Genomic DNA, 56,248 nt, shown 5'->3' on the forward strand with positions numbered 1-56,248 from the left:
GTAATCTATGGCCATTTGGGAGGGATTCATTGGCAGCAAGTTATTGCATTAACAAAAGAAACAAAGAACGCCTACCTAGATATTTCTGCATTTTATACAACCTATGCATTATCTTTGGCTATAAAAGAACTCCCAGAGAAAACTTTATTTAGTTCTGATTTTCCATATGGTGATCCATTCCTAAATAAGTTGGCAGTTGAACGCCATGCTTCAAGTGAAGAAGTCGTACAACGAGTACTAGGCGGAAATATTGCTAACCTCTTAAAGATTTAACTTATTTTTATAACAATTTCTTAGGGAATATAAGTTTGAAGGATTGCATTCAGCAGGTTTTCATTCCTTACGTCTTTTAAATAATAAAGAGCCGATTTACTCTTAACGGTTAACGGGGTAAATCGGCTCTTTTCTTATCCAAAATGCTGGCGGGATCCCTTTAATGACAGGAATGGCAAGCAGCAGAAAAAGCAGAAACATTTAGTTTCTGCTCAAAATCGGGTTTGATTTACAGACCGGAATATCCAACCCGAGATTCCCCCGCAGTGTATCGGCCGGATAGCTTTTTCGGTACAGCCCCTTTTCCTGGAGGATCGGTATGATTTGATCCACAAAGGCTTCAAGCATGCCCGGAATGTCAGAGTGAATGATAAACCCGTCCGCCGCTTCCCGCTGAAACCATGTTTCAATTAATGATGCCACACGTTCCGGTGTCCCGATAAAGTTGGTTCGCGGAAACGCGGCTTCGCGCGCCACTTGACGCAGCGTAAGATTCCGGGCTTTCGCCTCTCTTTTGATACGGTCTGTCGTGCTTTGAAACGCGTTTTTCCCGACGTCGCCCAAATCAGGAAACGGCTCATCCAGCGGAAAACGGCTCAGATCATAATCGTCAAAAAATCTGGCCACATATTTAACGGCGTTCTCTATCGGAATCAGCTCGGCGAATTCTTGGTATTTCGCTTCCGCTTCTTCTTGTGAGCCGGCTATAATCGGACTGATTCCCGGAAAAATCCGCAGCTTGGAAGCGTCCCGGCCGTAATCCGCCGCCCGCTTCTTCACATCATCATAAAAAGCCTTCGTTTCCTCAAGTGAATTGGAGTGCGTAAAGACTGCATCTGCATTCCTCGCGGCAAACGACCGGCCGGTTTCTGAAGACCCCGCTTGGAAAACGACCGGCTCTCCCTGTTTGGACCGGCCGATATTCAGCGGACCCTCCACTTGAAAATACTCGCCTTTGTGATACAGGCGATGCAGTTTGTCAGGGTCAAAAAATTGCCCGGTTTCTTTGTTGCGGACGAAGGCATCTTCTTCCCAGGAATTCCACAGACCGCGCACCACGTCCACATGTTCCTGGGCGATGGCGTAGCGCCGGCTGTGGTCGGGAAGGCTTTCTTTGCTGTGATTGCGCGCGGCTCCCGCCTGCGGAGAGGTGACGAGATTCCAGCCAGCCCGGCCGCCGCTGATATGGTCAAGAGACATCAGCTGTCTTGCGATGGTGAACGGCTCAGTGAACGATGTGGAAAATGTGCCGATTAAACCAAGATGGGTTGTAGAGGCGGCAAGCGCCGATAAGATAGTGATCGGCTCAAACCGATTTAAGAAATGCGGGATGGACTTTTCAGAAATGAACAAGCCGTCCGCAATAAAAGCAAAGCTGAACAGCCCTCTTTCAGCAGTCTGCGCTTTTTGCCTGTAAAACGCCGCATTCGTGCTTGCTGTCGGATCGGCGTCGGGATGACGCCAGCCGTCCGTTGTGCCGCCGACACCGTGAATCATGGCTCCGAATTGAATAAGATCTGTCCGGCTCATTTTCTCTCCCCCTTTTTCCCCTCGTAATCAGCAAGCGCCCGTTCTACATGTTCAATGCCGACTTGAGTAACGGCCTGATACACACGGCTGTCACCGCTGCCGATTTCAACGACGGGAACATGACGGATGCCGTACTTCGTCTGCAGCACGTCACTCAATTCGTCCCGCTCTGTCACATCAATTGTTTCGTATGCAACGGCATTTTCCCGCAAATATCCTTTCACTTCATCGCAATAGGAGCAGCCCTGTTTGCTCCAGACCACTACGTTTACTTCATGACTCATGTTCATCCCTCCTATAATTGTGGGGCCGGCTGCACCGCTTCGCTTAACAGCCGGTAAGACAATCGTTTTTCCTCAGCGTTTTTGATAGGCGACAAAATCACAAAATCAGTAATGCTGTACGGAACGGATAATCGTCGCAGCTCGGCGGCAGTCTCTTCTTTTGTCCCGGCAATCACACCCGTCTTTTGTGTAATCAGCTTGTATGGCTGCGTGACTTGTTCAAGAAACGCTTCCGCTTGTTCCCGGGAACCGACATTCACCTTTTTGCCGTCTTCGAGAATGATTTTGACCGACTCACGCGATACCACGTGTTTTTCCGCTTCTGCTTTTGTATGCGCGGTAAAGACCATCGGCGCAAGGTGAAATTCCGCCTTAGACCCTTTCGGCAGATGCTCGTCAAAGGCGTGGCGCGCTTTTTCTAACGCAGCCTCTTCACCGTTTATGAAATAGGCGAAAACGAAGGAAATGCCGAGTTTGGCCGCGGATATCGCGCTTTCCGCGCTGCCGCCGAGCAAAAAGAGGTCAGGCGCATACTCAGTATGCGGCGCCGGCCGCAATGACGCGTAGCGGTGCGAGTCCGGAAAATCATTTCGGATGAAATGAGTCAGCTCCTCAAGCTTTTCTTCAAATAAACGGGCGGGCTGGATAAGCTCCCGCTGCAGCGCATCGGTTGACAGCTGAAATCCGCCGGGCGCTTTGCCGACACCAAGCGCCACACGGCCGGGAGCAAGAGCGGACAGAACCCGGAACTGCTCTGCCACTTTATAAGGACTGTAATGCTGCAGCATCACCCCGCCGGACGCGAGACGGATTTTTTTCGTGCTTGCGGCAAGATACCCCAGAACAATTTCCGGCGCTGATCCCGCTATCTCTTCATTGTTATGATGCTCCGCCGCCCAGAAACGGTCATATCCGTATTGTTCGGCCTCCTGAGCCAATCTCACCGTTTGCCGCAAGGCTTCTTCTGCGGTTTGGTTTTCCGCGGTGACACTTTGGTCTAAAATGCTTAAACGAATCATACGACAGGCTCCTTTATGCGCTCTTTTATGTCATAACCGTAATCAGGCAGCACGCGGCGGAGGAACTTCTTCGTTCTTTCTTTTTTCGTCTTGTAAAAGACTTCCTCAGGCGTTCCTTGTTCCACGATTGCTCCTTCATCCATAAACACAATTCGGTCGGACACTTTTCTGGCGAATTCCATTTCATGTGTGACAATGATCATGGTGGCGCCGGTCCGCACAATGTTAAGCATCACCTCGAGCACCTCGCCGACAAGCTCCGGATCAAGGGCTGCGGTCGGTTCATCAAACAGCATCACATCAGGATGAATGGCAAGCGCCCTGGCAATTCCGACCCGCTGCTTTTGGCCTCCCGACAGCTGATTCGGATAGGCGTGCAATTTATCCTGAAGCCCCACCTTGGCCAGTTCCCGCTCGGCAATGGCGTACGCATCTGGTTTTTTCATTTTCCTTGCGACCGTCAGGCCTTCCATAACATTTTGAATCGCCGTTTTATGCGAAAACAAATGATATTGCTGAAAAACCATCGCCGTCTGTTTCCTCAGTCTGAGAATGTCTTTTTTGGCAGGCTTTTTGCAGTTAATGACTTCACCGTGCAGCGAAATGGCGCCCTCATCCGGCCGCTCAAGTAAATTAAGACAGCGCAGAAAAGTGGTTTTCCCGGAACCGCTCGGGCCGATGATGGTCACGACTTCTCCTTTCCGGACACTTAAATTGATCCCCTTTAGCACGTGATGACTGCCAAAATGTTTCTGAATGTTTCGGATTTCGATCATAATGCGCCTCCTTGATATCTGGCCGCCCTTTTTTCCGCCAGACTGTTTACAGCTTCGAGAATCAGCGTTAATCCCCAATAAATCACGGCAGCCCCGATAAATGCTTCCAGAAACGCATAGTTATCGGATGCCGCAATCGTCGCCGTTCCTGTAATTTCAGGCACCGCAACAATTGCCGCGATGGAAGTGGTATGCAAAAAGCCGATGCCTATGTTGGTGAAGTTCGGCAGCGATATCATGAACGCCTGCGGCAGAACCACGCGCCGAATCATCTGGCCCCGCGTCAAGCCTATTGAATATGCCGCCTCCGCCTGCCCCGTATCGACGGCCATGATCCCGGATCGGAGAATTTCCGTCATATAAGCGCCTGCCGTTAATGACAGTGCCATGATGACAAACACGGCGACCGGAATCTGATTGGCCGACCAGCCGAGATGAAACGCGCGGCTGAATTGATCGGCAATCAGCGGAACCCCTAAATAAATCAGCATAATATGGAGAATCGCCGGGGTGCTGCGGAAAAAAGACACGTAAAACGCTGAGCAGGCCAGCAGCCATTTGATGCGGAATATACGCACCGTGATATTGCCGAGAGCTATGAAAAATCCGGCAATAATCGGAATGACCGTCATCGCCAATGTAAGCGGAACGGTTTTCATCATTTGTTTGATCGCAGTGCCGATAAATGGAATGTCCAGCTCCACTGTTCTCCCTCCTTTTCAGCCGTGCGCGCTCATGTCAAAAACCGTCACAAGGCGCGTCTCATCTTTCTTGATTCGTTTTTCGGCCCATCTGAAGACACATTCAAATAAAAGGGCGGCCGCATAATACAGAACAGAAAGCGAGATATACACTTCTAAAGAATGATTGCTCGATGTAATCAAGGTCTGTCCTCTGCCCGACATATCCATCACCCCGATCGAAAAAGCGAGTGATGTATCTTTTAAGAAACCGATCACCATATTCCCGATGTTGGGAAAGGCCTGCACAAGCGCCTGCGGCAGAATGATGCGCCGGAATGTCTGCCCCCCGTTCAGCCCGATGCTGAAAGCCGCCTCCGCCTGCCCGCGGTCGACGCTGTTCACACCTCCCCTGATGATTTCGGCCGCTCTTGCCGCGCTGCTCAGCGCATACGTGGCGATGGCCGCATACAAAGGGTCCATTTTGGAGGTATCAATCCCGGCGAGCGCCGTGAGCGCCGGAATACCGTAAAATACAATGAACAGCTGCACCATGATGGGCGTTCCTCTGAAAAAAGAGATATACAGCTTCGCAAACTGATTCAAAACGGGAATGCGATAGATGCGGGGCAGCGCCAAAAGCAGCCCCAATAGAAAGCCGAACAGCAGAGACACCGCCAATATATACAGCGTGACGGGCAAATACCCGAGCAATGTCGGCACAAAGGACGCGATCATACTGATATCAAACGCTTTTTCCATTGCCGATCCCTCTCTTTTTCACTTAATATTGCTCCTTTGAATAATCCGCACCGAGCCACTTTTCACTCAGCTTTTTAAGCGTGCCGTCATCAATGATTTCCTGCAGGGCTTTATCAATGTCATCGCTCAGCGTTTGTTCATTTTTGTTAAACATAAAGAACACTTTGGCATTTGACAGCGCCCCGCCGACCGTTTTTTCTTTGATCGCGCTCGTTTTGTTTTGGAAATCGACGGCAAACGGCGTAGAAATCGTCGCATCGGCGCGGCCGGATTTCAGCTGATTGGCCGCATCGTTGGAGCCTTGGCCGGCATAAGAAATTTCAAACGGACTGCCGTGTTTTTTATTCCATTTTTTCAGCACAAGCGCGCCGTTTGACGTCGGACTCGTAATGACCCGCTTTCCTTTCAAGTCATCAATGCCGTGAATGTTCCCGTTTTCTTGAAGCACCGTGATTTTCAGCGGGAAGTTGTTATACGCGACTTGATTGAACAGAAATTTTTTCTCCCGTTCGGCGCTTTTCTCCATTTGATGGGCTACGATATCGACTTTATGCTGGCCGAGGCTGACAAGCAGGTTGGAGAAATCCATCGTTTTAAAAGTGAAACGATAGTCCGGCAGGCGCCTGTCAAGCTCTTTCACCAGCTCAACGTCGTAGCCCGTCAATTTGCCTTTATCATCAATAAAGCAAATATTCGGAAATTGAGTTCCCGTGCCGACCGTGATGTTCTTCACGTTTTTCTGATTGCCTGATGCCGCCTCCCCGCCCGCGCCGCAGGCTGATAACGCCGCCGTTGCGGCAATTGTTAATGACATGACCGCCAATCTTATTTTCATGTGATCGCCCCGTTTTCTGCTTCAATTATTTCGTGAAACTTGATTTTGAATAATCCGCGCCGAGCCATTTTTCACTCAGTCTTTTCAATGTGCCGTCCTTCTCAAGCTTTTGAATCGCCCGATCCGTATCGTCGGCCAGGGTTTGGCTGTTTTTATTGAACATAAAATACACCTCGGTATCCAGCAGCACATCACCGACCGTTTTTTGTTTGAACGCGTGCGTCTTATTTTGAAAATCGACGGCAAACGGCGTGGATACGGTGGCGTCAGCGCGTCCTGTCTCCATTTGGTTTGCTGTATCACTGCTGCCCTGCCCGGCGTATTTCAAATGTATCGGGCTGCCGTGGGTTTTGTTGTATGCCGTCATATAATCCGCCGCGTTTGACGTCGCGCCGACGATGACGGTTTTCCCTTTTAAATCCCGGAGCGTGTGTATCGCGTCATTATCCGCCTTCACCGTGATGTACATCGGCGAGTAGTTATACGGGATTTTGTGATACAAAAAGCGTTTCTCCCGTTCCTTATTTTTCGCCATATTGTGCGCGATCACGTCAATTTTCCGGTTTCCGAGACTTGTAAGCAGATTCGAAAAATCCATCGTCTTAAAGACAAATTTGTATTGCGGCAGCTGTTTATCAATGGCTTTCATCACTTCAATGTCATAGCCGGTCAGCTCGCCTTTTTCATCCATAAAAGCAATGTTCGGAAAATCAGTTCCCGTGCCGACAATGACGGTCTGCACGCCGCTCCCCGCTTTTGTGCTTTCTCCTTGCCCGCACCCGGCCAGCACGCCGAGCAGCAGAAGCAGACAGCCGGCTCTGATCCGTTTTTTTATCATTGCGCCCAGCTCGGTGTGCCTAACAGCGACGCGTCAAACCGCTCCGGTATGAGCACCTTTCTCATCATGACTCCGATGTCTCCGTCTTTCTCCTGCTCAAAATACACTTCATACCCCCTCCGTCTGTACATATCTACAAGCCAGGGATGCTTGCGCGCCGAAGTGCCGAGCGTGATGGCCGGGGCCTTCAGCGTATCCCGCAGCACGTGTTCCTCCACATAAGTCAAAAGTTTGCTGCCGATGCCTTGCCCCTTCAGCTCAGGAAGCGTCGCAAACCACCAGACGAACGGATATTTTGACGGAGGCGTTTCACTCTCCCACGGAAAACGGATCGTAATTGTTGAAAGAAGCCGTCCGTCCCGTTCAAGCACGACGGCTGAATGATTTTCAATATTTTCTGTTACCATATCGATGTCGGCCCGCGCCGACGGCCAGTCAATCTCCAAATTGCGGATCGGCTGAAACGCGCTGTACAGCAGCTCTAAAAACTCCGGCGCATCCTTTTTCTCAGCCAATCGAAATATGTCTTCACTCATTCCGGTCACTCTCCCCGCAAAAATATATAATTCCAATTTGTTTACTAAGCTTTGATTGTTTATACTATAAAGCAAACTGATTTATTTGACTAATCAAAAAAAGTAAAGGAAAGGTTCAAGAAAATTAATGAACAGCCGGGAGGGGATTTCGTTGGAATTACGCACCATTAAGACGTTCCATACGATCGTACAGTCAGGCAGCTTTTATAAAGCCGCCGAAATTCTGAACTACTCACAGCCGACGATTTCAATGCGGATTAAACAGCTGGAACAGGATGTAGGCGCGCAGCTGTTTGAACGGGGAAAGAAGCTGAAGCTGACAAGGGCGGGGCGGCTGTTTCATGAGCGGGCCGGGCAGCTTCTCGCGCAATACGAGGTGCTTGACCATACTCTGGCCGACATCAGACAGGGGCAGGCCGGCCTTATTCACATCGGCATATCCGAACCGACGGCAAGCCTGATCTTCCCTGCCGTACTGCGGGGGTTTTTAGATGATTATCCTGACATGTCGGTCAATGTCAGCGTGGATGATGCCAATACATGCAGCCGCAAACTGCTGGAGGGCGCCATTGATTTTGCCGTATGCGGCGAGCCGGAGCTGATTCTGGAGAATTATTTCGATCCGTTTTTCCATGACTCGCTCAATGTCATCGTGTCCGACAGACATCCCCTTGCCGCCAAAGCAAGCATCAATCTCGAAGACTTAGAAAATGAATGCCTGATTTTTACGCCCGCCAATTGCCCGATCCGGATTCAAATTGAACAGCACCTGCAGCGGTCCATCGGCAGCCGCTATCGAAAAATGGAGCTGACCAGCAGCATGGCTCACCAATACTATGTCAGGGAAAATATCGGCGTCTCAATCTTTACGGCGACGGCGCACTCAGAGCCGATCGAGGGCACGAAGGTCATTCCGATCCATAACTTAACAATTTCACCGCCGGTCGGGCTGTTGACAAACCAAAAAGAAGAGCATTTTGACTGCGCCACAAAAGATTTAATCAGCAGGATCATCGGCCGGTTTTCAGCGTGATCCGCATTACAAAAACCCCCGCCACTTTGCGGGGGTTTTTGTATATTCATCTTATATAATGCTCCGCACCAAGCCGCCGTCGATCCGCAATGCAGATCCGTTAATGGCAGACGACAGCGGGCTGCTTAAAAAGGCGACAAAGTGGGCGATTTCTTCCGGACGGATCAATCGCTGAATGATCGACGTCGGACGATTTTCCTTCATAAATCGTCTCTCCGCCTCCGCCGCGGTCAGGTTTTCACCGGGATAAAGCGACTCGAGCATTGTTTCGACGCCCTCTGTTTTCGTGGAGCCGGGCATGACCGTATTCACCGTCACATTCGTCCCTTCCGTGAGCTCGGCCAGACTGCGTGACAGCGACAGCTGCGTTGTTTTCGTAGCGCTGTAATGGGCCATTTCCTGAGAAGGCATGACGGCCGCTTCACTCGCGATAAAAATCACCCGCCCTTCCTTCCGTTCAATCATCCGCTTTGCATACCGGCGTGTCAGCCTCACGCCGCTCATGATATTCACCTCGAAAAACCGGAGCCACTCTTCGTCAGGAATATCAAAGTATTCCGCAGGTTCAAAGATTCCTAAATTGTTGACGAGAATATCCACATCAGGGTACTGCTGAAAAATCGCGCCGCATCCTTCCGCCGTGCCTAAATCAAATGCGGCCGGATAGAGACGGGCATCCGGCGTCTGTTTCTCTAGTTCCCGGATCGTTTCGTTCACCTTTTCTTCACGGCGTCCGTTAATGATCACAGCCGCACCTTCTGCAATCAGCGAAGCCGCAATCGCCTTCCCGATGCCTGACGTAGATCCCGTCACAAGCGCCGTCTTTCCTTTCAACTGCAAATCCATCATCCATTCCTCCCTATCGCAAGTCTCTTCTTATATATGGACAGAAATCGAAAGCCTGAAACCTTCCGTCCCTATTATCGGATAGAAAAATAGATGAGGGGAAGTACGCACTTTTTAGTGCCTGTCCGTTGTCCCGGCTGATCGATTTGAATGAAAAATTCACCATCTAATTCTGCCTGAGCCTCTTGAAACAACTCCAAGACATCATCAGCATCCGAACCCAATTCCTTCTGACTGATCTCAAAATCAGACAATCCATAAGGCATTCAGATTTTCACCATAATAGTCCGGGAAATCTAATTGATCTTTTAAGATTCGGTGTAAAGCTTCTGTGCTGGTAACATCTTTTCCGTCTATGGGGCGATTTCCATTTACATTCACTCCTTTTTTTCGGCATGAAAAAACCGCAGTGCGTCATGTGACGGCACTGCGGTTCCTCTGTTATGTATGGAGACGGTGGGAGTCGAACCCACGTCCAGAAACATCGATTACTTAAGCGTCTACGAGCGTAGCCTGCATATTTCGTGTTTCACTCGTCTTCGTGCCTGCGGGCGGGCCTTCCGAGAGCTAGTCTGTCAGTCTCTTCTTACGTTCTCAGACGGGAACGCAAGCGTAGCCTACTTGGATGTGCTCTTCACGGACACATAGGCAATGTCAGGAAGAGCTCGCTGCGTTTATTAGGCAGCTAGTGCTAAGTTTTGGTTAAAACTTTTAGTTTTGCCAGTTATATTTAGGTGCGTGTTAACGAGATCGCCTCTCGGCTCGCAGCTCAAGCTCGATCCATCCCTGTCGAATCCGTAACGTCCCCTTGTTAAGGGTATACGGGAGATCTATCAAGCTCTTGCTTAACTGGCTGTACTGTTATTATATCATGATCACAGACAAATTCAATTGGGAATGTCTTCAATAAAACAGCCTGTGAATCTGATGTGTGAACAGTATAGCATACGGCAGTTATCACATCAAGGCTCAGGCATCAGAAGCCTTTTTGTCTGTCTCTGAACGCTCTTTCGATTTCTCTTTTGGCGTCTTTTCGTTTTAAATCTTCGCGTTTATCGTATGTTTTCTTCCCTTTTCCGAGGCCGATTAACACTTTGGCAAAGCCGTTTTTCAAATACAGCTTCAGCGGCACGAGGGAATAGCCTTTCTCTTTTGTCAGGCCGATCAGCTTATTGATTTCTTTCCGGTGCATCAAAAGCTTTCTCGTCCGGAGCGGGTCGTGGTTATAGCGGTTTCCCTGCTCGTACGGGCTGATGTGCATGTTGTGGAGGAACACTTCGCCGCGCTCGATTTTCGCAAAGGAATCCTTCATGTTTACGCGGCCGGCGCGGATGGACTTAATCTCTGTTCCCTGCAGCACGATGCCTGTTTCATAGGTTTCTTCTATAAAGTAATCATGGTTTGCTTTTTTGTTTTGTGATAATACTTTGCCTGATCCTTTTGGCATGCCTTATCCTCCTCTCTCCGCAAAAACCGTTCATGTGTGCGATACGCTTTATTTTAGCAAATGGAGCGTTCCGCGACAATGAAAATGCGGCTTGCGAAAGAAAGCAAACAGAGCATTTTGCCCCATTTGCTTTTCTCATTTACTTCTTCTTTTTGCGTTTTTGTTTCGGCGCGTTTTGGAAACCGCGTTTTTTCTTTTTCTTCTTCGGTTTTGTAAACCATTCCCCTTTTTCCTCCGATTTCGGCGGTGAAGCCGGGGTATTGCTGTTTAACACACGTTTCCGCGCCGGTCTGCCGCGTTTTCTGCGGTCGCCTGTCGTTTCTCTCGGACGGCGGGTGCCTTTCATGCCGACAATTTCAAAGTCGATGTTTCTCTCATCTTTATTGACGTCGACGACTTTGACCGTGATTTCGTCTCCGATCCGGTAAACGTTGCCCGTGCGTTCGCCGATCATGGCGAAATGCTGCTCGTCAAAACGGTAATAATCATCCGTCATAAAGCTGACGTGCACAAGCCCTTCAATCGTATTCGGCAGCTCGACAAACATTCCGAAATTCGTGACGGAACTGATCATGCCGTCAAATTCCTCGCCGATTTTATCAAGCATATATTCCGCTTTTTTCAGATCGTCCGTTTCCCGCTCTGCATCAACGGCGCGCCGTTCCATCGTTGACGTATGGTCAGCGATTTCCGGAAGGCGTTCGGCCCACTTTTCCTGAGTCGCTTCGTCCGATTGTCCGTTGATCAAATACGTTCTGATCAGCCTGTGAACGATTAAGTCAGGATAACGGCGGATCGGCGATGTGAAGTGCGTATAAAATTCAGTCGCCAGCCCGAAATGGCCCAAGCTGTGCGGGTCGTATTTCGCCTGCTTCATGGAACGGAGCATGACGGTTGAAATCACCGTTTCTTCCGGACGGTCCCGCACTTCATCAAGAATGCTTTGCAGCGCGCGCGGATGAATGTCTCCGGCTTTTCCTTTAACGATATAACCGAATGTCGTGACGAACTCCAAGAACTTTTGCAGTTTTTCGGCGTTCGGCTCTTCGTGAATCCGGTAAATAAACGGCACGTTCATCCAATGGAAGTGCTCGGCCACCGTTTCGTTTGCGACAAGCATGAATTCTTCAATCAGCTTTTCCGCTACTGAGCGCTCTCTGATGACGACGTCTTTAACGGCGCCTTCCTCATCGACGAGCACTTTCGCCTCTTTGAAATCAAAATCCACGGCGCCGCGGTCCATCCGTTTCGCCCGGAGAATTTCCGCCAGACGTTCCATGTCTTTAAACATCGGGACGAGCGGCTCATATCTTTCTTTCAGCTCGGCGTCGTCTTCTGTGAGGATCCGGTTGACATCTGAATAGGTCATTCTTTCCGTCGTTTTAATGACGCTTTGGAAGATCTCGTGTTCTGTCACCTGTCCCTGCTGGTTGATTGTCATTTCGCAGGAAAGCGTCAGGCGGTCGACCTTCGGATTTAAAGAACAGATTCCGTTAGACAGTCTGTGCGGAATCATCGGAATGACCCGGTCAACCAAGTACACGCTTGTCCCTCTTTCCAGCGCTTCTTTGTCAATCGGGGAATTCTCCGTGACGTAATGGCTGACGTCCGCAATATGGACGCCGAGCTTGTAGCTGCCGTTATCAAGCTTTGTTACAGTGACGGCGTCATCCAGATCCTTCGCATCGGCGCCGTCAATGGTGACAATGACCTGATCGCGGAGATCACGGCGGTCTTTAATGTCTTTTTCATCGATGGTATCGGGCGTGCTTGTTGCCTGCTCCATCACTTCAGCCGGAAAATCTCCCGGCAGGCCGTGCTTATGGATGATGGATAAAATATCGATGCCCGGATCATTTTTATGGCCGAGTATTTCAACGATTTCTCCTTCGGCGTTCATTCTGCCTTCAGGGTAGCTTGTCAGTTTGACGACGACTTTATGGCCTTCTGCAGCGCCGTTATTGGCATGTTTCGGAATAAAAATATCACTCGTGATTTTCTTATCATCCGGGATGACAAAACCGAAGCTTTTCGTTTCTGTGTATGTGCCCACGACGCGGTCGATGCTTCTTTCCAAGATGCGGATGACCGTGCCTTCCTGTCTCGATCCGCTTGACTGGGAATTGAGCCGCACCATGACGATATCGCCGTTCATGGCCGTATTCAGCTCATTCGGCGGAATAAACACGTCGCTTAAAGAGGTATCCTCCGGCAATAGAAACGCGAATCCCTTTGCATGCGCGGAAATTTTTCCTTTTACTAAATTCATTTTTTCCGGAAGCCCGTAGCGGTTGCTTCTGGTGCGGACGATCTGTCCCGTCTCCTCGAGCGCCACCAGCGCTTTTACCAGCTCTTTAAATTCATCTGCTTCCGTGATGTTCAGCATCTCCTCAAGTTCCTGAACGGTAAGGGGCTTGTACGCCTCTTCCTTCATAAACGCGAGAAGACGGTCCATAAACGCTTCTTTTTCCATTATTCGACCTCCTGTTTGTTACCAATCGAGTTTCTCTAAAAATTCGTACACATCCTGATGAACGAGGTCCCGTTCTTTATCGAGCGTAATGACATGACCTGATTCTTCATACCATTTCAGCTGTTTGTCGTCCGTTTCCACCTCGTTGTAAATGATGTTCGCACTTTCTGTATTAATCATATGGTCATGCCGTGCCTGAACCACAAATGTCGGGGAATAGATCATGTCGACGTTTTTGCGCACATCGGCAATCAGCTCCTGAAGCGATTTGAGCGTATTCATCGGTGTTTTTTCAAACTCCTTCATTTCCTTTTCAATCTGCTCCGGCTGTTTTCCTTCGAATTTTTTATAATTGCGCGCGTAGGAGAGAACTCCTTCGTACATAACCTCTTCACTTTTAATGTGCATCGGCGCACACATAGGAACAATTCCCTTTATGGGTACAGTGTAACCCAATTTCAATGAAAAAACCCCGCCAAGCGACAGTCCGCAGGCCGCAATGTTTTCATAGCCTTCAGACCGTAAATATTCATAACCGTCCATGACGTCTTTCCACCAATCTTCAGGCCCTGTATGTACCAGCTCTTCCGGCGGAACGCCGTGCCCTTTATATTGAGGCGCGTGACAAGTGTAGCCGCGCTCATTCAAGTAGCGGCCGAGCATTCTGACGTCTGCCGTATTTCCCGTAAATCCGTGCAGCAGAAGCACCGCTTTGTCTCCGCCTTTAAATGTAAATGGTTTTGGTGTCACAATTTTCATGCTCATAACCCCTTTTTTGCACATTCAATTTAGTTTTCCACAGTTTTGCGAGAAACAAACGCCGTCTCTCAACAAGAAAAAGGCCTGATATTAAATCAGACCTTATACAAACATTGCCTTATACGATATACGCCAGCGAAATCGTCAACACGAAAAACAAGACTGCCAGCACAACGGTTGTGCGGTGAAGAATCAGATCAAGGCCCCTTGCTTTCTGTTTTCCGAAAAGCTGCTCCGCCCCGCCTGAAATTGCACCCGATAAACCGGCGCTTTTGCTGGTTTGAAGCAATACGACAATAATAAGTGCAATACTGACGATGACCAATAAGGTAATCAATAATGTGTGCATCCCATACACCTCCAGACTGACTGGCCTACATTGCTTCTATTTTACATGAAAAACAAAGGCATGTCACGCCGTATCGGTGCACATCATGTCAGAAAAACGGAAATGCGTTTGAATCTTCCATCATCATTGACTTTTGTCAACAAAGTCGTAGTAAAAAAGATCTTCAAATTTCATGTCAAAGTAATAGAGCATTTTTCCGATGACCAGCTGGCCCGGCCTCCGCTCTCCATTCAGTACACGGCTCAGTGTGGCGGGAGATATTCCGATCTCCAGGGCGAGCTGGTTTAACGAGTAGTCATTATTGACCATATACTGCAGCACATAATCTCTTCTGATCTGTATCTTTTCGACCACTTTCTTCACCTTCCGTTCTGTCAAATACTTTCTTTCTTATACATAAGATACGGCTTTTGTTAACTTTTGTCAATACTTTTCCAGCCTGGCTATTCCCTTTAGTCAATAAACATACTAGAATATAAATAGACCGCGGGAGGGGGAGAGACTGTGGAAAGCTTCGGGAAACAATTGCGGATATTGCGGGAAAAAAGGCATCTGACAGTGAACCAGCTGGCAACGTATTCAGGCGTCAGCGCCGCGGGAATCTCGCGGATTGAAAACGGCAAACGCGGGGTGCCGAAACCTGCAACCATTAAAAAGCTCGCAGATGCGTTAAAAATCCCGTATGAGGAACTGATGCAGACGGCGGGATACATAGAGACCGTTCAGGAAACGAGAGCCTCATACGACACGGGCTGCACCTTGCTGGAAAAAGCCGAAACGTATGAGCTGCATGATTTATCCCTATTGGAGCGGGAGAACTGGCGGCACCTGTCGAAAGAAGACTTGGTTCTGCTTGATAAATACTTTGCGTTCTTATCGGCTGAAGCCAAAAAAAGAACAAATGAAGACTCATGACTTTGCACATGTGAGGCGATCTTATTGAACACATTCGGAAAGCAATTAAGAGAGCTGCGCCGCGCCCGGAAGCTTACCGTCAATCAGCTTGCCGTCTATTCCGGCGTCAGCTCGGCGACCATTTCCAGAATTGAAAACGGGCACCGCGGCATTCCTAAACCCGCGACCATCCGAAAATTGGCGGACACATTAAAAATTCCGTACGAGGAGTTAATGGCGCGGGCCGGACACATCAAGGCATTTCAGGAAGAAATCCGCGAAACCTCCGAAAGCTATCAATCCATCTGCGCCATCTATCAGACCGCCGTTGACAGAGGCGCGGAGCATCTGCCGCTGTTTGACAGCAAAAAGTGGCAGCACTTCACAAAAGAAGATATTGAAAGCGTCAGCAAATACTTTGATTTTATCGCGGCTGAAGCGAAAAAGCGCTCCCCGGATTCCTCATCCTCTTTTTGATCCTCTCCTCAACTTAACAAGCGCCAGACGTACGTTCCCTCCGATTTTGCGGTATAATAGCAGAAGACGAGGTGAAAAAGCATGAACCAATCAGAAATGTGCCCCAGATTCGAAAAAGCGGTCGACATCCTAAGTAAACGCTGGGTGGCTCTAATCGTCTTTCAGTTATTGAACGGACAGCAGCGATTTAGCGAAATTGAAGCGGCGCTTCCGAATTTAAGCGGAAGAGTCTTGTCAGAACGTCTGAAAGAACTTGAAACAGAAGGTGTCATCAAACGGGATGTTATCCCCGAAACGCCTGTCCGCATTGAGTATTCTTTAACGGAAAAAGGCTGCGCATTAGCCCCTATTTTAGAGGAAATTTCCAAGTGGTCTTCAACATGGATTGATCCTTCCTGATAAACTCTTTTCCGCATAAGCGGCTGATCTCTCAAACGGACAGCCGTTTTTATTTTTGCTTTTCTTAAACAGAAAAACAAGCCCTCAGGCGTGCAGGGCTTGTTTTTGTCTGACGCCTTCCAGCGGAATTCGAATCTCCGCCCGGGCTCCTCCAGACTCCTGATTTTCAAGTATTAATTCGCCGTGGTGAAGATGTACGACATGATGGGCGAATGTAAGCCCCATGCCGTGATGCCCCGCCGAATGTCTGCTTTTATCCTCCGTGTAAAAAAGCTGTGTCGCTCTTTTCAGCGCTTCCGGCGAGAACCCGCTTCCGCTGTCGGATACGGCGAGATGGAGGGCGGAATCGGTGCACAGGACGTCCACACGGATTTCCCCTCCTTCCGGCGTATAGTCGACGGCATTTGCCGCGATATTCATGACCGCCCTGTGGAGCAGCTCATGATCGATCGGCGCTTCTTTTCTGTCAATTCCCCGTTCGCTGAGGACGAGATCAATCTGTTTCGGCCCCGCAAGCGCCGCCGCGTCACGATATATGTTTTGAATCCACTCTTTGAGGTCGGTATATTCCACATGAACGGCAACTGCCTCCTCCGCTTTAGAAAGCTGGATCAGCTGTCCGACATAATGCTCGATTTTGTTTCCGGCATCCAGAATATACTGCGCATATTCCGCCTGCTCCTCATCAGGCTCTGTTAACTGAAGCAGTTCGGCATTTCCTTTAATGATCGTTGCCGGAATTTTAATATCATGCGCAAGCGCGCCGATTTGTTCTTTCTTTATCCGCTCCGCCTCCCATTGCGCCGCCAGAGATGCCTGAAGCGCGTCTTTCATTTTCAGCAGAGAGTCAATGACATCGTCAAATTCTTTTATACGCGACCTTTTTGGATTGATATTTAAATTCTGTTTTTGAATGCTTGCCGTAATGGAGCTGAGTGTGCTGAAATGCCGTCTCAGCTGATTGGCGAAACGCGTCGTCACAATAAAAACGGTCAAAAGAAGCAAAGTGATCAGAATCGTAAGACCCGTCCATTCATAATTCGGCAGATAGCGCCTTAACAGCGGCGACTGAAATTCCGACCTGAGTGAATATTGGAGAACGCCGTATTCATCTTTCCGATTTATCACCATGAATCCTTTTTGAGCATAATTAAAATACGGCTGATGCTGAATCTTTTTTCTCGCGTTGGCCGCATCTTGTTCCGTCATCGTTCCTTTTGTCATCCGCTTTGTTTTTTTATCAAAAACGGCGTATGTCATACCTGCGGGGATCATGTCTTCTGTTATCTTTTCCGCTGATTTCAGGCGGGGTTTGATCTGTTCCGCCTCATGCTCGCTGTAGTTTGCGGGCAGGATCGCTCCGGCATTCATAGCAATGGCATTTAAGGCGACACATAATGCCGCCACCCCCATCGTGCTCAGACACAGTGTGATCGTAAATTTGACAAGCTCTTTGCGGATGCTGGATTTTCCTTTTGCTATTCCCATTTGTATCCGACACCCCACACCGTTTTGATCGGATCAGCCCCGTGTTCTTTACATTTTTTCCGGATGGTTCTGATAAACTCCGTAATGGTTGAATAGAGCGCATCGCCGTCCAAGCCGTACACTTCCTCGTAAATCTGCTCCCGTGAGAATGTTCTGTTTTTATGCTGTGCCAGACATTCAACGATTTTATATTCGTTTTTCGTAAGAGGCAGTTTCCGGTCATCCATCCATACTTCTTTATTGTCAAAATCAAACATGAAGCCTGATATCAGCCGTTTCGTCTGATGCTTTTCCCGCCGTTCCCTTCTGACATGCGCGTTTACCCTTGCCATCAATTCCTGTACGCCGAACGGCTTTGTGATGTAATCATCAGCGCCTGTCATGAGGCCTTTCACAATGGATTCTTCGTCAGACTTTGCCGTTAAAAACAGGATCGGGCTGTCCACCAGCGGCCGAATCCGCCGGCAGAGTTCAATCCCGTCCGTTCCGGGCATCATGACATCAAGAAGAATCAAATCATAGCCTTGAAATAAATCCAATGACTGATCCTCCGCTTTTTCCAGAATCGTTACTGTATGCTGATCACGCTGTAAAATGTTTCTGATCAGAACGAGAATATCTTTTTCATCATCAATTGCTAAAATGTTTGCCACCGGCCGAATCGCTCCTTGCCTTTATTCATATGAACGCCGCCCTTCCCATCTTCTGCACCAATAGAGGCCGGCCAGACATAATATCACTATAGAAAAATATAACATTATTTCTCCGAATCTCATATCGTATCTTACATAAGGGAGGAACTCTTTTTTGACTTTGTCAAAATGCAGCAGTCCTGCAAGGCCTGAAAGCCGTACGCTCCATGCCCACGGGAAAAAACGCCAGATGGTATCGCCAAGTCCCGTATTCATGAGCGCCGCCATTAATAATCCCGCACCCCCTAAAAGCCCGGACGGTCCCATGCCGTACTTTATGCCGACAAAAAAAGACATCATATAAAGCGGAATACTGCCGGCAATCAGCCACGCCCCTCCTTTTAAAAAGAGAAGATACGGGAGATCATTGATGTGAAGAACAAATTTCAACCCCGCCAAATAAAGACAGATGGCGAGACCTGCCGATAACACATTCAATAGGAGCAGCAGAAGCAGCTTGCCCGCAAAACTGACGATTTTAGAATGCGGAACCGCCAGCATCATCTGAAAATGGCCCGCCTGTTCCTCGACAGAGGCTGACATGCCGCAGACAATACTGATGATCAGAGGGTATAAAACGGCAATCGCGCTGAAAAAGACGCTGTACAGCATATAAGACTCCTGAACCCTTCCATACATATATAACAGGAAAAATCCCGCGCATAAAACCGGCGCCGCAGCATGCATCCATATGAGCGGCGTGCGCTTCATTTTTAATACATCGGCCCACATATATCGTAAAAGCACGGTCATGACCGGTTTCCTCCTTTTGAAAATGACACTGCGGAAACAAAACTTATTGCGATAAAAGAAAGAATAGAAAGAATAATAGCCGGAATGATCACGTTTCCGTTTAATAAGCCGCTGTTTGCGGGAAGCGGAATTCCGTTCGGGTGGATCCCAAGAATCGGTGACATCATTCGGACTGACCAGCTCCACGGACTCAGCCACCACAATGAACCGGACGCCGGCACAATACCCAAAACAAAAGCGGCGATCATATTCGCGAGAATGACTGCCGTAAATCCGAACTGTCTGGCAATCCATAAGCACAATGGGATTTCCCAAAGCGTCGTCAGCCACAAAAGGGAGCTTGCTTCAATACCTTTCAGCTGAACCGCAGCAATTGCCGGAAACACAAGGCCAAGCAAAAACACGATGACTAAAAAGACGATTTGCGACAGGAGTGAATACAGCGCGATCAAGCTTATTTTTGAACACCAAATGCTCTTCAAGTCTGCCGGCAATGAGTACACCGCGCGGTCATTCGCTGATTTTTTCTCTTTTTTAACAGATAAACCGCACATTAGAGCAATCATGAGCGGCATGAAAATAACCGCCCACCAATTGAACGTGCCCGTCATAAAATAGGCGGCATTCAGCAGAAAAGAAAAAGCCGTGTTCAGAAGCGGGATCAGAATGATCAGCTTTCTGATAAATGTTCTTTTAGATGTAAGATGTTCCGCCTGCATGTACTGAATCATTTCCCAGTCCCCGCTTTCTCCCGTGTTGATTTGACAACCTCCAGAAACAGCCGCTCCAGATCGTCTTCCCGGCTGATTTCTCCCTGATATCCTAAAACGCCGTCACTGATGATTCCGATATGGTCTGCGATCTGCTCGACTTCTGATAACAGGTGGCTTGATAAAATCACCGTCATTCCCTGTCCGGGCAGGGAGCGGATAAATTCCCGCAAATCCTGAATCCCCATCGGGTCCAATCCGTTTGTCGGCTCATCAAGAATTAAGAGCGACGGACGGTTTAATAATGCTAACGCAATGCCGAGACGCTGCTTCATTCCCATAGAAAATTGTCCGGCGCGCTTTTTTCCAGTTCCCGTTAATCCCGTGATTTCCAGGACTTCCGCAATTCTTGAATCAGGCAGTCCGAGCATCACGCAGCGGACTTTCAGATTTTCAGCGGCTGTCAGGTTGCTGTAAAGCGGCGGCGCTTCAATCAGGGAACCGATGCTTTTCAAATCTTCGCGCTTCCATGTATGTCCGTCGAACAGAACCTCGCCGGATGTTTGCTGCAGCATGCCGGTCAATATTTTAAGTGTCGTTGATTTTCCCGCGCCGTTCGGACCGAGCAGGCCGTATATACTGTTGCGTTTTACTGATAGAGACACATCAGCCACTGCCTGTTGTCTGCCGAATGATTTTTGCAGCTGTCTCGTTTCTATGATGTTGCTCATTTGATTACCCCTCTGCTTTGTTATTTGATAAGTAAGACTTTACAGCGCAGTTATCAAAATTTAATCAAGAAATCAAAAAAAAGCATCCTTCACGCGGAAGAATGCTTTTTTCATGAGGCTGAGCGTACGATCAGCTTTCTTTTTTGTTTTTTCACCGGGCTGAGGGCTCGTTCCAGCCACGCCATCAGCAGGTCTGCGGCTACCGCCATCAGCGCGGTCGGGATGGCGCCCGCCAAAATAATGGCGGTTCCGTTTGTCGCGTTCGACCCTCTGACGATCATATCGCCGAGGCCGCCCGCCCCGACGAAGGTGCCGATCGCCGTGATGCCGATCGCAATGACGAGCGCCGTTCGGAGACCCGCCATAATGACGGAAAGCGCAAGCGGCAGCTCCACCATACGAAGGATTTGGTATTTCGTCATGCCCATCGCTTTTCCCGACTCGAGATAAGCGTGCTCGATATTGATAATGCCCGTGTGCGTATTTCTGAGAATCGGCAGCAGTGAATACAAAAACAAAGCCGTGATGACCGTATTGGCGCCGAGTCCCATGACGAGCATCAGGACGGCGAGCATCGCAAGCGCCGGAACGGTTTGAATCACGTTCGCCACAGCAAACACCCAGCCGGCGAGACGCCCGTGCCTTGCTGTCACAATTCCGGCCGGAATGGCGAGAATGGCGGCGAAAACGACGCCGTACGCCGACATGAGAAAGTGCCGCCAGCACTCATACAGAACATAACTGCCGTTTTGAGCATAATACGTAAACAGCTCCTTCATCGTGTCCATCCGCACATCTCCTTTCCGTTATTCAAAGTAATGATGTTTTTCTAAATATTCCTTGGCCACGACGGACGGCTCTTTTAATCGGCCGTCAACTTCGTAATTCATTTTCTGCATCATCTTTGTATCAATCGCGCCGATCATTTTATTGATCACGCCCTCCAGTTCGGGATGCTCTTTTAATACTTGATCCGGAACAACGGGTGAACAGTCATACGGAGGAAAGAACCGCTTATCATCCTTCAACGTTTTCAGTCCGTAAGCGATGATTCTTCCGTCGGTGGAATAAGCGAGCGCGATATCCATCTTTCTGCTTTTCAGCGCGTCGTAAACAAGGCCGATCTGCATCGGATACGTGCCTTCAAATGACATTCCGTATGTGTTCATAAAATCCTGATATCCGTTGCCTCTCAGCTTCATCCAATAGTTATCGACGCCGAATTTCAGATGAGACGCTTCTTTTTTGACATCGGATACCGATTCTAAATGGTACTTGCGGGCAAGCTGTCCGGAAACGGTAAAGACGTATGTATTATCAAAGCCGTAAGAATCAAACCATTTCATGTCATATCTGTTTTGAAATTCACGCTGAACGAGCCGCAGCGCTTTGTCCGGGTCTTTTTCCGGCTCCATGCGAAGCGTCCCGGTCAGCGCGTCTCCTGTATAGCGCGTCGCGGCGATATCAATATCACCGTTTATCAAGGATTGCTGCTGTACGGCATTGGAGCCGAGATTTTTAATAACCGTTGTCTTCAACCCGCTATGATGTTCGATCATCTGTCCGAGCATGCTCGCGATGATTTCTGATTCGGTCATGCTTTGCGCACCGATTTTGATGGTATCCTCCGACGCGGCGCTCAATCCCGGGAGCGAACAGCCGCCAAGGAGCAGCATGCCGATACAGGCGATTGCGAGCAGCCGTTTTTTGCATCTATTCCCCATGAGAGACCTCCTCCTTATGAAGCGTCCTTTATGCTTTTCAGCCCGTCAGGCGTGACTTTCCGTTCTGTCATCCCCAGCATGTAATCGACGGCTGCCGCCAGCACTGTGACCGGAACGGCGCCTGCGATAATATACTCCGGCTGATAAAGGTTTAAGCCGATAAAAATGTAATCTCCCAGCCCGCCTCCGCCGATAAAGGAGGCGAGCGTCGCCCAGCCGATTAAATAAATCGAAGACGTCCTGATGCCCGCCATGATGACCGGAGCGGCAAGCGGGAGCTCTACAAGCCTGATCTGCTCCCATGCCGTCATGCCGATTCCTTTTCCCGATTCCAAAAGATGCCGATTGACGCCGAGAATCCCCGTATACGTGTTTCTGAGAATCGGCAGCATCGAATAGAAAAACAGCGCCGCAACGGCCGGGATCTTTCCTACGCCTAAAAGCGGAATAAAAAACGCAAGAATGGCAAGGCTCGGCAAGGTTTGAATGATGTTGACGATGCCGATGACGGCGCCGGCTCCTCTTTTCATCCTCGTCAGCAGGACGCCGAGCGGAACGGCGGCGAGAATGCCCGCCATGACGGCGATTAATGAGATGTACAGATGCTCCCATGTTTTATAAAGCATCTCTCCTCCATTTGCCTGTAAAAATTGCACGGTCTGATTCATATCAATTGAAGCCTCCTCATGACATCACCGCGAGCTGATTCTCTTCTCCCCAGATGGAGTCATAGACGATGTCAACGAGGCTTGCCCTTGTCACGATTCCCGTTAGCCGGCCGGCTTCATCAAGGACCGGCACAAATTTCATGCCTCTTTTTAAAATTTTATGGACGGCGTCGCGGAGCAGAGTGCCGCTTCTGACCGTGTACAGATCCCGGTCAAGCACTTCCGCGACGGTTACCGCTTGTCTTCGTTTGCGGTCAATCATCTCCACATCGACATAACCTTGGAGAACGTTCTTTTCATCAATGACGAGCAGCGAATCCACCCGCTCGGCACGCATCAGCTGAATGGCGGCTGACAGTGTTTTCTCAGGTGTTACCGTCACGGGATCGGGATTCATGATCTGCTCCACCCGTTCAATATCAGGGCTGGATGATTGGATCAGCCGTTCCTTGCCGATAAACTCCTCAACAAATTCATTCGCCGGAAATCTGAGAATCTCATCAGGCGTTCCGGCCTGGACGATTTCTCCCGCTTTCAGAATGACGATTCTGTCCGCAAGCTTGATGGCTTCGTCCATATCATGGGTAACAAATACGATGGTTTTATGTAAGGTTTTTTGCAGTTTTTTAAATTCTTCCTGAAGGGAATCTCTCGTAATCGGGTCAAGCGCCCCGAACGGTTCATCCATTAAGATGAGCGGCGGCTCTGCGGCAAGTGCCCGTAATACACCTATTCGCTGCTGCTGTCCTCCGCTCAGTTCATGAGGGTAACGGTCTAAATATTCAGGCCCCATATCAACGAGCTTTAAAAGCTCCCGCGCCCGTTCCTTCCGTTTTTCGGCAGGATGCTTTAAAAGCTTCGGAACGAGCGTAATGTTCTGCTGAATGGTCATATGCGGAAACAGCCCGATCTGCTGGATGACATAGCCGATGCTTCTTCTGAGTTCCACCGGGTCTTGTTCCATAATGTTTCGGCCTTCTATCAGGATTCTGCCTTCTGTCGGTTCAATTAAGCGGTTGATCATTTTCATCGTCGTCGTTTTGCCGCAGCCGCTCGGCCCGATAAAACAAATAAATTCGCCTTTGGCGATATTCAGGTTGATGCTGTTGACGGCTTTTTTCCCGCCTTTATACATTTTCGAGACATTTTCTAATGTCAGCAAACACTCACACCTCCACGATTAAGTTTATTCAATTCGTTAAATTCAAATTTAACTTTTCAGACAATTGAACGTTTTCCATTATAAATTAAACTTTGTAAATTAAAAAGTTTACAATTTGTCCATATTATATATAAAGGTTGTGTAAGCACTGATTAACCCGTATTGACCGGCAAAGTTCTTCTTATTGCTCCGGATTACTGCCAAATTCTCTCGGAAGAGCATTTCCGCCGGTTTAAAAATGTGGTATATTGACATCGGAATTGCTGACTGAAAGGATTGAAACTGTTGGAGAAAGATCCGTTACACGTAATCGAACAAGCTGAAGATCATTTGATAGAACGAATCGCTGAAAATATGCATACATTCGGAATGCCGGCGACGGTGGGGCGCATTTTAGGCATTATTTATATGAACCGCAAGCCGATGACCTTAACTGAATTATCAGAAGCGACCGGCATGAGCAAGACGAGAATGAGCCAGGCGGTCCGTGAAATGCTTGACGTCAATCTGGCGGAAAAAGTGTTTGAAAAAGGCGTCCGCAAAGATTTATACGACGTCGAGCAGGATTATTACCAAACCTTTATTACGCTGTTTACGGCCACATGGAGCAAGGTCGTCAGCAAAAATAAAATGATGCATAAAAAGCTGAACCGCGAACTGACAGCCGTCCTTGAAAACGGCGTGCCGGAAGAAGCTGAGGAAAAAATCAACGAACTGCTGAAAGAATTAAAGGATTGGCTTGATTACTACAACTGGATCAGCCGTCTGATCGAGTTTTTTGAAAGCGAAGAAATTTTCAAGCATGTTCCGAAGCCATAAGAAAAAAACGCCCTGACCGGGACTGACCCCCGTTTTTGAGACAGGGATCAAAACACCTTTAAGCAGCCAGCTGTCGGTATGTGACCGGCGGCTGGTTGTTTAGTTTCGTTTGAATACGAATGTTGTTATAATAGTATATATAGGTTTCGACAGTTTGCTCTACGATGGTCGTCGTAGTGCTTTCCAACCTGTCGAGGTAGAACGTTTCAGACTTTAGTGAGGAATGAAACGATTCGATGGAGGCATTATCAGCGGGTGTCCCTTTACGGGACATGCTCATGGTAATGCCTTTTGTTTTAACAGCTTTCTGATACTCATAAGATGTATAAACAGAACCTTGGTCACTATGTAACACGCAGTTCTCTGGCAGTACGGGCAGCTGATCAAGTGTGTCTAAGACAAAGGCTGTGTCCTGCTTATCCCCAATAGTAAAAGCAATCACTTCTCCATTGTATAAATCTAATATACTGGAAAGGTACAATTGTTTCTGTCCATAAGGCAAATATGTGATGTCCGTTACTAGTTTTTCAAGAGGACGATCAGACTGAAAGTTCCGATCCAATATATTATCGACCACGGCATATGGCTGCCCATCCTTCTTGCGCTTTTTCACCTTAACCCGGCACTGCCATTGATTTTTCTGCATAATACGTTGAACCGTTTTATGGTTAATACACATTCTCTTTTTTAGTATGGCTGTGATTTTTCGATATCCATATCGATACTTGTGCTCTCGGCACAACGTGCCGATTTGTTTTTCCAAATGGCGCTTGGGATGATCCTTCATCACATTCTTCTTCCAACGATAATAAGACGCTCGAGAGATACCTAAATGAATACAGATATCCTGTACGGTCATTGTGCTGTGCAATATTTCTACAAGTTCGACTGACGTTTCGCTATCAACTTCCTTTCCAATTCGTTGTACTTTTTTAAAACTTCATTCTGTTGTCTCAGGTAACGAATCTCTGCCTGCAGTTTCTCTAAATCGGAAGAATACTCCGGACCTTTTCCATAAGAATATTGCTTTCCGACAGGTTGTTCGAATCGATGTGTGTCCCCAGCTTTATACCACCTGACCCATGTCTGCACCTGCGTCTTATTCTTTATATTCAATTCCTGCAGGATCTCTTTCATAGGTACGCCTGCCAATCTCATTTCTACAGCCTTCTGTTTCACTTCAACCGGATAACTCACTCTTGTCCCCATAGAAAAAACACCTCCAAGTCTAATTTCGGATAACAATCATCCGTATTCAAACTTGAAGGTGTTTTTATTTGTCTCATCTTATGGGGTCAGTCCCACCCGCAAGGCGTTTTTTTCATGCCGCATTCGGCGCTTTGGTTCGTTTTTTCTTTCTCACCGGACTCAGCGCCCGCTCCAGCCATGCCATCACAAGATCTGCGATAACGGCCATCAGCGCTGTCGGAATGGCGCCGGCCAAAATAATCGCGGTTCCGTTCGTGGCGTTTGAGCCCCTGACAATGATGTCACCGAGCCCGCCCGCGCCGACAAACGTACCGATTGCCGTAATGCCGATCGCGATGACGAGCGCCGTCCGCAGCCCCGCCATGATGACGGAAAGCGCAAGCGGCAGCTCCACCATGCGGAGCACCTGAAATTTGGTCATGCCCATCGCTTTTCCCGATTCAAGATAAGCGTGTTCAATACTGGCGATTCCCGTGTACGTATTCCGGATGATCGGAAGAAGCGAATATAAAAACAGCGACAATATCACCGTATTGGCGCCGAGCCCCATGACGAGCATCAGCACCGCAAGCATCGCAAGCGCCGGCACGGTCTGAATCACGTTTGTCACCGCGAATACCCAGCCGCTTAATGTTCTGTGCCTGGCAATGAAGATGCCGAGCGGGACACCGACGATCGCCGCAAATAAAACGCCGTATACCGACATGAGAAAATGGCGGTAAAACTCCTGAAGCACATAGGCGCCGTTTTGAGAATAATAAGTGCCGAGCTGCTGCAGCACTTCCATTTGCCCCACCTCATTTCTTATTCAAAATAATGATGTTTCTCCAAAAATTCTTTAGCGACGACGGACGGTTCTTTCAGCTTGCCATCCACCTCGTAATTCAATTCCTGCATCGTTTCCGTATCGATTTTGCCGATCAGTTTATTCACAATGCCCTTCAGTTCAGGATGCTGCTTCAGCACGCTGTCGGGAATGACCGGCGAACAGTCATACGGCGGGAAAAATTGCTTGTCGTCTTTTAAAATTTTCAGATCGTACGCTTTAATCCGTCCGTCCGTTGAATAAGCGAGGACGGCGTCCATTTTCCCGTTTTTCACGGCATCGTATACAAGTCCGATCTGCATCGGATAGGTTGTGCCGAATTCAAAACCGTACGTGTCGGTAAAGCCTTTATAGCCGTCACCTTTTCTTTTCAGCCACGCATTGTCTACACCGAGCTTAAATTGATCCGCATGCTTCTTAATATCGGACACTTTGTCTAAATGGTCTTTTTCCGCAAGCTCTTTCGTGACGGTAAAAGCGTATGTGTTCTCAAATCCGTAAGAATCAAACCATTTGTAATGGAAGCGTTTCTCAAATTCTTTCTGTACGATGGATAATGCTTTTTTCGGGTCTTTTTCCGCTTCCATGCCGAGAGTGCTCGTTAAATCCGTTCCCGAGTAGCGCGTCGCGGCGATATCGATTTCACCGCCGAGCATCGCCTGCTGCTGGACATAGTTCGATCCGAGGTTTTTAATTAATGCCGTATTCAAGTCTGTATTGTGTTCAATCATCTGTGCGAGCATATTGGCGATAATTTCTGATTCCGTCATGCTTTGCGCCCCGATTTTAATCGTATCATCGGAAGCCCCGCTCAGGCCGGGAAGGGAACAGCCGCCTAGAAGCAGAGCAGCTGACAGCGCCAGTCCGCACATCCATCTCTTTTGGTTTCTTTTCACAACAGCCAACTCCTTATGATACTTCCTTCAGTCCTTTCAGCCCTTTCGGCGTCACCTTCCGTTCCGTCGCCGCCAGCAGATAATCAATGATAATGGCTAAAATGGTGACCGGCACGGCGCCGCCGATAATATATTCAGGCTGATAGAGATTCAGGCCGATAAAAATATAGTCTCCGAGCCCGCCGCCCCCGATAAAGGAAGCAAGCGTCGCCCAGCCGATCAGATAAATGGTGGATGTGCGGATGCCCGCCATGATCACCGGAACCGCAAGCGGCAGTTCCACAAGCCTGATCTGCTCCCAGACCGTCATGCCGATGCCTTTTCCCGATTCCAGCAGATTTTTGTTTACGCCTTGAATGCCGGTATACGTGTTCCGGAGAATCGGCAGCACCGAATAGAAAAACAGCGCGACGATCGCGGGCACCTTTCCCACGCCTAACAGCGGGATAAAAAACGCCAGTATCGCGAGACTCGGCAAGGTCTGCACAATGTTGACGGCGCCGATGACGGCGCCTGCGCCCTTTTTCATTCTCGTCAGCGCCACTCCGAGCGGAACGGCGACGACAATGCCTAATATGACGGCGATGATCGAAATGTATAAATGCTCCCACGTTTTATATAACAGTTCTCCGCCGTTCGTCTGCAAAAACTTAATCATTTCATTCATTGTAAGCGTTCCTCCCCTTGTCAGCCTGTCACCAGCTGGTCTTCCTCGCCCCAGATTGAATCGTAAACGATGTCGACAAGGCTCGCTCTCGTGACAATTCCGACTAAATGCCTTTGTTCATCAACGACGGGTACATATTTCATTCCGCGCTTTAAAATTTTGCGTACGGTATCGCGCAGCAGTGTCCCCTGCTCGACCGTATACAGATCAGAGCGGAGCACGTCGCCGACGAGGCTCGCTTTTTTCCGGTTCTGATCAATGATTTCGACATCCACATATCCTTGGAGCACATTCAGGTCATCAACGACAAGCAGGGAATCGACACGGTGTTCCCGCATCACCTGTATCGCCTGCGAAAGCGTTTTGTCCGCCGTAACGGTGACAGGTTTTTTGTTCATCATCTGCTCGACGCGTTCAATATCCGGTCTTGATTGCAATAACCGTTCTTTGCCGATAAATTCTTCAACAAACTCATTAGCCGGATTCCTGAGGATGTCATCAGGAGTGCCGGCCTGAACGATCTCTCCCGCTTTTAAAATGACGATCCGGTCAGCCAGCTTAATGGCTTCATCCATATCGTGGGTTACAAACACAATCGTTTTATTCAATGTTCTTTGCAGTTTTTTGAATTCTTCCTGAAGGGAATCCCGCGTAATCGGGTCAAGCGCTCCGAACGGTTCATCCATGAGAATAAGGGGAGGTTCCGCTGCAAGGGCGCGCAGCACGCCGATTCTCTGCTGCTGTCCCCCGCTCAGCTCGTGAGGATAGCGGTCTAAATATTCCGGGCCCATATCGACGAGCTTCAAAAGCTCCCGCGCCCGTTCCTTCCGCTTTTGTTCCGGCCATTTCAGCAGTTTCGGCACGAGGGAAATGTTCTGCTGAATGGTCATATGAGGGAAAAGTCCGATCTGCTGAATGACGTAGCCGATTTTCCGTCTCAGCTCCACCGGGTCCTGCTCCATAATGTTTTCGCCATCGATAAAAATCTTTCCGGATGACGGCTCAATCAGTCTGTTAATCATTTTCATCGTCGTCGTTTTTCCGCAGCCGCTCGGCCCGATAAAACAAATAAACTCGCCTTTTTCGATATTTAAATCAATGCTGTTGACAGCTTTTTTTCCGCCTTTATAGACTTTCGATACATTTTCTAATCTCAGCAATCCGCGCACCTCCGAAGGGTTCCGTTATTTTTCTGAAAAGTATAATCTTTATTATAAGATGAAATTTGTAAAATAAAAAGTTTACAATGTGTTGAAATTATATACAATATACGTATTTTTTCATGTTATCCCGCTGACAATGCGGATGTTCTTACAATCGCTCCCGATAGCTCGCATATCCTGCCGCATCATCTTTTTCATCAACTGTAAAAAATATGATATATTGTCAGCATGAAAAGCCAGTGAAGGGATGATCAGCCGTGGAAAAAAACGCTCTTGATATCATCGGGCATGCTGAAGAGCATCTCATTGAGAGAATCGCCGAGAATATGCATACATTCGGAATGCCGGCCACACTGGGACGTGTGCTCGGTATTATTTATATGAACCGCAAGCCGATGACGTTAAATGAGCTGTCAGAGGCGACCGGGATGAGCAAAACGAGGATGAGCCAGGTGGTCCGCGAAATGACCGATGCCAATCTGGCTGAAAAAGTGTTTGAAAAAGGCGTTCGGAAAGACCTTTACGACGTTGAGCGTGATTATTACCAGACGTTTATCTCCCTGTTTACGGCAAATTGGACAAAGGCGGTCAGCAAAAACAAAATGCTCTATAAAAAGCTGAACCGCGAGCTGACTGAGCTTCTGGAATCGGAAAATCTCAGTCCCGATATTGAAGAAAAAGCCCGTCAGCTTTTGGATGAACTGACGGATTGGCTCCATTATTATGACTGGCTGAGCCGTTTGATAGAATTTTTTGAGAGTGAAGAAGTGTTTCAGCATGTGCCGAAAATAGAAAAAAGCAGCACCCGAAGATAACCGGGCGCTGCTTTTTTAAGTCAGGAAACCAATATCGGGAACATGCCTTTCAGACCGGCGCCGATCATGCCGATGGCCACCACCGCCAAAATCAGCCCCATCAGCCGGGTAATGACGTTCATTTCGGTTTTCCCGAGCTTATTGCTGATGAAAGATGAATAGTGAAAGAAGATGAACGTCATCGCGATGACGGCCGCAATGCCGATAAGCACGCTGATGTAATGGAAGATGCCGCCATGGCCGGCCGACAGACTCATCACCGTCGCGATCGTACCGGGTCCGGCGATAATCGGAATCGACAAAGGCGTCACAGATATATCGGCTTTCTCCTTGCTCTCCCCTTTCTCTTCATGATGGAGAGACTGTACATGAGATTTCTTCGCGTTCAGAAGATTATAAGCGATGCCGAAAATAAAAATGCCGCCCGCGATACGTAAGGCATGAATGTTAATGTCAAACAGTTTAAAGATCAGATGGCCGAAGATTAAAAAAGCCGCCAAGATGATAAACGACAGCACGGAAGCCTTGCGCGCGATCGCTGTCCGTTCTTTCTCCGAGTACCCTTCCGTCAGTGAAAGAAAAATCGGCACGTTTCCGATGGGATTGGAGACTGCAAACAGTGAAATGAAGACATGAATGATGAATGAAAACATGCGTACCTCCTTATGACTTGCCGTTATTGAGTTATGTTTTGTTCTCCGCTGTTTCTTATGCATGGTTTTTACCCCGGGGTCTGCTTTTTATAACCTCAGCCGGACAATCCGGAAACAGAAAAAACCGTCCTTGTAAGGACGGTTTTTTCTGTTTGCTATCTCCATAAGCCTTTTCCGAATTTCAACAGCCGATAAAGCATTTTCAATTTTTTTAGCATGCGTTAATTTCCTTTTTCACTCTGAATCAATGCGCCGAGAGACATGATATCTATCAGCTCCAATAAAATTCTACCATAAAGGGTACTTTTTCTCTATTATCAATTCATAGAGAAGGTGATTTGTATATCTTTAGAAAACTCCGTTACATCCGTCCTATTTTCTTTTATAATGTAAATATTGAACAAAATCCCTATATTACTTGTAAAAGGAGTTTTAGAATGTATTGTTCTCAATGCGGCCATCATACTGATGGCGGAAAGTTTTGTGAAAAGTGCGGGGCGCCCCAGCCCGGGCAGGGAGGCGCAGGCCAAACGCAGGGCCAGGCCGCTCAGGCCGGCGCCGCGGCTAAGCAGGCTTCAAAGCAATTTGCCTTATTCGTGCTTGATGTGTTAAAGCGACCGTATCAAACATGTAAAACGACAGGAGGCGAACAGCTTGTCAGCAGCATCATCAACATGGTGCTTTTCTGCCTGGTGACGCCGATTATGTTTTATATTCTCTTATCAGACGGCTTTCGTGACGTCAGTTTTACCGCGATTGTGGTCAAACCGGCGCTTACCTTTGCATTATGCGTTTTTTGCCTGTATCTCTTGACTTTTATCGCTTTGAAGGCCGGCGGCGCGCAGGTGTCATTTAAAGATTCGCTGTCCAGATTCGGGGCATTTTTGATTCCGTTTACAGCTATTTTGCTTCTTGCCCTCATTTTTATGCTGCTTCATACAACCGTTTGCTTCACCATTCTGGCTGTCGGTCTTTTAGGAGCGGCGTTTGCCGTGCCTCCGCTCATGCTGGCGAGCTATCAGCATCAGCTCACTACTAAGGCGGATATCATTTATTCTGTTATCGTCATCTATTTGATCATTTGCGTAACGTTTCAATTCACGATCAAGCATTATATAAAAGAACTCATGAATTATTTCTTCTTTTAAAAAACGGAAACCCCCGCCGCCTGATTGGCGCGGGGGTTTTTTTATCGAATGGATGTTAAATAAATTCTTCCGTCTTTAACAATGCCGCCATAGGTCCAATTATATGTTCTGAGCTTCGGACTGCCGCCGGCTTTCGTAATATAAAACTCCTCGTACGTATGAATCGTCAGATGAGAGCCTTTCTGTGAAAAGCTTTTGACATTCACTTCATTAAATACTTCGGTCGTCCCCTCGCTGTGCAGTTTTTTGACCAGTTTCTGCTGATCAGCATACAAAGGGCTTCCCTCTTCTAAATTGCCCGCCATGATGGCAAAATTGTTAAGGCTGACGGCGCTTGATTGGTTTGTCAGGTAATCAGTCATAAACGATGTGACTTGTTCATTCGTGAGGCTGCCTGAAGCTGTATTTCCTTTGGATGATGCCCATGCGGATGTATAGGTTTTCGGCTGGTCGTTTTTTATTTTTTTTACATTTGTCCCAGAAGAATCTGAGGCAGGGTCAGCTTTTTCGAAAACCCATTTTTTATGTTTTGTATCATATGAGAGTACATAGTGAAAGCTCGGCTCAGCCTCTTCCATATCAGGCTTCGTATTCCCGTCGAAATAAGCAGAATCATGAAGCTCTTTACCCGTAACAGTTACTTGCCAGCGGCCGTTCTCTTGAGAAATCGCAAATGAATCCAGATCAAAGCTTGTCTCTTTATACTGATCCTTCAAAAAGGTGCCGGAACTCTTCATGCCGGATACCACTTCTTTCGTCTGCTCTTTCCAGGCGGAACCAGCCTCGGTCATCTGATCGGTATTTCCGTCTGCCATCGCTTTTGTATACTGCTTCGTTGTTTTGACAATCGTGTCCATGATTGTTTGTTGTGTATCTTGATCCGGGATAAGCGTTAAGTCCACATCAGTACTGTTGATCGGGACATCGGCAGTTTTCATTTTCCCCCAAGGAAAATCAGCCTCCACGGCGGCTGTCATGGAACCGTCAGTTAAGAGCGGACCATATGTAACGGATGTAAACGGATCTTTATGGACGGACTTGCCGTTTATCAGCAGATCGCCTTTCGCGCTTTTGAAGCTGTCTGCCGGAGTGAATGTCACATCCTCGGCGTCTAACGGCAGGTCAAACTCAACATTCCGGCTGCCGGCCGCCTCTGCCTCTTGTTTTTTGACAACGTCAACCGTCTCATTTTTAAGCTTGGCTTCCGCCGTGTAGACACCGGGTGCATACGGGCCGAAGATTTGGGTTTCATCGGCTTTTTTGACCGTACCTGTTTTCTCGCTGTTGATATAAAGATCGGCGCCTTTATAATTGCTTGTGACCCGGAAATAAACCGGATCGACTTTCAGTTCGTAATGGTCAAACAAAAGAAGGGTTTTACCCTCTTTTTTGACGTATACCGCATCTGTTTCTGATGAATTGCCGCGAAGCGATGCCAGCAGTTCATCGTGTTTCTTTGCGTATGCAAGGAGCGGTTTGACATTGGTCTCATTCAGCTTCAGTTTTTTGTCTGAAGGAGTGAGCAGGGCTGCGAGCTTTTTCGTGTCCCCGTCATGAACCGCCTGTTCGAATTGATCCGTGAGCCTTTTTTCAGATGTCAGCCAGGCTCCGGTTTTATATGCGGCAATCAATAAGATCAGCGCTGCGGCAATGCCGCCCCACATGAAGAGCGTTTTTTTAGGGATCGGCTTTCTCATTTGTGAAGCAGGTTCAGCCGCTTTTACAGCCGCCTGCCGCTCCAGCCGGCTTCCTTTCCCGATCGGTTTTCCGCATTCTTTACAGAAATGCGCTTCTTCATTGTTCTGCTGGCCGCAATGCTTACAAAAAAACATGACTTTCCTCCTATTCAATCTGCAAAACTTGTATAACTTTTCCTATGTTTCATATTTTATAATAAAGTAGAATGATTTTGGAGTTATTTTCAAAAATAGCTGTCGATCATAACAGAGGAGGAGAAACGGACATGCAAAAACTGAGCATCCGAAAAGCCGCGGAGCCGGATGAAGCGCTGTATGAACTATTGCTGCTGGCCGATCCATCGAAAGAGATTGTCGATGATTATCTTGTAAGAGGAGAATGCTATACGGCTTGGACGTCAGACGAGCTTGCAGGGGTTTACGTTTTATTGCAAACAAGGCCTAAAACGATAGAAATCGTAAACATCGCGGTAAAAGAATCGCTGCAGAACAGGGGATTCGGGAAACAGCTGGTGCGGGATGCCATTGAAAAAGCGAGACAATCGGGGGCTGACACGATTGAAATCGGCACCGGAAATTCCAGTATTCATCAGCTGTCACTCTATCAAAAATGCGGATTCCGTATTCAGGCTGTCGACCATGATTTTTTTATCAGGCATTATGATGAAGACATTTTTGAAAACGGCATTCAATGCCGGGATATGATAAGGCTTTATTTGGATTTATGATAAAAAGGGCGCCGGCTGACATCGGCGCCCCTTCGTTTACCATTCAGACGGATTGATCCGCTTGTTTCTCTGTATTTCTTTGACTCCCTTGTCTGACTGAAAAAATAGCAAAAACGATCGTAAGGGTCAGTCCGACCGCCGCAAAAATATAATCCGCATTCATCAACAGCAGAAGCCCTGTGTAGACAGCGGCCGACAGCGGTTCACCCATTTTGACAATGGAAAAAATCAGTGCAAAGACCCTTCCGAAATATGCGGCCGGAACCGTCTTTTGGAAATACAGCACCGTTTGCACATCAATATACGAGATGATGATGCCAAGCACCAGGAAGATGATGCACTCAAACCCATGAAGGGGAAAAAACAGGAGCATAATGAGCAGTCCCGCTGCCGTTAACGTCCGCGGGTACAGCCGGTTCAAGCGTTTTGTATTCCATTTGAAAAATACGGCCAGATTGCCCAAAAGCATCCCCGCCTGAAACATTGAATACATGACGGCAAACCATACAGAATAGTTCTGCTGAAAACGCTCCACAGCAAGAATCGGCCCCATTACTGAAATAAGGCCGGCAATGACGAGATTTACGACGAAAAAGTATCCGACCGATGTCAGCCATGCCGCATTTCCTTTCAGCATTCTGTAACCGGCTTTTACATCTTCAGTTCCGTTGCTTTTTTCATTGGGCTGTTCTGAAATACGAATGAACGCGATAAACGCCGCGGAGATAAAAAAAGCAGTTCCGTTTATGGCAAACAGCAGCCCGAACGGAATAGCCGCAATCATGATCCCGCTGATCAATTTTCCGACGATGAGTCCGATCAAGTCACTCGTATTGATCAGAGATGTCGCCTGATCAAGATGCTGTTTGCGGACGAGCAGCGGAATGATCGCGACTTTCGCCGGCGCAAACAGCATCGATTGCAGAGATAGACAAAAGGCGCACACCCCGGCTATCCACACGGTTAATAAATCGTTCGCACTGAGCACCGCCAAGAGGATCATAATGGCGGCCCGGCCCGTATTGCACAAATACAAGATCGACTTTTTTCGGAATAAATCAATCAGCGGACCCGCCAGCACGCCAAATGTCAACGGCACGAGTTCGATAAAAGAAATAACGCCGACTAGAATTTTGCTGCCGGTCAATTCCAGCACTAACAGCGGCAGAGCAATGAGCCAGACCCCGTCCGCTGCTGAAGAAAACACCTGTGCATACCAAAGCTTTGCATAGTTCGGTGTTCGATATGTCATATCAGACCCTTTTTTGATCCTCGTCATCAGAAACACCGCCGAACCAATCCAGCGTTCTCCATGATTCCCGTCTTTCCGTATAATCCTCTTCCATCACCTCAAATACAATGCCGGTATCTTGATTCCGATAAAGCTCCTGCAAAGTATCTGCAGCCCGTCTCAGCAGCTCCTCAGCGATCGTCCCTTCACTCGGATGGCGGCCCTCAAAACAGCGGACGCCGCCATGCGGGAACGCAAGCTGGCGAAATGAGCTGAAGTGATAATGCTTAATGCTCTCTTTTATCGAAAGAAACTGAAAGAAATCGGGATATTTCAGCTGATCATTTCTGAACATAAGAGCGGAAGACAAGTGAGTCTGATAGGTAATCGCCCAATGGCACAGATCCCACGTAATACCGACATGCTTCAGATCCAGCTGCACCAGCTCTGTAAAATCCTCAGGATAAATGAAAATCGGATCAAAATCCTCTCCCAGATTCCCGATGATCGGAAGGTTTTCCACACCGATCCAAATGTCCGTCCCTTTCAGCTGCTCATCAAACTCCGCGAAAAACTCAACGATTTTTTTACGGTTTCCTTCCAGGTCATAGACTTGAAATTCCTCAACCGTCATAAATTGATTCGCATGAACGGTTATGCCTTTGGCGCCGTATTTCACAGCGAGCTCCGCAAAGTGATAAAGCTGTTTTTTGATGTGATCTTCATTCACATAATCGGCATGATCTGTCGGAAAATGCAGCGTTAATAATGAAGGATCAAGCTGTTTCGCATATTCCAGCGTCTGATTAAATGTTTTGATATAATCCGCTTCCTCAAAGGAATGGCCGTCAAAAATATTCGCTTCCAGACCGTATCCCGCTTCCACCCATTTCTCATCGATTTGCTTCGGATCAAGTCCGAAAAACGGAATTTGAGCAATCATAGGACAGTCACCATGTTCCTCTCACCAGCATAAACGCTTCCGCAGCGGTAAAACCCGCTTTTGCTCCCCACACACGGGCATTATGTTCGATCGCCTGCAAAGAGCGGGGATGAGGGAAGTCTCTGAGCTCGGAGCCGTAACACGCCATCGATTTCAATTTCGTTTCAAGCTCGTCTTCAATATTAACGAAGAAATTGGCATGAAACTGATCCTTCTGACAGTAATTCCATTCCGTCGAAGACAATGTTTCATAGGCAAAAACCCGTTTTACCGTATGACCGGGAAGCGGACGGGTTGCCGTCATGACCGCTCTGAATACGACGGAGTGGTCAATATTAATGTCACCGCCGTACTGTGTATACACAATGTCAGGCTGAAAACGATTGATTTGTTTCTCCGCTTCCTTCACGACATCCAGCAAATCCATTGAATCCATTCTGTTATCAGGAAGGTTCAGCCTGACAAAATCAAGGATGCCCAAAGTGCTGAGCGCCTGCTCCGTTTCTTGATTAGAATGCTCCATAACGGAATCTTCAGGCTTTTCGTAATCCGTTTTTCTTGATGATTTGCCTTCCGCCATAATGACTGCCGACACGCTGTCACCTTGGCGGACATGTTTGGCGAGCGTGCCGCCGACGCCGATAATTTCATCGTCGGGATGCGCTGCAAATACCATTACTTTCATCATATTGCCCTCCTTTAACTAACATTTCAGCTGTATCCGCTCCGCAGTTCATCAGCATATCAAGCATGGAGAGGTGAGGGATATGCTCCCCGAATAATTGAGGATAGCCAAAATGCCGGATCTGCTGATACTCAATGACAATTCCGTTTCTTTCAAAATCGCTTTCTATTAAATAGTCGGAACCCTGACTGCCTGAATAATAACGGTCCGCCCCCAGCTCCTGACAAAGCGCTAAAACAAAATCGCTTTTTTTCTCCTTCCGGCATTCAAGCTCAGAGACATAACAGAGCGGCGTTTCAATTCGGAGCTCTTTTCGGAAAAATTCAATGATGTGCATATTCAAATCATGGAGATATTCCCACTCCCGCTGATAGACATCTTGAAAAAAATGCTGGTATCGCTCAAAATAGGGAGCTTTCGCATAGTTCATTTTAATCGCCATCCAATGTTTTTTCCGCCAATCCTGTGTCTGGTCGATTTTCATATGCCGAAGCTCTATGTCTTTATATTGTTTCATCTGTAAAGGCACTGTCAGCCATCTGGGGCCTTGCGGCGTTTTGATTCTGTTGCGGTTGAGAAATCCTTTTTTCTCAAATTGAGCTGTGTCATGAATGGCAAACAGATCCGACTTATACATTTTTTCAAAAAAACCGTACCACGGCAGATAACTGGATTGATGGCCGCTTATTGTTTTCATTCCGGTTTCGTAAAAAGTCGGCATTGTTTTTCTTCAGCTCCCCAATATCGTTTCGGTCTCGCGATTTCTTTACTGTGTGAATAGCCAAAATCAGCCCATTGAAGCTTGCGGCAAATGGCGAATTGCAGGGCGTCACGCATCAATAAGTAAGAGGCCTGCGCTTTTTTTCCCGCCAGGCTGTTTACATTCTGCCAATAATAGAAATGAGAGCGGTCATAGAGAAAAATACTGCTGCTGATCAGCGTCTCATCCTTATATGCTCCGATCCAAAACATCCGGTCCGCAAACGTGTCAAGCAGCTTTTGGAAAAAGCCCTGGCTCAGCACATAAGCCGCGCCGATTGCCGCCGTATGCTCTTTGTAGAGGTCATAAAACGCGCCAAGTTCTTTTCGCCCGATCAGCCGGGTGACAATATTCTCTTTTTCAGCGTATCTGACTGCCGTCCGGGCTTTTCCGGAAATGCCCGTCCAAAGTTCGTCAAACGTGTCCGGAAGCGAAAGAATCCGTGTCGCCTTTTCCGTCCATCCTTCCCTGATTTCTTCTGTAAAAGAAGTCTGACCGTACGGCAGCAGCATCCGGGATATGTTCCGGCCGAATATGGCCTGAATTTCACTTTGAAGCCATTCAAATGAGATGGGGCGATCTGAAATAACGCCGCCGTATCCGATCATGTTGCCGGATAATACGCCCTTCTGTTCAAAAAGCGGAAGATAGATGACCTGTCCTCCGTCCGTTGTCAGTCTGACAGGGTGAAATGACGTGCCGGGAAGCTCTTCCATGAGGATTCCCCAATCATAGCTTTGAAACAATCCCGCCTGATACATGTCAGCGGCCCGATCCCATGCCTGGCGGGTCGTGCATACTGCTGTTTTTTGCATAGTTATCACCACTATTCAGTCTTATTCTGTTGCTCACAATATGATAAAACGGATTCGGCTATATATCTGACTTGCTCCTTTTGAAGAGGAGGTTTAAACGGCAGGGAAAGAACTCTCTTCCAAAGCGGGTCTTCCCCGCCTTCCCCCGCGTATGTTTCATAAACCGGAATACGTCCGAGGGGAAGGTAGTTCCAGCATGTTTGGATGCCTCTTTCGGCTAAATAAACGGAACACCCGTACCGCTCTTCATCCCGGGGAAATACAATTGTTAAATAATTCAGATGTTCTCCTTCTTGGGGCTGAATCATTCTTATGCCGTTTGTTTCTTCCGCCTTTGCAAAGATTTCTCCCGCCGTCTCTAAGTTTCGGAGCGAAGCTGTTACAAGCTGATCCATACGTGAAAGCTGATCATCAATAATGGCTTCCCTTGCCGGATGCATGCGAAGCACGGGTACAACAGCCGGTTTATCCGGCAGAGCTTCGAGCTTTGTGGCTTTCATGGAAGGCATGGCGCCCGCTTTTCTAAACATATATGAAATAGGATGATGCCGTTTCCGTTTCATTACAGCTTGGATTCTTTGATTTCTGATATAGATTCGATAGTCAGCTGCCACTTGGCTGCGCTGTTCCATCGGGAGATTTGCTTTTTGCCGAAGCCATTCTTTCGGCGCGATTAACGCGCCGCCTCCGATACTCGCAAGCGGCTTTGAGGGGCCGAAGCTTAAAATGCCGAAATCGCCCAAACCGCCGGCAAATGTATCCGCTTGTTTTGTAAACATGGCTTGAGCGGCATCATCAATGACAGCAATTCCGTTTTCCTTCGCCCAGTCAATGATAGCGGTATTTTCTCTCCGGCCGTATACATGCGTGAGGATAACCGCACACGTCTGCCTTGTCACTTTTTTTTTGACATCCTCAAAAGATAAGGATAGATGCTCATCCAGCTGCGCAAACACAGGCGTCGCACCGGATTGCAGCACGGCATCAATGACATTCGGGCAGCTGAAGGATGAGAAAATCACTTCTTTCCCCGGCCCGGCTCCCGAATAAGTTAATGCGAGCACCAGTGCCGCACTGCCGCTGGAGGTCAGCACAACCCCTTTTCCGTAACGTTTTTCCAGTTTTTCAGTCAGTCCGCTTTGTCCGGCAGTAAGCAAGTGTTTCACCGCGCGCAGACGGCCGCTGACGGAAAACTGTCCGGGATAAACGGGATATTTGACCACTTCCGGGTTTTTAGGAAAGTGAAAGTTTGTGCTTTTGTCTTTCATCTTTTATGATCTCCAGGCCTTCATTCAGACTTACTTTCGGAGCGTAACCGAGCAAACGTTTCGCCTTCTCGATTGACGGCGCCCGCTTAAAAATTTCGATGTCTTTTCCCCTCACGCCGTCTTCGCCCAGCTTTTTAAACAGATAGTTATCCTTCTCTCTGCCTGAGAGCACATTGACTTTTTCAGCCAGTTCTTTTATCGTGATCGGCTGGTCGTTCCCGATATTGAAGTCTTCAAAGACGGCTCCTTCATGAATGAGAGCGAGATAAGTTCCGGTGACGATATCACTGATGTAGCTGAAGCAGCGTATTTGTCCGCCGTCCCCGTAAAGAGGCAGCTCAGAGCCATTCTCGGCCATGCTGAAAAACTTGTTGATGACAAAATCCTCGCGCTGTTTCGGCCCGTATACATTAAAGTACCGGACGACTCGAATATGAAGTTCGTCGGTAGCCTGTTCTCTCAAATATTCCTCTGATTGCAGTTTGGCTTTTCCGTAAGCTGATTTCGGAAGCTTTCTGCTTGTCTCGGTATAAGGAAAATCCGGTGAATCTCCGAACACTTCTGAACTCGATGAGAAAAGAAGTGTGCTGATTCCCAATTCACCGCATACCTCAGTGACGTTTTTCGTTCCTTCAAAATTGACCCGTATGACGTCTTCTTCATTGCTTCGGCAGCTGTCCACTCCGACCATTGCCGCCAAATGGACAACCGCATCCGCTCCCCGCAGTGATTCGCGAAGGGACGTCCGGTCAAGGATATCCGTTTGGCGGTATTCAGTGTCAAAAGCCGGCTCCTTTTGATCTGCAATGATGGTGTGATAACCTTTATCCTGTAATAATGCCGCCAGTTCGCTTCCGATAAAACCGGCTCCTCCGATAATCGCAATATGTTTCATGATCCTACCTCCTGGCTGATAGTCAAAACTTCTTTTATAGACTTGACAATATAGCTGCACTCCTCATCTGATAATTGGCTGTAAAGAGGCAGTGATACGATCTCCCGGAAAACACGTTCAGTTACCGGAAGCTCGGCAGGAAAATGTTTTTTATAGTAAGGATGCAAATGCACGGGAATAAAGTGCACGCTCAGCCCGATTTGTTTTTCTTTCATTTTCTCAATAAACAGATCTCTGTCCATACCGCCGTTTTCTCGAATCCGTAAAATAAATAAATGCCATGAGTGCGTTATGCCGTTTGGAATGTCAGAAAGCGGAAGCGCCGCTTTGTCAGATTGGCCTGACAGTTCACGTACATAAAATTGAGCGATCTGTTCCCGTTTTTCTTGAATGTCGTTTGCGCGCTTCAATTGAACCAGACCGAGCGCGGCCTGAATATCCGTCATATTATATTTAAAGCCCGGCAGTAACACGTCGTATCTCCAGCTGCCTTTTTCACCGTACCGGTTCCAGGCATTTTTTGTGATGCCGTGCCAGCCGTACAGCCTCGCTCTTTCTGCGGCCTGTTCGTCTTTCATGACGAGGGCTCCGCCTTCCCCCGTTGTAATATTTTTGGTGGCATAAAAGCTGAAGCACACGGCATCACTGTGAGTGCCGATCATGCTTCCGTTATATTTTGTACCGAGCGCATGAGCGGCGTCTTCAATCAGATACAATCCGTTTTCTTTACAAATGGACTGCAAGTTTTCCAGATCAGCCGGATAGCCGGCAAAATGAACCGCAATTACCGCTTTTGTGCGCGGCGTTATTTTCTTCCTGACATCTTCAGGATCGGCACATAGACTTTTCTCGCATATATCCGCAAACACCGGAACGGCTCCGGCGTGCAGGATGACATTGACGCTGGAACAGAACGTGAAGCTCGGCACGATGACTTCATCGCCTTCTCCCACACCGAGCGCCAATAAAGCCATATGTAAGGCAGCGGTGCCTGAATTACAGCTGATGACGTGTTCGGCTCCAATACATTCTCCCAGCTTTTTTTCAAAATCGATTACCTTCGGGCCTTTCGAAATCCAGCCCGACTGAATCGTTTCGGTTACGCTTGCGATTTCTTCGTTTGTCATATCAGGTCTGTGAAAAGAGATAAATCGATTACTAATGACCGTTCCCTCCTATAAAGTGACAACTCTGCAATTGTCGGCTGATTTTTCCTTGCATACATTTCTTGTGTCAAAGATAATCGGTGAGGCATCCTTCAAAATACTGTAGTCGATGACATCGTGATCTGTATGAATGATGATGACGTCGTACTGATTGATTTGTTCTTTTGTGAAAGGGACAGATTGTTTGCGGCTTCCGTCATTCAAGCGGATCTCGCTGATAAACGGATCATGATAATCAATCGCGCATCCCTTGTCCATCAATTCTTCCATTATCGTAAACACTGAGGATTCACGCGGGTCATTTGTATTTTTTTTATAAGCGGCCCCTATTATTAAGATGCTGCATTTGTCTTTGCCCGCCAGTTTCAAAGCATAGTCAGAGACAGAAATCGGCATGTTGGAATTGATTTCGTCCGCGAGATCAATTAATTTTGTCTGCAGCCCTTTTTCATTCGCGATCCATTTGAAGTAAAAAGGATCAATCGGGATACAATGGCCTCCGACTCCGGGACCCGGGATAAATTTTTGAAAGCCGAACGGCTTCGTGTCCGCCGCGCAGATGACTTCCCATATATCAATATCAAGTTCACGGCAATTAAGCGCCATTTCATTGATAAGAGCTATATTGACATAACGATAAGTATTCTCTAGGAGTTTAGCTGTTTCAGCTACTTCGGGTGAGGTGACCGGGTGAATGCTTGTAACAATGGTGCTGTAAAACGCTGAGGCAAGTTCTGTGCAAGTCTGTGTGGTTCCGCCGACTACTTTAGGAATATCTGAAACTTCATATTGCCTGTTGCCCGGATCGATTCTTTCCGGAGAATAAGCCGTAAAAAAGTCTGTTCCTATTTTCATGCCGCGGCTTGATGCCATTCTGTCGGCAATCTTTTTTTTCGTTGTTCCGGGATAGGTGGTGCTTTCTAAAATTAAAAGCTGATGCTGCCTTCCATAAGCGATCATGCTGTCAACTGCACTGTCGATGTAGGTTAAATCGGGGATCTTGTCTTTTTTGTTCAGGGGTGTCGGCACACATATCACAATGATGTCGCATTTTTGGATGAGCGACATGTCGGCGCTGATTTGAAAGCGTTTTGTTTGTAAAGCCGAGTTCAGTCTGTCGTCCTCTATATCTTGAATATGGCTGCTTCCGGCGGCTAACAAGGAAACCTTTTCACTGTTTTTGTCGAATCCGATAACATTGTATCCTTTATCGACACATTCCAGCGCAAGAGGAAATCCCACATATCCCATGCCTAACACGCCTACAATCGCCTGCTTCGTTTCAATCAGATGTAACAGCCGTTTTTGACCAAGGTTGCTGGCTTCTTTTGTGACAGTATTCATTTTTCGCCCCCTAATAGATAGAAAAGAGTATTGTTTTTTACAATTTAAAACAAATATCGATCGATATCGCAATTATAACAAAAGTTAAAATTTGATAAATGAGTTTTACATCCTTTTATAAATTAGGTATTATCTATTTATTTTTCTTTTATTTGTAAAATAAAATCCTGTCAAATGGTATATATCTGGTAACGAGTGAGAAAATCTCCCTTAATTGAGAGAATATACAGAAAACAATATAAAAAAACAGGCCGAAGCCTGTTTTTTATTCTTTCACTGCCTCAGTTACAGCCGCGGAAACGAGTGATCCCGCTTTCTCTAATCGTTCTTTGCTGATGTGTTTCATATTATCATTCTCAGTGTGATACCAGGGCCCCGGCTCCTGTGTATCGGGGCTGAGCCAAATCCAGTTAGCCGACGGAATCCCTGCTTCATAAAAAGAGACATGGTCTGAGTAACCGAGCTGAATCAGGTTTGGCTTGACCAAGCGGGATTTTTCAGCGGCTTTTTCAGCATACCGGACACTCGGGTTTTCCCTGCCGTCAGGAGTCGTGACACACATTTGACTCGCTTCTTCCCAGTCAGTCGCAATCATATCGGCATTAAAATTGGCCTGGCTGTGCTTTCTTTCATTGTTCGTGAGTGTACTGACGTAATAAGATGAACCCGCAGACCATAATTCTTCTGCACCGAACAGGATAAAGCGGATCTCTTTGTCTTTCGGTATGTGTGTCAATTGTTTGCTGATTTCCAGAACGGCAGATGTGCCTGAGGCGTTATCATCCGCTCCGGGCGCGCCTTTTACGCTGTCATAATGCGCTGTGACATAAATAATATCAGCATCAGAAGAGTTGGCCTGTGCCGCTTTGCGCGTTCCTATAATATTTTGTGAGGTGCGGTTTTTATAGTTTTTAAATTGAATGACTGCCTGCTTTTCCTGCAGCAGTGCTTCACCGTCTTCTTTTTTCATACCCGCCGCCGGTATCGTGATTCCTTTATCGGTATGCGGACGGACGGCGAGCGGTTTTGTTGTCTGATTATAAATAATGACTGCTTTGGCTCCCGCTTGTTCGGCATGTTTGATCTTTTGAGAAACGGGGATCTTTCCTTCGCGTATCACTGCAATCTTTCCTTTGGCTCCTGTTACGTCATCGCGTGATCCGCAGCCGCCGTCAAAAATCCCTCCCTCAATTCTCAGCTCTTTTTCAACAGCGGATTGATCAGCGGAGCGGAGCGGAAATTCATGATCTCCCGCTGTGACTGAACCTGAAAAGTACTTTTTCAACGGAAATGACTGTACTTTGACACTGGCGCCCTGAGCCCGCAGACGATTCGATATGTATTCAGCCGCTTCCTTTTCTTTCGCAGTTCCGGTTTCCCGCGGTCCGATGGTTTCACTCAGATCATGCATCGTGTCCAATGCCTCATCAGCATCAAAAACCGGCGCGGTCACGGCTGAATAAGCATGAGTTTCGGACAGCGGCCCGGCAGACGCGCCCCATATGAGGCTTGCTGCCACCACGGCTGACATAAATGAAAATTTCATCATAATCCCTCCTCTTATTAACACCTCTTCCCTTTCGATTGAAGAACACTGATTCCTTTAAAAAGGGGAAAAATGAATATTATTGACCAAATGAAGATGATGAAAAAGGAGGGAAAAGCCCGGGAGCATAAAAAAACGCCGGGAGAATATCTCCCGGCGTCCATTCCATTACTTATTCAAGTTATAGAAAGAGTTGATACCGTGGTATTGAGCAGTTTCAGCCAACTGATCTTCGATGCGAAGAAGCTGGTTGTATTTCGCAACACGGTCCGTACGGGACGGAGCACCTGTTTTGATTTGTCCTGCATTAGTTGCCACAGCGATGTCAGCGATTGTGCTGTCTTCAGTTTCACCTGAACGGTGAGAGATAACGGCAGTGTAGCCCGCGCGTTTCGCCATTTCAATCGCATCGAATGTTTCAGTCAATGTACCGATTTGGTTTACTTTGATCAGGATAGAGTTGCCTACGCCGTTTTTGATACCTTCAGCAAGCTTTTTCGTGTTTGTAACGAAAAGGTCGTCACCGACAAGCTGAACTTTTTTGCCAAGACGCTCTGTAAGAAGTTTGTGGCCTTCCCAGTCGTTCTCGTCAAGTCCGTCTTCGATAGAGATGATTGGGTATTTAGAAACCATTTCTTCGTACCAGTCAACCATTTCAGCAGATGTTTTCACAACGCCTTCGCCAGACAGATGGTATTTGCCGTCTTCTTTGTTGTAGAACTCAGAAGATGCAGCATCCATCGCAAGTTTCACTTCTTCGCCAGGTTTGAAGCCGGCTTTTTCGATTGCTTCAACGATTGTTTGAAGCGCTTCTTCGTTAGAACCAAGGTTCGGAGCGAATCCGCCTTCGTCACCTACAGCTGTGTTCATTCCTTTAGCAGAAAGAACTGATTTCAGGCTGTGGAAGATTTGAGCGCCCATGCGAAGCGCTTCACGGAAGTTAGGCGCGCCTACAGGCATGATCATGAATTCTTGAATGTCTACGTTGTTGTCAGCATGCTCTCCGCCGTTTACGATGTTCATCATCGGTACAGGAAGCGTTTTTGAATTGAATCCTCCAAGGTATTGGTAAAGAGGAATCTGTAAGAAATCAGCAGCTGCGCGCGCACAAGCCATAGATACGCCAAGGATTGCGTTCGCACCGAGTTTGCCTTTGTTTTCAGTTCCGTCAAGCTCGATTAAAAGCTGATCGATTGCGTTTTGTTCAGTTACGTCAAAGCCGAGAAGCTCTGGAGAAATGATTTCGTTTACGTTGTTAACAGCAGTTAACACGCCTTTTCCAAGGTAACGGTCTTTGTCGCCGTCACGAAGCTCAACCGCTTCGTATTCACCTGTAGAAGCTCCGCTTGGCACTAATGCGCGGCCGAAAGCTCCTGTTTCTGTATATACTTCAACTTCAACTGTTGGGTTGCCGCGGGAGTCAAGGACTTCGCGTGCATAAACATCAACAATGTATGGCATGAGTTTGTCTCTCCTTTTGATTTACGCTTATTTTTGAATTAAAGATGTTCCGGTCATTTCTTTCGGTTTTTCAACACCGAGAAGGTCTAATAACGTTGGTGCGAGGTCGCCTAGGATTCCGCCTTCGCGCAGCGTCACGCCTTCTTTCGTCACAATGACAGGGACTGGGTTTGTCGTATGGGCAGTGTGCGGTTCGCCTGTTTCTGTAATCAGAATGTCCGCATTACCGTGATCAGCGGTAATGATGGCATGTCCGCCTTTAGCGATGATGGCGTCAACCACTTCGCCTAAGCATTCGTCCACTGCTTCAATTGCTTTAATCGTCGGTTCGACCATTCCGGAGTGGCCGACCATGTCAGGATTTGCAAAGTTCAGGATGATCGCGTCGTGCTTGTCAGCCGCGATTTCTTTTACAAGAGCATCCTTCACTTCATACGCGCTCATTTCAGGCTTCAAGTCATATGTCGCGACCTTCGGCGAGTTAATGAGGATGCGCTCTTCGCCCGGGAATTCTTCTTCGCGGCCGCCGCTCATAAAGAACGTAACGTGCGGATACTTTTCAGTTTCTGCAATGCGAAGCTGTTTTAACCCGTGCTGTGCCAATACTTCACCGACCGTATTGTCAAGGTTTACCGGTTTAAAAGCCACATATCCGTCAACAGATTCACTGAAGTGAGTCAGGCAGACGAAATACAGGTTTTTCGGATGATTTTCACCGCGGTCGAAATCGCGGAAATCTTTGTTGGTAAACGTGTTTGAAATCTGGATGGCGCGGTCTGGTCTGAAATTATAGAAAATCACAGAATCGCCGTCATGAATTTTCGCAACGGGTTCACCGTTTTCTTTTGTGATGACGGACGGAATGACGAATTCATCATGAATGCCGTTCGCATAAGAATCGTCGACTACATCCATCGCGCTGCGGTAAGACGGGCCTTCGCCGTAAGCCATTGCGCGGTACGCTTTTTCCACACGGTCCCAGCGTTTGTCGCGGTCCATGGAGTAGTAGCGTCCGGAAATGCTGGCGATTTCGCCGACACCGATTTCTTCGATTTGCTCATTCAGCTGCTGAATGTAAGTTTTCGCTGTTTGCGGACCTACATCGCGGCCGTCGAGGAAACCGTGAATATACACCTTCGTCAGTCCTTCACTTTTCGCAAGCTTCAGCAGCGCGAATAAATGATTGATATGACTGTGTACGCCTCCGTCAGAAAGAAGGCCGAACAGGTGCAGCGCTTTGTCGTTGTCTTTCGCGTTTTTGATGGCGTCAAGGAACGTTTGATTGCGTTCGAATTCGCCTTCGCGGATGGCAACGTTCACGCGTGTTAAGCTTTGGTACACAATACGTCCTGCGCCGATATTCAAATGACCGACTTCAGAGTTCCCCATCTGTCCTTCAGGCAGTCCGACTGCTTCGCCTGATGCCGTCAGCGTCTGATGAGGGTATTGGTTCCAATAACGGTCGAAATTCGGTTTTTTCGCTTGTGCGACTGCGTTTCCGACTGTTTCATTGCGTAATCCGAACCCATCAAGAATGATGAGTGCAGCTGGTTTTTTACTCATATTGACCTTCCTCCAATAATTGAACGAATGACTGCGGTTCAAGGCTTGCGCCGCCGACCAAAGCACCGTCAATATCGGACTCTGCCATATATTCTTTAATATTTGCAGGTTTTACGCTGCCGCCGTATTGAATGCGGAGCTTGTCAGCAGTTTCCTGGCTGAAGCTTTCAGCAACGACTTTACGGATATGCGCGCAGACGTCGTTAGCATCTTTCGCTGTAGAAGATTTGCCTGTTCCGATTGCCCAGATTGGCTCGTACGCAATAACGGAAGCGGCAACTTGCTCTTCAGAAAGACCCGCAAGACCTTTTTTCACTTGATCGGCAACAAGATCATTTGTTTTTCCGGCTTCGCGCTCTTCAAGCGTTTCACCTACGCAAATGATCGGCACAATGCCGTGTTTGAAAGCGGCATGCGCTTTTTTGTTAACTGTTTCATCAGTTTCAGCGAACATTTCACGGCGCTCAGAGTGGCCGATGACGCAGTAATCCACGCCAAGGTCTTTCAGAGCGACCGGGCTGATTTCACCTGTGAACGCACCGTTTTCTTCAAAATGCATGTTTTGGGCGCCGACTTTCAGGTCAGTTCCTTTAACAGCAGAAGTCAGCTTTTCTAAGAAAAGAGCTGGTGCGCAAACAACGGCTTCCGCTTTGTCTGCTGCTGGAATGGAAGATTTCACTTCTTCAACGAAGCTGACAGCCTCGCCGAGTGTTTTGTTCATTTTCCAGTTACCGGCTATAATTGGTTTTCTCATCTGTTCCACTTCCTTATAGCAGTTTTTATTTATCGTTCAGCGCAGCTACACCTGGAAGCTCTTTGCCTTCCATGAATTCAAGGGATGCGCCGCCGCCTGTTGAGATATGGCTCATTTTGTCAGCAAGGCCGAATTTTTCAACGGCTGCCGCAGAGTCTCCTCCGCCGATGACAGAGTATGTATCGTTTGCCTCTGCCAATGCTTCAGCCACTGCTTTTGTGCCTTGAGCGAACAAGTCGATTTCGAATACGCCCATCGGTCCGTTCCATACGACAAGTTTGCTGTTTTTGATAACTTCAGCGTACGTTTCGCGGGTTTTCGTTCCGATGTCGATCGCTTCTAAATCACTTGGGATCTCAGAGATCGGCACGATTTGGACGTTTGCATCGTTAGAGAAATCATCAGCAACGAGAACGTCTTCCGGCATATAGAATTTAACGCCTTTTTCTTTCGCGCGGTCCATGAATGATTTTGCAAGTTCGATTTTATCTTCTTCAAGAAGAGATTTACCGACTTCATAACCAAGCGCTTTTACGAATGTGTAAGCAAGACCTCCGCCGATGATCAGGTTGTCCACTTTATCAAGCAGACTTTCGATTACACCGATTTTGTCTTTTACTTTCGCGCCGCCGATGATTGCCGTAAACGGGCGCTCAGGATTTGTCACGGCTTTGCCGAGAACGTCAAGCTCTTTTTCCATCAGGAATCCTGCAACCGCCGGCAGATGCTCGGCAATTCCGGCTGTAGATGCGTGAGCACGGTGGGCAGCACCGAATGCGTCATTGACATATACATCCGCAAGCTCAGCAAATGCTTTAGCAAGCTCAGGATCGTTTTTCTCTTCACCAGCGTAGAAACGTACGTTTTCCAATACAAGAACGTCTCCGTCCTTCATATCAGAAATTTGTGCTTTTACAGCATCGCCGTAAGCTTCATCCGCTTTTTTCACTTCTTTGCCGAGCAGTTCGCCTAAGCGTGCAGCGACAGGAGTTAAACGAAGCTCCTCAACCACTTCGCCTTTCGGGCGGCCTAAGTGGCTCGCAAGAAGGACTTTCGCGCCTTGGTCTGCAAGGTGTTTGATTGTTGGAAGCGCAGCGCGGATACGAGTATCGTCTGTTACTTCCCCGTCTTTCATTGGAACGTTAAAGTCAACGCGGCAGAATACGACTTTGCCTTTTACGTCGATGTCTTTTACTGTTTTTTTATTCATGCCTTAGGAGATCCTCCTTCAAAATGGTTTGCATAGCACGAAAAACGTGAAACGTGAAACCGCCTCATGATGCTTCCGCCGCGGGGCAGATTGCAGCTTCCGGGCACGGGGCAGATCGTCTTCTGAGCCAGGGCAGGCGGCTCAGAAAACGAAAGTGCCGCGGAAACTTCAAAACGCGGACGTTCTGCAGCAATCCGGCGCTTTCTGAAAGCCGGTTCTCATGGAAAAAGGGAAAGGGAGTCCGTCCCCTTCCCTTGTCCGCTTTCATTATAGCGTTTCTGTCCGAAAGAACCAAGTCCGGCCCTTTCCGGGAGCTATGAATTAAAGACCTTGTTTTGCGATGTAAGCTGCAAGGTCAACAACGCGGTTAGAGTAGCCGCTTTCGTTATCGTACCAAGAGATTACTTTTACCATGCTGCCTTCCATAACCATTGTAGAAAGAGCATCGATTGTAGAAGAGTTAGCATTGCCGTTGTAGTCTCCGGATACTAATGGCTCTTCGCTGTAGCCAAGGATTCCTTTAAGATCGCCTTCAGCCGCTTCTTTAAGAGCTGCGTTTACGTCTTCAGCCGTTACGTCTTTGTTAAGTTCAGCAACTAGGTCAACAAGAGAAACGTTTGGAGTCGGCACACGCATAGCTCCGCCGTTCAGTTTGCCTTTCAGTTCAGGAAGAACAAGGGAAACTGCTTTAGCAGCACCAGTTGATGTAGGAATGATGTTTTCAGCTGCTGCACGCGCACGACGGTAGTCTTTGTGCGGAAGATCAAGAATTTGCTGATCGTTTGTGTAAGAGTGAACAGTTGTCATCATACCGCGTTTGATGCCGAATTTGTCGTTAAGTACTTTTGCAAACGGCGCAAGGCAGTTTGTTGTGCAAGATGCGTTAGAGATAACATGGTGGTTAGCCGCATCGTATTTGTCTTCGTTAACACCCATAACGATTGTGATATCTTCTTCGTTAGCAGGTGCAGAGATGATAACTTTTTTCGCGCCTGCTTCTAAGTGTTTCGCAGCGTCTGCGCGTTTTGTGAAGAAACCAGTAGATTCAACTACGATTTCAACGCCTTGTTTGCCCCAGCTGAGTTTCGCAGGATCGCGCTCAGCAGAAACTTCGATTGTTTTGCCGTTAACAACAAGGTTGCTGCCGTCAACTTTAACTTCTGCATCTAATTTTCCGTGTACGGAATCATATTGTAAAAGATGAGCAAGCATGTTAGCGTCTGTTAAATCGTTAACCGCTACTACCTCAACTTCAGGATTGTTTAATGCTGCGCGGAATACGTTACGTCCAATACGACCAAAACCGTTAATACCGACTTTTACTGCCATGATTATTTCCTCCTTTAAATAAGTGAGAGATATTTATATTGAGGGACTGTTATCCCTTAATAACTTCTTTGCGGCTCCTTCGTCCGTGACGAGAACCGTGTTTCGCTGCTTTTTAAAATAAGCTTCGATTGCTTCTGCTTTTGATGATCCGCCCGCTACCGCGATAATGTCGGGAATGGCATCGAGGTCATCAAGCTGCATTCCGACTGAATGCACCTTGTGAACGACTTCTCCGTCCGCATTAAAGTAATAGCCGAATGCCTCTGTCACCGCGTGATTGTCATCTATTTTCTTCAAATCTTCCAAAGGCGTGTTTCTTCGCTCCGCCATTGTTCTAGCTTCGCCGATTCCGTGAACGAGCATACTCGCTGATTTAATCGTGTGAAGCACCTCTTTTACGGAAGGTTCTTCAATAATAGATGAGTAGGCGCCTTGTGACAGCTGCCCGGGAACGAACAAAAGCCGGTAAGTGCCTGAAGCCTTTTCCGCCATATGCGCGCATATGGTGTTCGCCTGGTTTTTCACATCTTCGCCTAAACCGCCTCTTGCGGGCACAAACAGGAGCTCGCGGTTTTTTGAATCCGGCGTCATCATATCGGCGACGGCTTCAATTGTCGTACCGCCGGTTACAGCGACGATATTTTTGCCTGAAAATCTCTTTTTCATACATGCAACGGCCGCTCTCCCTAATTCTTTTTTGACCCAAGGAGATTGGTCGCTGTCACCGGAAACGATAATGGCGTCTTTCAGATTAAGCCGCTCTTTTAATGTCTTTTCCAAAAGCGTCAACCCTAAAACATCCTTCATCGTATCTTCCAGAATCGAAAGCAGTGAATAGCCCTCTTCCGTCATTGTCATGCCGTTTGTTTTAATATCGATGAGATTCTGTTCTTTCAAAAACTGAACCTCGCTTCTGAGAACGCGCTCGGTCAATCCGAGACTGGCTGCAAGACTTCTGCGGCCGATCGGTTCGGTAAGCCTGATATACTGCAAGATTTCAAATCTTTTCTGCATCACAAGCAAAAGATCAGGCAATAATTTTTTTTGAGCTTGTATTAACTGGTTCATGACTCAAACGTTCCTTCCTATTCATACTGGACAGAAAATGTCCCGCTATGACAAAAAACGTCCCATCATAGCCAAAAAAAATTATGTCTGCTTTCTTTAATTATTTTAACAGGATGACATTGTTAATTCAACTGTTAAAGGTCAATTCCTCGACATTCTTCGCAGGATTTTCCAGTATCTCCTTGATACAGTCATTATATACAGAAACGGAATGAAGGTGACAGACAAAAGCCCGCCGGAGCGGACTTTTGTCGTAAAACGCTTTCATTTTATCCAGAGTTTTTCTATTTCTTCTAATGATTTATTTTTCGTCTCAGGGCAGATCGTCACGACAAACAAGAAACAGAGAATATTAATGACGGCGAATATCCAGAAGGTGTACGCGAGCCCTAACCCGCTGATCATCATCGGCACGAACTGGCCGATCGCCCAGTTGGCCCCCCATAAGAATATCGTCGCAATACCGGCGGCGCGTGCGCGGAGGTGGTTCGGAAAGATCTCCGAAATCATGATCCATGTAATCGGCCCGACCGATACGCAGAAAGCGGCGACGAATCCCAATATGATGACGACTAAAGCCGGACCGCTCGCCAGCTGAAAATAAAAGGATGCCCCGATTAAGATCATGAACAGCGCCATAAAGGCAGATCCGACCCCCATCAGCTTTTTCCGGCCTACCTTATCGACTAAAAGAACCGCGATAATGGTGAAAATCACTTCGACGACACCGACGATGCATGTCGTGATAAACCCCGCATTCTGTCCGAAGCCCATCATTTTGAAAATTTCCGGCCCGTAATACGTAATTGCGTTCATGCCGATGACCTGATTGAATAAAGCCAGCAGAATCCCGATCACAAGCGCTTTTCTCAGCCCCGGCTTAAACAGCTGAGACAATGACCCCATTTTTTCTAATTGTAAAGACGTTTCGATTTGTTTGATTTCTTCTTTCGCGGTCTGCTCGCCGTTAATGCGCGTCAGCACGGCGAGGGCTTCATTTCGGCGCCCTGCTTTCGCAAGCCAGCGCGGACTTTCCGGCACGATAAGCAGCACGATAAAAAAGATGACGGACGGAATCATGCCGTAAGCGAGCATCCACCGCCAGCCGGTGTGCACTCCCCATTCATATGAGCCGGATTGCTGGACGGCGAGGTTAATAAAATAAGTGCCGGAAATCCCTAATATCGTAAACAGCTGATACAGGGAAGACAGACTGCCGCGTATGGCCGGCGGAGCCGCTTCGGTAATATACGTGACAGAAAGCGAGGAGCCCATGCCGATTCCCAGACCGCCGATGACTCTGGCGATCACTAAGGAAGACACACTTTGAGAAAGCGCAGAGACAACCGCTGACACCGCAAACAACAGCGCCGCTGCCATCAAAATCTTTCTCCGTCCGAAACGGTCACTCAAAAATCCGGAAATCCCGACGCCGAAAACACCGCCGATCATAATGCTTGAAATCACGAGCCCTTCCATAAAAGGACTTAAGCGGTACAAATCTTTCAGGAAACCGATAGCGCCGGAAATCACCGCCGTGTCATAACCGTACAAAAGCCCTCCCAGTCCGGCCGCGCATGAGATGAGAATGACAAACCACTTGGAATGCTGCCGAGTGACAGGTACATTTGAGCCAATTGGTGCCGGGTGATTCTTCATGAATTTTACCCTCCCGCGAATAATAGAATAAAAACGCTTACAAAACAAAGTGCGGCGCTTGATGATGCTTTGTTTTCTTCAGAACCGCCACATTTGTACGTACTTATGAAGAATTTTATCTAAAAATGAGGAAAATTAGTACGTACAAATAAAGAATAAGCAGTTTTTCATAATCTGTCAATTATTTTTACAGCTTGATGAAAGGGCTTACTATGTTATACTGGAATTTGTCCGTATACATTTTGGAGGAATTGATATGCTACCGAAATATGCTCAAGTAAAAGAAGAAATTTGTTCATGGCTGAATCAAGGAAAAATACAGCCGGACGAAAAGCTGCCTACGGAAAATGAGCTGATGCAGCAGTTCGGCGTCAGCCGCCATACCATCAGAAAGGCGATCGGAGATTTGGTCTCGCAAGGGCTGCTGTACAGCGTTCAGGGCGGGGGCACCTTTGTCACTTCACGCACGGCGAAATCAGCCATGCATTCAAACAAAACGATCGGCGTCATTACAACGTACATATCAGACTATATTTTTCCGAGCATCATCAGGGGAATTGAATCTTATTTAAGCGAACAGGGCTATTCCATGCTGCTGACGAGCACCAACAACAATACAGAAAGTGAACGGCGCGGTCTTGAAAACCTGCTGTCCAAAAATATAGACGGGCTGATTGTCGAGCCTACGAAAAGCGCGCTGCAGACGCCCAACATCGGCTACTATCTCAATCTGGAGAAAAACGGCATTCCGTTTGCCATGATTAACGCCTCTTATGCGGAGCTGGCCGCACCAAGCTTTTCCGTCAATGATGTCAAAGGCGGCATGATGGCTTGCGAATACGTCATGTCCCTCGGCCACACGCACATTATGGGAATCTTTAAAGCGGATGACACGCAGGGCGTCAAACGGATGAACGGCTATCTGCAGGCGCATCGGGAGCGCGGGATTTTCCCGTCTCCGGACATGATCGTCACCTACACAACTGAAGAAAAAGAAACCGTGCTTCTCCAAAAAATTAAGCATACCCTTGAGCAAAACAGCGAATCACACCCGACGGCCATTCTTTGCTACAATGACGAAATTGCGCTGAAGACGATTAATCTTCTCAGGGAATTCGGGTTAAAGGTGCCTGATGACGTATCGGTCATGGGCTATGACGATTCACATTTCGCCCAGATTTCCGAGGTGAAGCTCACCTCTGTCAAGCATCCGAAATCCATTATGGGGAAAGCGGCGGCAAAATACGTCATCGACTGCTTAGAGCATAAAAAACCGAAGAAGGATGACGTCGTGTATGAACCGGAACTCGTCATCCGGAATTCAGTCAAGCGGATCGGCGAATAAAAAAAGCAATGTGCGCGGCACATTGCTTTTTTTTGCTCAGCTGTTTTTTAATTCGGCGATGATTTCAAATGATCTCATTCTGTCAGCATGCTCAAAGCTTTCTGAATTCACCATGATTTCATCCGCCTGTGTTGTCCGGATGAAGCTTTCCAGCTTTTCCTTCACACGCTCCGGTCCGCCGACGATCGTTGAGCTGAGCTGTTCATTGACCATCGCTTTTTCATACGGCGACCAGATTTGATCCATGTCTTCAACAGGAGGCTTCAGCTGGTTCGGCGTGCCGCGGACGAGGTCTAAAAATCTTTGATAATGCGATGTTGCCAGATGCTCCGCCTTTTCGTCCGTATCGGCGGCAATGACGGTGACGCCGACCATCGCGTACGGTTGATCCAGTACGTCTGATGGACGGAAGGAGCTGCGGTACAGCTCAAGGGCGGGCACGGTGTT

Annotated in this window: 59 protein-coding genes, 1 other RNA gene and 1 pseudogene (2 of these 61 cut by a window edge); 10 read left to right on the forward strand and 51 right to left on the reverse strand. The window is 47.8% G+C overall.

The window, feature by feature from the left end; all coding sequences use genetic code 11:
- A protein-coding gene (locus JNUCC21_RS17625) for an amidohydrolase family protein (protein ID WP_094031284.1) crosses the window boundary here: on the forward strand, window positions 1-273 show its 3' end. Its footprint begins 513 nt before the window's first position; only the last 273 of its 786 coding nucleotides appear in the window; its start codon lies off the left edge, out of view; the stop codon is at window positions 271-273.
- A gap of 201 nt (window positions 274-474) precedes the next feature.
- On the opposite strand, the gene JNUCC21_RS17630 is transcribed toward JNUCC21_RS17625, so the two are convergent.
- Genes JNUCC21_RS17630 through JNUCC21_RS17670 form a run of 9 tightly spaced genes read right to left on the reverse strand, consistent with a single transcriptional unit; the run spans window position 475 to window position 7,533 of the window.
- Window positions 475-1,803, reverse strand: coding sequence for an LLM class flavin-dependent oxidoreductase (locus JNUCC21_RS17630; RefSeq protein WP_259424555.1), 1,329 nt, complete (start codon window positions 1,801-1,803; stop codon window positions 475-477).
- Window positions 1,800-2,087, reverse strand: coding sequence for a glutaredoxin family protein (locus JNUCC21_RS17635; RefSeq protein ID WP_072589568.1), 288 nt, complete (start codon window positions 2,085-2,087; stop codon window positions 1,800-1,802). Before JNUCC21_RS17635 ends, JNUCC21_RS17630 begins: the two co-directional genes overlap by 4 nt.
- An 11-nt stretch (window positions 2,088-2,098) precedes the next feature.
- Complete coding sequence (locus JNUCC21_RS17640; protein ID WP_085342324.1) at window positions 2,099-3,106, reverse strand: LLM class flavin-dependent oxidoreductase; 1,008 nt, start codon at window positions 3,104-3,106, stop codon at window positions 2,099-2,101.
- Window positions 3,103-3,882, reverse strand: coding sequence for an amino acid ABC transporter ATP-binding protein (locus JNUCC21_RS17645; RefSeq protein ID WP_080130081.1), 780 nt, complete (start codon window positions 3,880-3,882; stop codon window positions 3,103-3,105). Before JNUCC21_RS17645 ends, JNUCC21_RS17640 begins: the two co-directional genes overlap by 4 nt.
- Window positions 3,879-4,586 (reverse strand): amino acid ABC transporter permease, encoded by a 708-nt coding sequence (locus JNUCC21_RS17650; RefSeq protein ID WP_020956345.1) that lies wholly within the window; start codon window positions 4,584-4,586, stop codon window positions 3,879-3,881. The genes JNUCC21_RS17645 and JNUCC21_RS17650 overlap by 4 nt, the downstream gene beginning before the upstream one ends.
- 15 nt (window positions 4,587-4,601) lie before the next feature.
- The gene (locus tag JNUCC21_RS17655) at window positions 4,602-5,324 is read right to left on the reverse strand and encodes an amino acid ABC transporter permease (protein ID WP_007409997.1); all 723 of its coding nucleotides are present in this window, start codon (window positions 5,322-5,324) and stop codon (window positions 4,602-4,604) included.
- Window positions 5,325-5,346: 22 nt separating this feature from the next.
- Window positions 5,347-6,159 (reverse strand): transporter substrate-binding domain-containing protein, encoded by an 813-nt coding sequence (locus tag JNUCC21_RS17660; RefSeq protein ID WP_369878374.1) that lies wholly within the window; start codon window positions 6,157-6,159, stop codon window positions 5,347-5,349.
- Window positions 6,160-6,184: 25 nt separating this feature from the next.
- The gene (locus JNUCC21_RS17665; RefSeq protein ID WP_069007348.1) at window positions 6,185-6,997 is read right to left on the reverse strand and encodes an amino acid ABC transporter substrate-binding protein; all 813 of its coding nucleotides are present in this window, start codon (window positions 6,995-6,997) and stop codon (window positions 6,185-6,187) included.
- Window positions 6,994-7,533 (reverse strand): GNAT family N-acetyltransferase, encoded by a 540-nt coding sequence (locus tag JNUCC21_RS17670; protein WP_012118461.1) that lies wholly within the window; start codon window positions 7,531-7,533, stop codon window positions 6,994-6,996. Before JNUCC21_RS17670 ends, JNUCC21_RS17665 begins: the two co-directional genes overlap by 4 nt.
- 151 nt (window positions 7,534-7,684) lie before the next feature.
- On the opposite strand from JNUCC21_RS17670, the gene JNUCC21_RS17675 reads away from it, so the two are divergent.
- The gene (locus tag JNUCC21_RS17675; protein WP_023357134.1) at window positions 7,685-8,566 is read left to right on the forward strand and encodes a LysR family transcriptional regulator; all 882 of its coding nucleotides are present in this window, start codon (window positions 7,685-7,687) and stop codon (window positions 8,564-8,566) included.
- 51 nt (window positions 8,567-8,617) lie between these two features.
- Here JNUCC21_RS17675 and JNUCC21_RS17680 read toward each other — a convergent pair whose 3' ends face one another.
- From JNUCC21_RS17680 to JNUCC21_RS17715, 8 genes and pseudogenes are all read right to left on the reverse strand, one after another.
- Window positions 8,618-9,412 (reverse strand): SDR family NAD(P)-dependent oxidoreductase, encoded by a 795-nt coding sequence (locus JNUCC21_RS17680; protein WP_015418226.1) that lies wholly within the window; start codon window positions 9,410-9,412, stop codon window positions 8,618-8,620.
- 74 nt (window positions 9,413-9,486) lie between these two features.
- Window positions 9,487-9,769, reverse strand: a pseudogene (locus tag JNUCC21_RS17685) (barstar family protein).
- Between the two features lie 88 nt (window positions 9,770-9,857).
- Window positions 9,858-10,220, reverse strand: a transfer-messenger RNA (tmRNA) gene (gene ssrA, locus JNUCC21_RS17690).
- Window positions 10,221-10,388: 168 nt separating this feature from the next.
- Window positions 10,389-10,859, reverse strand: a complete 471-nt coding sequence (gene smpB / locus JNUCC21_RS17695) for an SsrA-binding protein (protein ID WP_003151688.1) — start codon at window positions 10,857-10,859, stop codon at window positions 10,389-10,391.
- A gap of 139 nt (window positions 10,860-10,998) precedes the next feature.
- Window positions 10,999-13,332, reverse strand: a complete 2,334-nt coding sequence (gene rnr, locus JNUCC21_RS17700) for a ribonuclease R (protein ID WP_150941426.1) — start codon at window positions 13,330-13,332, stop codon at window positions 10,999-11,001.
- 18 nt (window positions 13,333-13,350) lie between these two features.
- Window positions 13,351-14,091, reverse strand: a complete 741-nt coding sequence (locus JNUCC21_RS17705; RefSeq protein ID WP_007409986.1) for a carboxylesterase — start codon at window positions 14,089-14,091, stop codon at window positions 13,351-13,353.
- Between the two features lie 118 nt (window positions 14,092-14,209).
- Window positions 14,210-14,440 carry a preprotein translocase subunit SecG gene (gene secG / locus JNUCC21_RS17710; protein ID WP_003151681.1) on the reverse strand — a complete coding sequence of 77 codons (231 nt, stop codon included), beginning with the start codon at window positions 14,438-14,440 and terminating at the stop codon, window positions 14,210-14,212.
- A gap of 123 nt (window positions 14,441-14,563) precedes the next feature.
- The gene (locus JNUCC21_RS17715; RefSeq protein ID WP_087920807.1) at window positions 14,564-14,749 is read right to left on the reverse strand and encodes a helix-turn-helix transcriptional regulator; all 186 of its coding nucleotides are present in this window, start codon (window positions 14,747-14,749) and stop codon (window positions 14,564-14,566) included.
- 195 nt (window positions 14,750-14,944) lie between these two features.
- Here JNUCC21_RS17715 and JNUCC21_RS17720 point away from each other — a divergent pair, with 195 nt between their 5' ends.
- From JNUCC21_RS17720 to JNUCC21_RS17730, 3 genes are all read left to right on the forward strand, one after another.
- Window positions 14,945-15,355, forward strand: coding sequence for a helix-turn-helix domain-containing protein (locus JNUCC21_RS17720; protein WP_369878376.1), 411 nt, complete (start codon window positions 14,945-14,947; stop codon window positions 15,353-15,355).
- Window positions 15,356-15,379: 24 nt separating this feature from the next.
- Entirely contained in the window at window positions 15,380-15,811 is a 432-nt protein-coding gene (locus JNUCC21_RS17725; RefSeq protein WP_003151674.1) for a helix-turn-helix domain-containing protein, read from the forward strand.
- Window positions 15,812-15,892: 81 nt separating this feature from the next.
- Window positions 15,893-16,210: a winged helix-turn-helix transcriptional regulator gene (locus tag JNUCC21_RS17730; RefSeq protein ID WP_003151672.1), complete on the forward strand. Its 318-nt coding sequence runs from the start codon at window positions 15,893-15,895 to the stop codon at window positions 16,208-16,210.
- A gap of 84 nt (window positions 16,211-16,294) precedes the next feature.
- Here JNUCC21_RS17730 and JNUCC21_RS17735 read toward each other — a convergent pair whose 3' ends face one another.
- The 9 genes from JNUCC21_RS17735 to JNUCC21_RS17775 all read right to left on the reverse strand — a co-directional run bounded on the left by JNUCC21_RS17735 (window position 16,295) and on the right by JNUCC21_RS17775 (window position 24,138).
- Window positions 16,295-17,698 carry a HAMP domain-containing sensor histidine kinase gene (locus JNUCC21_RS17735; protein ID WP_020956352.1) on the reverse strand — a complete coding sequence of 468 codons (1,404 nt, stop codon included), beginning with the start codon at window positions 17,696-17,698 and terminating at the stop codon, window positions 16,295-16,297.
- Window positions 17,689-18,351: a response regulator transcription factor gene (locus JNUCC21_RS17740; RefSeq protein WP_369878377.1), complete on the reverse strand. Its 663-nt coding sequence runs from the start codon at window positions 18,349-18,351 to the stop codon at window positions 17,689-17,691. The genes JNUCC21_RS17735 and JNUCC21_RS17740 overlap by 10 nt, the downstream gene beginning before the upstream one ends.
- 21 nt (window positions 18,352-18,372) lie before the next feature.
- A complete protein-coding gene (locus JNUCC21_RS17745; protein ID WP_369878378.1) occupies window positions 18,373-19,143 on the reverse strand; it encodes a lantibiotic immunity ABC transporter MutG family permease subunit in 771 nt (256 codons plus the stop codon).
- A complete protein-coding gene (locus tag JNUCC21_RS17750) occupies window positions 19,140-19,874 on the reverse strand; it encodes a lantibiotic immunity ABC transporter MutE/EpiE family permease subunit (protein WP_369878379.1) in 735 nt (244 codons plus the stop codon). Before JNUCC21_RS17750 ends, JNUCC21_RS17745 begins: the two co-directional genes overlap by 4 nt.
- The gene (locus tag JNUCC21_RS17755) at window positions 19,871-20,584 is read right to left on the reverse strand and encodes a lantibiotic protection ABC transporter ATP-binding protein (RefSeq protein WP_003151665.1); all 714 of its coding nucleotides are present in this window, start codon (window positions 20,582-20,584) and stop codon (window positions 19,871-19,873) included. Before JNUCC21_RS17755 ends, JNUCC21_RS17750 begins: the two co-directional genes overlap by 4 nt.
- 110 nt (window positions 20,585-20,694) lie before the next feature.
- Window positions 20,695-21,372 (reverse strand): ABC transporter permease, encoded by a 678-nt coding sequence (locus tag JNUCC21_RS17760; protein WP_040238875.1) that lies wholly within the window; start codon window positions 21,370-21,372, stop codon window positions 20,695-20,697.
- An 18-nt stretch (window positions 21,373-21,390) separates the two neighbouring features.
- Window positions 21,391-22,308, reverse strand: coding sequence for an osmoprotectant ABC transporter substrate-binding protein (locus JNUCC21_RS17765; RefSeq protein WP_015240602.1), 918 nt, complete (start codon window positions 22,306-22,308; stop codon window positions 21,391-21,393).
- Window positions 22,309-22,322: 14 nt separating this feature from the next.
- Window positions 22,323-22,976: an ABC transporter permease gene (locus JNUCC21_RS17770; protein WP_007409977.1), complete on the reverse strand. Its 654-nt coding sequence runs from the start codon at window positions 22,974-22,976 to the stop codon at window positions 22,323-22,325.
- Between the two features lie 16 nt (window positions 22,977-22,992).
- Entirely contained in the window at window positions 22,993-24,138 is a 1,146-nt protein-coding gene (locus tag JNUCC21_RS17775) for a betaine/proline/choline family ABC transporter ATP-binding protein (protein ID WP_031378328.1), read from the reverse strand.
- Window positions 24,139-24,423: 285 nt separating this feature from the next.
- Between JNUCC21_RS17775 and JNUCC21_RS17780 the strand changes: the two genes are divergently transcribed.
- Window positions 24,424-24,957 (forward strand): GbsR/MarR family transcriptional regulator, encoded by a 534-nt coding sequence (locus JNUCC21_RS17780; RefSeq protein WP_003151660.1) that lies wholly within the window; start codon window positions 24,424-24,426, stop codon window positions 24,955-24,957.
- A 58-nt stretch (window positions 24,958-25,015) separates the two neighbouring features.
- Here JNUCC21_RS17780 and JNUCC21_RS17785 read toward each other — a convergent pair.
- The 5 genes from JNUCC21_RS17785 to opuCA all read right to left on the reverse strand — a co-directional run bounded on the left by JNUCC21_RS17785 (window position 25,016) and on the right by opuCA (window position 29,715).
- Window positions 25,016-26,166, reverse strand: a protein-coding gene (locus JNUCC21_RS17785) for an IS3 family transposase (RefSeq protein WP_369878370.1) whose coding sequence is annotated in 2 segments (ribosomal slippage) — window positions 25,016-25,893 and window positions 25,893-26,166 — 1,152 coding nt in all. Because the reading frame shifts where the segments join, the coding sequence is not laid out codon by codon here.
- Window positions 26,167-26,278: 112 nt separating this feature from the next.
- On the reverse strand, window positions 26,279-26,953 hold the full coding sequence (gene opuCD / locus JNUCC21_RS17790) for a glycine betaine/carnitine/choline/choline sulfate ABC transporter permease OpuCD (RefSeq protein ID WP_012118473.1): 675 nt from the start codon (window positions 26,951-26,953) through the stop codon (window positions 26,279-26,281).
- Between the two features lie 17 nt (window positions 26,954-26,970).
- Window positions 26,971-27,864 (reverse strand): osmoprotectant ABC transporter substrate-binding lipoprotein OpuCC, encoded by an 894-nt coding sequence (opuCC, locus tag JNUCC21_RS17795; protein ID WP_369878838.1) that lies wholly within the window; start codon window positions 27,862-27,864, stop codon window positions 26,971-26,973.
- 37 nt (window positions 27,865-27,901) lie between these two features.
- Complete coding sequence (locus JNUCC21_RS17800) at window positions 27,902-28,555, reverse strand: ABC transporter permease (protein WP_003151654.1); 654 nt, start codon at window positions 28,553-28,555, stop codon at window positions 27,902-27,904.
- Between the two features lie 20 nt (window positions 28,556-28,575).
- Window positions 28,576-29,715 carry an osmoprotectant ABC transporter ATP-binding protein OpuCA gene (gene opuCA / locus JNUCC21_RS17805; RefSeq protein ID WP_003151651.1) on the reverse strand — a complete coding sequence of 380 codons (1,140 nt, stop codon included), beginning with the start codon at window positions 29,713-29,715 and terminating at the stop codon, window positions 28,576-28,578.
- Between the two features lie 260 nt (window positions 29,716-29,975).
- On the opposite strand from opuCA, the gene JNUCC21_RS17810 reads away from it, so the two are divergent.
- Window positions 29,976-30,533 (forward strand): GbsR/MarR family transcriptional regulator, encoded by a 558-nt coding sequence (locus tag JNUCC21_RS17810; RefSeq protein WP_014418904.1) that lies wholly within the window; start codon window positions 29,976-29,978, stop codon window positions 30,531-30,533.
- A gap of 20 nt (window positions 30,534-30,553) precedes the next feature.
- On the opposite strand, the gene JNUCC21_RS17815 is transcribed toward JNUCC21_RS17810, so the two are convergent.
- Window positions 30,554-31,186, reverse strand: coding sequence for an NAAT family transporter (locus JNUCC21_RS17815; protein ID WP_007409973.1), 633 nt, complete (start codon window positions 31,184-31,186; stop codon window positions 30,554-30,556).
- 437 nt (window positions 31,187-31,623) lie between these two features.
- Between JNUCC21_RS17815 and JNUCC21_RS17820 the strand changes: the two genes are divergently transcribed.
- On the forward strand, window positions 31,624-32,334 hold the full coding sequence (locus JNUCC21_RS17820) for a hypothetical protein (protein WP_100001615.1): 711 nt from the start codon (window positions 31,624-31,626) through the stop codon (window positions 32,332-32,334).
- A 41-nt stretch (window positions 32,335-32,375) separates the two neighbouring features.
- On the opposite strand, the gene JNUCC21_RS17825 is transcribed toward JNUCC21_RS17820, so the two are convergent.
- The gene (locus tag JNUCC21_RS17825; RefSeq protein ID WP_072589578.1) at window positions 32,376-34,166 is read right to left on the reverse strand and encodes a zinc ribbon domain-containing protein; all 1,791 of its coding nucleotides are present in this window, start codon (window positions 34,164-34,166) and stop codon (window positions 32,376-32,378) included.
- A 131-nt stretch (window positions 34,167-34,297) separates the two neighbouring features.
- On the opposite strand from JNUCC21_RS17825, the gene JNUCC21_RS17830 reads away from it, so the two are divergent.
- On the forward strand, window positions 34,298-34,759 hold the full coding sequence (locus JNUCC21_RS17830) for an N-acetyltransferase (RefSeq protein ID WP_007409969.1): 462 nt from the start codon (window positions 34,298-34,300) through the stop codon (window positions 34,757-34,759).
- A 43-nt stretch (window positions 34,760-34,802) separates the two neighbouring features.
- Here the strand turns inward: JNUCC21_RS17830 and JNUCC21_RS17835 are convergent, their stop codons facing one another.
- The 17 genes from JNUCC21_RS17835 to JNUCC21_RS17915 all read right to left on the reverse strand — a co-directional run bounded on the left by JNUCC21_RS17835 (window position 34,803) and on the right by JNUCC21_RS17915 (window position 54,456).
- Window positions 34,803-36,038, reverse strand: a complete 1,236-nt coding sequence (locus tag JNUCC21_RS17835) for an MFS transporter (RefSeq protein ID WP_369878381.1) — start codon at window positions 36,036-36,038, stop codon at window positions 34,803-34,805.
- A complete protein-coding gene (locus tag JNUCC21_RS17840; RefSeq protein ID WP_072589580.1) occupies window positions 36,013-36,933 on the reverse strand; it encodes a TIM barrel protein in 921 nt (306 codons plus the stop codon). Before JNUCC21_RS17840 ends, JNUCC21_RS17835 begins: the two co-directional genes overlap by 26 nt.
- A gap of 7 nt (window positions 36,934-36,940) precedes the next feature.
- Window positions 36,941-37,618: a PIG-L deacetylase family protein gene (locus JNUCC21_RS17845; protein WP_072589581.1), complete on the reverse strand. Its 678-nt coding sequence runs from the start codon at window positions 37,616-37,618 to the stop codon at window positions 36,941-36,943.
- Complete coding sequence (locus JNUCC21_RS17850) at window positions 37,581-38,339, reverse strand: WbqC family protein (protein ID WP_007409964.1); 759 nt, start codon at window positions 38,337-38,339, stop codon at window positions 37,581-37,583. Before JNUCC21_RS17850 ends, JNUCC21_RS17845 begins: the two co-directional genes overlap by 38 nt.
- Window positions 38,312-39,193 carry a GNAT family N-acetyltransferase gene (locus tag JNUCC21_RS17855; protein ID WP_072589582.1) on the reverse strand — a complete coding sequence of 294 codons (882 nt, stop codon included), beginning with the start codon at window positions 39,191-39,193 and terminating at the stop codon, window positions 38,312-38,314. The genes JNUCC21_RS17850 and JNUCC21_RS17855 overlap by 28 nt, the downstream gene beginning before the upstream one ends.
- An 11-nt stretch (window positions 39,194-39,204) precedes the next feature.
- Window positions 39,205-40,461, reverse strand: coding sequence for an aminotransferase class V-fold PLP-dependent enzyme (locus JNUCC21_RS17860; RefSeq protein ID WP_072589583.1), 1,257 nt, complete (start codon window positions 40,459-40,461; stop codon window positions 39,205-39,207).
- Window positions 40,427-41,356: an NAD(P)-dependent oxidoreductase gene (locus JNUCC21_RS17865; protein WP_072589584.1), complete on the reverse strand. Its 930-nt coding sequence runs from the start codon at window positions 41,354-41,356 to the stop codon at window positions 40,427-40,429. The genes JNUCC21_RS17860 and JNUCC21_RS17865 overlap by 35 nt, the downstream gene beginning before the upstream one ends.
- On the reverse strand, window positions 41,353-42,483 hold the full coding sequence (locus tag JNUCC21_RS17870; RefSeq protein WP_369878382.1) for a DegT/DnrJ/EryC1/StrS family aminotransferase: 1,131 nt from the start codon (window positions 42,481-42,483) through the stop codon (window positions 41,353-41,355). Before JNUCC21_RS17870 ends, JNUCC21_RS17865 begins: the two co-directional genes overlap by 4 nt.
- Before the next feature lie 48 nt (window positions 42,484-42,531).
- A complete protein-coding gene (locus JNUCC21_RS17875; protein WP_043020631.1) occupies window positions 42,532-43,866 on the reverse strand; it encodes a nucleotide sugar dehydrogenase in 1,335 nt (444 codons plus the stop codon).
- Between the two features lie 265 nt (window positions 43,867-44,131).
- Complete coding sequence (locus tag JNUCC21_RS17880; RefSeq protein ID WP_369878383.1) at window positions 44,132-45,412, reverse strand: M28 family peptidase; 1,281 nt, start codon at window positions 45,410-45,412, stop codon at window positions 44,132-44,134.
- A 168-nt stretch (window positions 45,413-45,580) separates the two neighbouring features.
- A complete protein-coding gene (gene eno, locus JNUCC21_RS17885; RefSeq protein WP_007409956.1) occupies window positions 45,581-46,873 on the reverse strand; it encodes a phosphopyruvate hydratase in 1,293 nt (430 codons plus the stop codon).
- Window positions 46,874-46,900: 27 nt separating this feature from the next.
- Complete coding sequence (gpmI, locus tag JNUCC21_RS17890; protein ID WP_003151620.1) at window positions 46,901-48,436, reverse strand: 2,3-bisphosphoglycerate-independent phosphoglycerate mutase; 1,536 nt, start codon at window positions 48,434-48,436, stop codon at window positions 46,901-46,903.
- On the reverse strand, window positions 48,429-49,190 hold the full coding sequence (gene tpiA / locus JNUCC21_RS17895) for a triose-phosphate isomerase (RefSeq protein ID WP_003151618.1): 762 nt from the start codon (window positions 49,188-49,190) through the stop codon (window positions 48,429-48,431). The genes gpmI and tpiA overlap by 8 nt, the downstream gene beginning before the upstream one ends.
- A gap of 25 nt (window positions 49,191-49,215) precedes the next feature.
- On the reverse strand, window positions 49,216-50,400 hold the full coding sequence (gene pgk / locus JNUCC21_RS17900; protein ID WP_059367771.1) for a phosphoglycerate kinase: 1,185 nt from the start codon (window positions 50,398-50,400) through the stop codon (window positions 49,216-49,218).
- Window positions 50,401-50,721: 321 nt separating this feature from the next.
- Complete coding sequence (gene gap, locus JNUCC21_RS17905) at window positions 50,722-51,729, reverse strand: type I glyceraldehyde-3-phosphate dehydrogenase (protein WP_003151611.1); 1,008 nt, start codon at window positions 51,727-51,729, stop codon at window positions 50,722-50,724.
- 33 nt (window positions 51,730-51,762) lie between these two features.
- Window positions 51,763-52,797: a gapA transcriptional regulator CggR gene (gene cggR, locus JNUCC21_RS17910; RefSeq protein ID WP_003151607.1), complete on the reverse strand. Its 1,035-nt coding sequence runs from the start codon at window positions 52,795-52,797 to the stop codon at window positions 51,763-51,765.
- Between the two features lie 264 nt (window positions 52,798-53,061).
- On the reverse strand, window positions 53,062-54,456 hold the full coding sequence (locus tag JNUCC21_RS17915; RefSeq protein ID WP_003151605.1) for a sugar porter family MFS transporter: 1,395 nt from the start codon (window positions 54,454-54,456) through the stop codon (window positions 53,062-53,064).
- 256 nt (window positions 54,457-54,712) lie between these two features.
- On the opposite strand from JNUCC21_RS17915, the gene JNUCC21_RS17920 reads away from it, so the two are divergent.
- Window positions 54,713-55,801 (forward strand): GntR family transcriptional regulator, encoded by a 1,089-nt coding sequence (locus JNUCC21_RS17920; protein ID WP_150941433.1) that lies wholly within the window; start codon window positions 54,713-54,715, stop codon window positions 55,799-55,801.
- 36 nt (window positions 55,802-55,837) lie between these two features.
- Here JNUCC21_RS17920 and JNUCC21_RS17925 read toward each other — a convergent pair whose 3' ends face one another.
- Window positions 55,838-56,248 carry the 3' portion of an LLM class flavin-dependent oxidoreductase gene (locus tag JNUCC21_RS17925; protein WP_007613877.1) on the reverse strand. It continues 597 nt past the right edge of the window, so the window shows 411 of its 1,008 coding nt (coding positions 598-1,008); the start codon falls outside the window, past its right edge — the gene reads right to left on this strand; it ends in the stop codon at window positions 55,838-55,840.

Origin of the sequence: Bacillus sp. JNUCC-21, from assembly GCF_041222765.1 — a bacterium.
GTDB lineage: Bacteria > Bacillota > Bacilli > Bacillales > Bacillaceae > Bacillus > Bacillus velezensis.

Coding starts and splice junctions, on each gene's coding strand:
- JNUCC21_RS17630 (WP_259424555.1), bottom strand. CDS start 1,803: ATGAGCCGGACAGATCTTATTCAATTCGGAGCCATGATTCACGGTGTC.
- JNUCC21_RS17635 (WP_072589568.1), bottom strand. CDS start 2,087: ATGAGTCATGAAGTAAACGTAGTGGTCTGGAGCAAACAGGGCTGCTCC.
- JNUCC21_RS17640 (WP_085342324.1), bottom strand. CDS start 3,106: ATGATTCGTTTAAGCATTTTAGACCAAAGTGTCACCGCGGAAAACCAA.
- JNUCC21_RS17645 (WP_080130081.1), bottom strand. CDS start 3,882: ATGATCGAAATCCGAAACATTCAGAAACATTTTGGCAGTCATCACGTG.
- JNUCC21_RS17655 (WP_007409997.1), bottom strand. CDS start 5,324: ATGGAAAAAGCGTTTGATATCAGTATGATCGCGTCCTTTGTGCCGACA.
- JNUCC21_RS17660 (WP_369878374.1), bottom strand. CDS start 6,159: ATGAAAATAAGATTGGCGGTCATGTCATTAACAATTGCCGCAACGGCG.
- JNUCC21_RS17665 (WP_069007348.1), bottom strand. CDS start 6,997: ATGATAAAAAAACGGATCAGAGCCGGCTGTCTGCTTCTGCTGCTCGGC.
- JNUCC21_RS17670 (WP_012118461.1), bottom strand. CDS start 7,533: ATGAGTGAAGACATATTTCGATTGGCTGAGAAAAAGGATGCGCCGGAG.
- JNUCC21_RS17680 (WP_015418226.1), bottom strand. CDS start 9,412: ATGGATTTGCAGTTGAAAGGAAAGACGGCGCTTGTGACGGGATCTACG.
- smpB (WP_003151688.1), bottom strand. CDS start 10,859: ATGCCAAAAGGATCAGGCAAAGTATTATCACAAAACAAAAAAGCAAAC.
- rnr (WP_150941426.1), bottom strand. CDS start 13,332: ATGGAAAAAGAAGCGTTTATGGACCGTCTTCTCGCGTTTATGAAGGAA.
- JNUCC21_RS17705 (WP_007409986.1), bottom strand. CDS start 14,091: ATGAAAATTGTGACACCAAAACCATTTACATTTAAAGGCGGAGACAAA.
- secG (WP_003151681.1), bottom strand. CDS start 14,440: ATGCACACATTATTGATTACCTTATTGGTCATCGTCAGTATTGCACTT.
- JNUCC21_RS17715 (WP_087920807.1), bottom strand. CDS start 14,749: ATGGTCAATAATGACTACTCGTTAAACCAGCTCGCCCTGGAGATCGGA.
- JNUCC21_RS17730 (WP_003151672.1), top strand. CDS start 15,893: ATGAACCAATCAGAAATGTGCCCCAGATTCGAAAAAGCGGTCGACATC.
- JNUCC21_RS17735 (WP_020956352.1), bottom strand. CDS start 17,698: ATGGGAATAGCAAAAGGAAAATCCAGCATCCGCAAAGAGCTTGTCAAA.
- JNUCC21_RS17745 (WP_369878378.1), bottom strand. CDS start 19,143: ATGACCGTGCTTTTACGATATATGTGGGCCGATGTATTAAAAATGAAG.
- JNUCC21_RS17750 (WP_369878379.1), bottom strand. CDS start 19,874: ATGATTCAGTACATGCAGGCGGAACATCTTACATCTAAAAGAACATTT.
- JNUCC21_RS17755 (WP_003151665.1), bottom strand. CDS start 20,584: ATGAGCAACATCATAGAAACGAGACAGCTGCAAAAATCATTCGGCAGA.
- JNUCC21_RS17760 (WP_040238875.1), bottom strand. CDS start 21,372: ATGGACACGATGAAGGAGCTGTTTACGTATTATGCTCAAAACGGCAGT.
- JNUCC21_RS17765 (WP_015240602.1), bottom strand. CDS start 22,308: ATGGGGAATAGATGCAAAAAACGGCTGCTCGCAATCGCCTGTATCGGC.
- JNUCC21_RS17770 (WP_007409977.1), bottom strand. CDS start 22,976: ATGAATCAGACCGTGCAATTTTTACAGGCAAATGGAGGAGAGATGCTT.
- opuCD (WP_012118473.1), bottom strand. CDS start 26,953: ATGGAAGTGCTGCAGCAGCTCGGCACTTATTATTCTCAAAACGGCGCC.
- opuCC (WP_369878838.1), bottom strand. CDS start 27,864: ATGTGCGGACTGGCGCTGTCAGCTGCTCTGCTTCTAGGCGGCTGTTCC.
- JNUCC21_RS17800 (WP_003151654.1), bottom strand. CDS start 28,555: ATGAATGAAATGATTAAGTTTTTGCAGACGAACGGCGGAGAACTGTTA.
- JNUCC21_RS17815 (WP_007409973.1), bottom strand. CDS start 31,186: ATGTTTTCATTCATCATTCATGTCTTCATTTCACTGTTTGCAGTCTCC.
- JNUCC21_RS17820 (WP_100001615.1), top strand. CDS start 31,624: ATGTATTGTTCTCAATGCGGCCATCATACTGATGGCGGAAAGTTTTGT.
- JNUCC21_RS17825 (WP_072589578.1), bottom strand. CDS start 34,166: ATGTTTTTTTGTAAGCATTGCGGCCAGCAGAACAATGAAGAAGCGCAT.
- JNUCC21_RS17830 (WP_007409969.1), top strand. CDS start 34,298: ATGCAAAAACTGAGCATCCGAAAAGCCGCGGAGCCGGATGAAGCGCTG.
- JNUCC21_RS17835 (WP_369878381.1), bottom strand. CDS start 36,038: ATGACGAGGATCAAAAAAGGGTCTGATATGACATATCGAACACCGAAC.
- JNUCC21_RS17840 (WP_072589580.1), bottom strand. CDS start 36,933: ATGATTGCTCAAATTCCGTTTTTCGGACTTGATCCGAAGCAAATCGAT.
- JNUCC21_RS17845 (WP_072589581.1), bottom strand. CDS start 37,618: ATGAAAGTAATGGTATTTGCAGCGCATCCCGACGATGAAATTATCGGC.
- JNUCC21_RS17850 (WP_007409964.1), bottom strand. CDS start 38,339: ATGCCGACTTTTTACGAAACCGGAATGAAAACAATAAGCGGCCATCAA.
- JNUCC21_RS17855 (WP_072589582.1), bottom strand. CDS start 39,193: ATGCAAAAAACAGCAGTATGCACGACCCGCCAGGCATGGGATCGGGCC.
- JNUCC21_RS17860 (WP_072589583.1), bottom strand. CDS start 40,461: ATGAAAGACAAAAGCACAAACTTTCACTTTCCTAAAAACCCGGAAGTG.
- JNUCC21_RS17865 (WP_072589584.1), bottom strand. CDS start 41,356: ATGAAACATATTGCGATTATCGGAGGAGCCGGTTTTATCGGAAGCGAA.
- JNUCC21_RS17870 (WP_369878382.1), bottom strand. CDS start 42,483: ATGACAAACGAAGAAATCGCAAGCGTAACCGAAACGATTCAGTCGGGC.
- JNUCC21_RS17875 (WP_043020631.1), bottom strand. CDS start 43,866: ATGAATACTGTCACAAAAGAAGCCAGCAACCTTGGTCAAAAACGGCTG.
- JNUCC21_RS17880 (WP_369878383.1), bottom strand. CDS start 45,412: ATGAAATTTTCATTTATGTCAGCCGTGGTGGCAGCAAGCCTCATATGG.
- eno (WP_007409956.1), bottom strand. CDS start 46,873: ATGCCATACATTGTTGATGTTTATGCACGCGAAGTCCTTGACTCCCGC.
- gpmI (WP_003151620.1), bottom strand. CDS start 48,436: ATGAGTAAAAAACCAGCTGCACTCATCATTCTTGATGGGTTCGGATTA.
- tpiA (WP_003151618.1), bottom strand. CDS start 49,190: ATGAGAAAACCAATTATAGCCGGTAACTGGAAAATGAACAAAACACTC.
- pgk (WP_059367771.1), bottom strand. CDS start 50,400: ATGAATAAAAAAACAGTAAAAGACATCGACGTAAAAGGCAAAGTCGTA.
- gap (WP_003151611.1), bottom strand. CDS start 51,729: ATGGCAGTAAAAGTCGGTATTAACGGTTTTGGTCGTATTGGACGTAAC.
- cggR (WP_003151607.1), bottom strand. CDS start 52,797: ATGAACCAGTTAATACAAGCTCAAAAAAAATTATTGCCTGATCTTTTG.
- JNUCC21_RS17915 (WP_003151605.1), bottom strand. CDS start 54,456: ATGAAGAATCACCCGGCACCAATTGGCTCAAATGTACCTGTCACTCGG.
- JNUCC21_RS17920 (WP_150941433.1), top strand. CDS start 54,713: ATGCTACCGAAATATGCTCAAGTAAAAGAAGAAATTTGTTCATGGCTG.